Genomic DNA, 44,731 nt, shown 5'->3' with positions numbered 1-44,731 from the left:
GGGCAAACTCGCTCCGCTGCGCTCCACTCAGACATGCCCAGCCGACTGCCCCCCGCCTGACAAGGCAGGTTCGGCGGGCTCTACGGGCCAGCAGCGCCTATACGCGACGAACACCGGCGCCTAAAGAACTCAGTACGATGAATTGATCCGAACTCAGTGCGATGAGTCGATCCCATGGGCAACGGTAAAAATCTCAACTCACCCGCACTGACAACACCACCACCTATCAATCGTGCTTAATAGAAATCGTCTTCAGCACCGTAAACCCATACAGCGCCTCAAAGCCCTTCTCACGCCCATGCCCGCTGGCCTTGACACCACCGAACGGCAGTTCGATGCCGCCCCCCGCTCCGTAGTTGTTGATAAAGACCTGCCCACTGCGCACCTTGCGCGCGATCCGCAGTTGGCGCGCACCATCGCGAGTCCAGATGCTGGCGGCCAGGCCATATTCCGTGGCGTTGGCAATACGCACTGCATCGGCCTCGTCATCGAACGGCATGGCCGCCAACACCGGACCGAAGACTTCCTCTTGTGCCAGACGATGATCGACCGGCACATCGCGCAGCAGCGTCGGAGCCTGGTAGTAGCCTTCAGCGGGCGCACCATCGGCGACTTTGCCCTGTGCGGCGGTAGCGATGCCGTCTTGCGCGGCAGCTTTGAGAAAGCCCTGTACGCGTTCCTGCTGCGTTTTACGGATCAACGGACCGCAATCCAAGTCCATCGTGGCGGGACCCGTACGCAGCGCCGAAAACGCCTGAGACAAGCGTTCGAGCACACGGTCGTAGGCACTGCGTTCGATCAGCAGACGACTGCCTGCCGAACACGTTTGTCCCGAGTTCTGTACGATGGCATTCACAGCCACGGGAATCAATGCATCGATATCCGCATCGCCGAACACGATCTGCGGTGACTTGCCACCCAGCTCCAGCGTCACCGGAACGTGGCGTTCGGCAGCGACCTGGGTGACCAGCACGCCGATGCGAGGCGAGCCCGTGAACGAGATGTGGTCAATGCCGGGGTGACGCGTCAACGCATCGCCTGCCTCATGACCGTAGCCCGTGACGATATTGATTGCACCCGGCGGGAACCCCACGTCCGCTGCTAGCTCGGCCAAGCGCAGCAGCGACAGGCAAGCGTCTTCGGCGGGCTTGACGACGCAGGCATTGCCCGCTGCCAGCGCACCGCCTACACTGCGGCCGAAAATCTGCAGCGGGTAGTTCCACGGGACCACGTGGCCAGTCACGCCATGCGGCTCGCGCAGCGTCAGGACCGTGTAGCCGTTTTGATAGGGCAAGGTTTCACCGTGCAGCTTGTCCGCCGCGCCACCGTAGTATTCGAAATAGCGCGCCACGGCCGTGACGTCGGCGCGGGCTTGTTTGGTGGGCTTGCCGCAATCGCGCGATTCGATCTCGGTCAGTTCGTCGATGTGATCGAGGATTTTCAGCGACAGTTTCAACATCAGCCGGCCGCGTTCGGCCGCGGTGAGTTTGCCCCAGGCGCCTTCGTCGTAGGCCTTGCGCGCCGCGCGCACGGCGACGTCGATGTCGGCCGCATTACCGCGTGGGATGGCCTCGTATTCCTGCCCCGTAGAGGGATCGATGACGGGAATGGTTTCGCCCGAGAGACCGGGTACGGAACGGTTATCAATGAAATGCTGCTTCATGCCTGAGAACCTCTAGTGTGTCGTTGCAGAAAATGCCGGCGGGGTGGGCGCCGGGCAGCTAAAACAAGATGGAAAAACCCCCGTCCACCGCCAGCACCTGGCCGTTGATGTACGAGGCTGCAGGCGATGCCAGGAATACGGCAGCGCCGGCGATTTCTTCGGGTTGGCCCCAGCGTCCGGTCGGGTTGCGGGCACAGATGCGTTCGTTGATCGCAGGGTCCGCCACCATGGCGGCATTGGTTTCGGTGGCGAACGTTCCGGGCGCGATGGCGTTGCTGGTGATGCCCATCGGGCCGAACTCGACGGCCAGCGCGCGCATCATGCCGGTCAGGCCTTGCTTGGCCGCAGGGTAGACGGCGTCCCCGGGGCGTGCCAATTCGCCCACCACGGATGTGATGGTGATGAGACGGCCTGAACCTTGGCGCACCATGCGTTCGGCGGCGAGTTTGGCCAGCACCATGCCAGCGACCAGATCGGTGTCGATCAGGGTACGAATTTCCGCTGCGGTAATGGCTTGCAGTGTCTTGCGGTTACGGGCCCCGACGTTGTTGACCAGGATGTCCAGGCGGCCATGTTCACGGTCGATGCGGTCGAATGCGCGGGCGACGGCGTCGTCGTCAGATACATCAAATGGGAGAGCCGATGCGGCCAGGCCTTGTCCGCGCAGCGTATGCGCCGCGGCCTCGGTGGCGTCGGCGCTGCGGCCATTGATGAGGACATGCGCACCGCTACCGGCCATGGCGCGTGCCATGCACAGGCCCAGGCCACGCGCGGATCCCGTGATCAGGGCGACGTGGCCGGCCAGGGAAAAGCGCTGTAGATAAGCTTGCGAGGCAGTCGGGGTATTCATGGCTGGATATCAATCAATCGCGGAACTCGGGCGCCCAATGCAACAGTCTGCGCTCAATCCACGTTACAGCATAGACTAACGCAATACCGACGAGGGAAAGCAAGGTGACTGCGGCAAACATGTCGGTCGCGTTCAGCGTGGCCAAGGCGGTGACCATCAGATAGCCCATGCCGGTGGTGGATCCAACGAATTCGGCCAGTACGACGCCGATGAGTGCGAAGCTGATGGCGTTGGGCAGCGCGGCAAAGGTCCAGGCGGCGGCCGTGGGGACACGTACGCGCCACAGGATCTGGCGCGGCGAGCCGCCCAGCGTGCGGCAGAAATCGACGAGTTCGCGTTCGACGCTGCGTCCCCCTTTGTAGGTGTTGAAGAACACCAGAAAGAACACCACGAACCACGACGTCACGACTTTGGATGCCAGGCCCAATCCGAAAAACATGGTGATCAGGGGAACAAAGGCAATGCGCGGCATGGAATTGAATGCCACGATAAAGGGGTTGAAAACATCCGCCAGCATGCGGCTGCGGCTGAGCACCATGCCTACGAGGAATCCGCTGCCCACGCCGACGACTAGGCCTACCAGGGTGGCTTGCAGGGTCAGCCACAAGTGCGGCCAGACGGAACGAGGGCCGGGTTGCACCCATTCCCACAGCCGCACGGCGATGCGCGAGGGTTGGCTGATGAAAAATGGGTCAAAGATGGTGTTCTGCGCGAACCAGGGGATACGGGTCAGGATTTCCCAACCCCCGATGATGATGGCCAGGATCAGGATTTGCCACGCAGTGATGCGCAGCCGGCGTTGTACCTGAGCCCGCCGGTCTTCGCGCAGTTGGTCTTGCAGGGTGGAAACGTCGGAAGCAGTCATGGATATCAGAGCGGTCAGGCAGCCGTACGGAATTGCTCGCCCAGCACGCTCCAGAGGCTTTGCACGTGGGAGACGAACTGCGGGGTTTCACGCAGCACAAAAACATCGCGCGGATGCGGAATCTGAATGCGTTCATCGAGCAGGACACGGCTCGGCGGCCCCGACAGCACGATGACGCGATCCGAGAGCGTGATGGCTTCGTCGAGATCGTGGGTGACCATGACGACGGTTTGGCCGAGCTTGCGCCAGATCTCGATGAGCTCGCGATGCAAATGCGTTTTGGTGTGCGTATCCAAGGCGCCGAAGGGCTCGTCGAGCAACAGGATACGAGGCTCGACGGCCAGGCTCATCAAGAGCGCGACGCGACGGCGCATGCCGCCGGACAATTGATGAGGATAGGCTTGCGCGAAAGCACTGAGGTGGCCCAGTTCGAGCAGCTCGGCGACGCGGCGGTCGATTTGTGCGGCGGGCATGCCCAGGAATTTCAAGCCTAGCGCGACATTTTTACGCACGTTGTACCAGGGCAGCAGCGTGTCTTTTTGAAAGATATAGCCCAGGGCGGGCGGTACCTGCCCATTGACGGGTGCGCCCGCCACCCGGATGCTGCCGGTGGTGGGGGCGAGGAAGCCCGCCATCATGTTGAGCAAGGTGCTTTTGCCGCAACCAGACGGCCCGACGATAGAGACGAATTCGCCTTCGGCAATGGATAGCGATACGTTGCCCACCGCATGTACGGTGCCGCCGCGCGCCTGGTAGGCTTTACCGACCTCGTTGAGTTCGATCATCGGCGATTCAAGACGCCTTGCGGGCCTGTTGGACGAATGACATGTCGACGCAGGTCGCGTAGGGGACTTTTTTCATTTCCTCGTTCGAGAACTGGCGTCCGTCGCCCATGATGGCCGCCATCCGGTTGTAGGCGTCTTCGGTGATGAGGTTGTCTTTCAGAAAGACGGTTTCCTTGTAGATGCCCAGCGTTTTTTCGATGGCGGGACGGGGAAAGGCGGCCAGGTAGTCGTCATAGATCGCGTCTGTGACGGCCTGAGCGCTGTTGGCGGTGATGAAGTCCTGCGCCTTGACCAGCGCCGTCACAAAGGCTTGTACGACTTCGGGGCGCTTTTGAATGGTGTCCTGCAGGGTCAGGGCGGCGATGCCCGGGACATCGCCTCCCATGAAGGCATTCCATGAGGCTTCGGTGGTGGCGTCGAAAATCGGTACGCCCCACCCTTCGGCCTGCGCCTGTTCCATCATGGACATGGTCGCCATGCTGGCCGATATCGAGCCGGTTTTCAGGGCGCCCAGCATCGTGGCCAGGTCCCCCAGCGGACGGATGTCGACCTGGTCGGCGATGCCTGCCTGTTGCATCAGATAAACGGCCATGAGCCAGGTGCTGGATTGCGGCTGCGTCGCGCCCACGCGTTTGCCTGCCAGGTCTTTCAGGGTCTTGATTTTGCCGCTGTCGAAATCCTCGCGCCGTACGATGACATTGGCGTAGGTGAGTTTGCGGTCAAAGCCAAAGACCAGGCTGGCGGGCTTGCCGGCCAGCGTCAAGGCCGGGGCGGCGGTCGCAGCCGTGGCGCCAAAGAGGATCTGTCCTGCCGCCAGCATCTGCATGGTGCGGGGACCGCTTTGCGAGTTCAGGTATTCGACCTCCAGGCCGCCTTCGCCAAAATAGCCTTTCTTGAAGGCGACGTAAGCGGCGGCGAAGAAAGGATCAATGCTGCCCAGGCCAAACGCGGCCTCGCCGAGTGCGGTCCGGCCCAACGCCGGCGCGCCGAGCAGACTCGTTCCCGCAAGCGCGGCGGAGCAGGCAAGAAAATGGCGGCGGGTGTAAGAACCCGATTTCAAGGGAGAGCGCTGCATTGTCGTCCTGAAATGTTGTAGTGACACGGCTGTTTGAGGACAACGATACTGCAAATGCGCAAAGACCGTGGTGGACCACGGTCTTTGCGGGACGGGAAACGCGTTATCGGGTGTGGATAACTTGTTTCCCGCGGAATTGACCTGCGGAGAGTGCGCGAGCGCGCCCTTAGCCGGTCGTCTTGCTTGCGGCTTTTTTGGCTGCCGTTTTCTTGGCCGCGGCCTTTTTGGGGGCGGCTTTTTTCGCTGCGGTCTTCGTTGCGGTTTTGGTCGCCGTCTTGCCGGCAGTTTTACCCGCCGCCTTGGCCGGCGCGCGGCCGGGTTTGGCGGCGCGGGGCTCGAACTCAAAGCCGGTTTTGCCATCGGGTTGGCGCACCAGGAACGCCTTGAACTTGCGGTTCGTGCGGCTGGAGACAAATCCCTCGAGCAAATCAGTGCGGCCGTCGGTCAGCAGCTTGTGCATTTGATCCCGTGAGATCTCTTGCTGCAAGATGATTTTGCCCGAACGGAAATCGCAAGTCTTGTCGGGACCGACCGATTTCTCGCACACATAGCTCAGGCCATGTTCGAACACGCGCGAGTTGCATTTGGGGCAGTTGCCCACCGGCGTATGGCCCGAAAAGTCGACGGCCTCGTTGTCTTCTTCGTCCTTTTGGCCGAAGTCGAATTCGAGTTTGTATTCGTCGCTGATACGCAGGATGGCGGCAAAAGGCCGGCCCATTTTGCTGATGAAGCCTTGCAAGGGGCCGATCTCGCGTTTGGCGAGCAGCTCTTCGACTTCGGGCAGCTCAAAGGTGCGGCCGCCAGGATGCTTGCCGATAGAGAACTCACACTGGGTGCAAGCGTAACGGCGGTAGTTTTCCTTGACGACGCCGCCGCATTTCGGGCACGGGGTTTTCAGGGTGGCATAGTCGCCAGGCACCGTATCGCGCTCGTATTCTTTGGCACGCTTGACGATGACCTGGGTCATCTGCGCGATCTCGCGCATAAAGGCCTCGCGGCCCAATCCGCCCTGCTCGATCTGCTTGAGCTTGTGTTCCCATTCGCCGGTGAGTTCGGGCGAGGTCAATTCCGTGACGTCCAGTCCGGACAGCAGCGTCATCAATTGGCGGGCTTTGGCGGTGGGCACCAGGTCGCGGCCCTCGCGGCGCAGGTAACTCTCGCTCAACAGGCCTTCGATGATGCCTGCCCGGGTGGCCGGCGTGCCCAGGCCGCGCTCGGACATGGCCTCGCGCAGCTCTTCGTCGTCCACCAGTTTGCCGGCGCCTTCCATGGCGGACAGCAGTGTGGCTTCGTTGTAGCGGGCCGGCGGTTTGGTCGATAGACCGATTGCCTCGACGTCTTCGGTACGGACGGTTTCGTTGTCGGCAACGGGAACCAGGTTGGCGTCTTCGCCCTGGGCTTCTTTGCCATAAACGGCCAGCCAGCCCGGCGCGACCAGGACTTTGCCCTCGGTCTTGAAGCGATGGCCCTGGACTTCGGTGATACGGGTGGTGACGCGGTACTCGGCCGCGGGGAAAAACACGGCCAGGAAACGTTTGAGCACCAGGTCGTACAGCTTGCCTTCGGCCTCGCTGAGATCATGCGGGATCTGCAGCGTGGGGATGATGGCAAAGTGATCCGACACCTTTTTATTGTCGAAAATTCGGCGGTTGGGCTTGATCCAGTTTTGCGTGACCACGGTGCCGGCGTGGCGCGACAGCTGTCCCACCGCGTTGGAACCGCCCTTGGCCAGAGCTTGCATGGTGTCGCGTACGGTGCCTAGGTAGTCTTCGGGCAGATAGCGCGAATCGGTACGCGGGTAGGTCAAGGCTTTGTGGCGTTCGTACAGCGTCTGCGCCAGCGCCAGGGTGGTTTTGGCCGAGAAGCCGAAACGGCCGTTGGCCTCACGCTGCAACGACGTCAGGTCGTACAGGGCCGGCGACATCTGGGTCGAGGGTTTGGATTCCTCGGTGACGGTGCCTGGCTGCTCGCGGCAAGCCGCTACGACGCTCTGGGCGGCGGCCTGTGACCAGAGGCGCGATTCGCGTTTTTCGGGGTCGCGTTCGTCTTTCTTGAAGTCCGGATCGATCCAGCGGCCCTGATAGAGCCCCGCAGCGGCGACAAAGGTGGCGTGGACTTCCCAGTAGTCGCGCGGCACGAAGCTGCGGATGCGTTCCTCGCGCTCGGCGACGATGGCCAGCGTGGGGGTCTGCACACGGCCCACGGGGGTTTTGAAGAAGCCGCCGTCCTTGCTGTTGAAGGCCGTCATGGCGCGGGTGCCATTGATGCCCACCAGCCAGTCGGCCTCGGCGCGCGAGCGCGCGGCGGCCTCCAGCGGCTTGAGCTGGGTGTCGTCGCGCAGGTTCGAAAAGGCCTCGCGAATGGCGGCCTGGGTCATAGACTGCAGCCAGAGCCGTTTAATGGGCTTTTTGACCCCGGCGTACTGGATGATGTAGCGAAAGATCAGTTCGCCCTCACGCCCGGCGTCACAGGCGTTGATGAGGCTGTCCACGTCCTTTCGCTTGGCCAGCTTGACCAGTAGTTTGAGGCGTTCGGCCGATTTCTTGTCGGCAGGGCCGAGTTCGAATTCAGGCGGAATGACGGGCAGGTGCGTGAAGCTCCATTTTCCCTTGACGGGATCATTGGGCGCGACCAAGCCCAGCAAATGTCCGATACTGGAGGCCAGTACGTAACGTTCGCTTTCAAAATAATCACCCTCGCGCGCGAAGCCTCCGAGGGCGCGGGAAATATCAAGGGCGACCGAGGGTTTCTCGGCAATAATCAGCGTTTTGCTCATGGGTATCCATTGGCGGTAGACCCGCCGGTGTAGCGCGGATAATACGAGGGGAGATTCGCCGCATGCAAGTCAAGCCGGAAATTAAGGTGGGATCGGAATTGCACGCTTGGCGTCAATTTTTGTCTCGCGGCACCCTGTGGCTGGGCATTTGGCTGCTCGGGAGTGCGGTAATTTGCGGGGTGGCGGCCAATTGGGAGGCGCTCTCGAAAACCCAGCGTTTTGCGGGGGCGCAGGTCTTGTTGGCCGTCTGCGTGGTGGCGGCCGCCTGGCTGGGGTGGCGGCTGCGTGCGGCTGACGGCGCCCGCCGATATGGGCCCGATGCCCTGCTGGCGCTCGCGGGGTTGCTGCTGGGTGCGCTTTTGGCCTTGCTGGGGCAGACATATCAGACGGGGGCCGATACCTGGGAGCTTTTCGCCTGGTGGGGAGTATTGCTGCTGCCCTGGGCGCTGGTGGCCATGAGTCAGGCGGTTTGGCTGCTGTGGCTGGTGGTCGTCAATGTTGCCATGGTGCTCTACGTGCAAGAGGGCAGTATGTTTCTGTGGATCCTGGTGCCTGCCCAGCAGATGTTGGCCGTGGCGGTCGTGAATCTGCTGTTCCTGGCCGGCTGGGAGGCCGCCAGCTGGCGCTGGCGCGCCAGTACGGTACTGGGACCCAGGGTGCTCGTAGCATGGGCTGTCGGCCTGCTCGGGATCGCGATGTTTTTTGATTACGCTCCTCTGTACGGACTCGGGTCCAGTGCGGGGTTGCTCTGGATCCTGACAACGCTGGGACTCGGCTACTACTATCAACATGTGCGCCGCGACCTGGTTATTTTGGCTCTGCTGGCAGCGGGCGTTATCGGGATGTCGCTACGGGTCGTCGGCGAGTTGCTGGTGGAGATCGCCAATGACTCCTGGGCTGCATTGCCCCTGGCAGCCTTGCTGATAGGCGAGGCCGTGATTGCGGCCGGCTGGTTGCGCCGTCTGGCGGCACGGCCGGCACCAGTGTGGCCGCCGGCGAGAGCCGCGGTTAACGATGCTGCGTCACCGGGTCAGGCGGCGACAGCGGCAAGTCATCTGCAAAAAAGCGAATCGGCGGAGGACGCCGCGCAGAGGGCCGGGACACCAGGGGCTGACGACGCCGGTCATGATGCCGGTGCGGCAGCGAGTGATGCTCGCGCGGCAAGTATCAAGGTCGAGCGAGACGTCGGCATTCAGCATCAGGCGAATCCTCCCTGGTATGTGCAAGGGTTGTTGGCCTTGAGCGCATGGCTGGCGACGCTGTTGCTGCTCTTGTTTTTGCTGGCGTCTGAGCTGATTGTCTCGGGAACGGGGGCGAAGATTACCGGGGTGGTGTTGTGCGCGCTGGCTGTGGGCGGATTGCGTGTTCCGGCGGGACTGTTCTGGCGGCAGTGTCTGACGGCGTTGGGATTTGCGGGCCAGTTGTTGGTGCTGTTCGGCCTGCTCTATCCCGATTCGTCTTCCTATTTTGAGTCCGGCACGTGGTTCTATGTTCTTGTGCTGGGGGCCGTGGTGTATGCCTTGGGCGCCGAGACGCTGTTGCGTTTCTTGAGCGCGGGCATGATGGCCACCGCGCTGGCGGGATTGATCGTGCAGTATCTCGTGCCCGGGTTTTTGCAGTCTGACCGGATGTGGGATTGGCTGGACTACGAGGCCATCGGCGCGACGAGGGTGTGGCTGCCTGTGGCAGTGGCCGGTGCCTGGACGGCGGCGATTGCGTTTTACCTGAGTTACGCCCCCGCGTTGGGGCTGTTTCGCGTGCAGCCGGGCACGATGCCGGGATCGCTTGGTAGCACGGTCGAAGCTTCCGTTCATGACGCCGTGCCCGACAGGGATATCGTGTCTTTCGAGGCACCGGTGCACGCCAGGTTCGAGGCCTTGAAGCCGTTGGCTTGGGCTTTCGCATTGGCAGTGCAGACCATGGTGTGGCTGGCGGGCGGCGTGTCATTGATGCGATTGCCCGCCTTGTGGCGCGCAGACGCGTTTGTGGCGCTGATCATGGTTCTGGGCGTACTGCTGCCGGTGGCGTGCGCGTGGGCGGTGCTGTGGCCGCGCCGTCGTGCGTTGACCTCGGGTGTGGTGTGGGGTGTGCCGCTGGGGCTGTTGGCGTTGGCGTTATTTTGGCTGCCCAGCCCTGGTGTGGCGTTCGCATTGGCCTGGATGTTGCTGGGTTTCGGGTTGCGTGAACCGCGCTTGACGATGGTGGGCGGCCTCAGCTTGCTGGTGTATCTGTTGGTGTACTACTACCAATTGGAAATTCCGCTGCTGGATAAGGCATTCTGGCTGGGCGGCGCCGCATTACTGTTGTTTGTCCTGCGTGCGTTGGTGTATCTGGTGCCTCGCTGGATGAAGACGATTGAATTGCCTGCGGCGACGCGGCCTGCTCCTGTGACATCGGCGTTGCGCTGGCGTACGGCGGTGGTGTTGGGTGGGCTGATCCTGGTGCTGGCCGTGGTCAACCACACGATTTGGCAACGAGAGAACTTGCTCACTCAGGGGCGAGTGGTCGTTCTTCAGTTGGCGCCGGTCGATCCGCGTTCGTTGATGCAGGGCGACTACATGGCGTTGAATTTTGCGGTGGGTGATCAGCTGAGGCCCAGTTTCGATTCCGAGGAGGCCGCCCAGCAGCCCACCGATGGTTATGTGGTGTTAGTGCCGGATGGCGATGGCGTGGCGCGATGGGTACGGACGCAAGCCGATGCACAACCTGTGACGGGCGACGAAATTGCATTGCGCTATCGCATCCGCGATCGCGACGTGCGGATTGTCACGAACGCGTATTTCTTTCCGGAAGGCCAGGCCGATCGCTATGCGCGGGCGCGTTACGGCGAAATACGGGTGGGAGACGACGGGACAGGGTTGTTGGTGCGTATGCTGGGCGAAGATCGTCAGCCGTTGTAGGGAAAGCGCTGGGCCCATTGCGGGATCGCTTGGGCGAGGAGCATTTCCGGTGTGCTTGCGGCGATGGGGGCGAAGCCCAGCGCCTGCCAAGCCTGCGTCAGCATCGCCAAAGGCTGTGCCGTATCCAGCGGCGCGGCGCCATTCTGTTTGGACAATTTCAGGCCGCTGTCGGGATCGGTGATCAACGGCACATGCATGACGCGCGGGGGTTCGGCGCCCAACAGCCGAGCCAGGATGCGTTGGCGGGCGGTGGAACTGAGCAGGTCCGCGCCGCGCACGATATCGGTGACGCCTTGCTCTGCATCGTCCACCACGACGGCCAGTTGATACGCCCACAGGCCATCCGCACGGCGCAGGACGAAATCGCCCACTGCCTGTGCGACATTCTGCTGCTGAGGGCCCAGCCAGCGGTCGACAAAGGTCTCGATGCCTTCGGGGACACGTAACCGCCAGGCACGCGCCTGACGGCCTGGTGGCAGGCCATGACGGCAGGTTCCGGGATAGGGGCGTTCGCCGTCTAGTGCCGGCAAGGTTCCGCGCAATGCGGAGTCCGCAATTTCCCGGCGCGTGCAGCCGCAACCATAGACCAGTCCTCGCGCTGTCAGCGCGTCAAAGGCCTGTTGATAAGTGCTGTTGCGCTGAGATTGCCACAGGATATCCCCATCCCAATGCAGGCCCATGGCGCGCAGTTGGCTCATGATGGTCTGTGCGGCGCCGGGGACGGTGCGAGGCGTGTCGACGTCTTCGATACGCAGCAGCCAGCGCCCGGCCTGGGCGCGTGCGTCCAGCCAGCTGGCCAAGGCGGCGACTAGCGAGCCCAGGTGCAGGGGCCCGCTGGGGCTGGGGGCAAAGCGGCCGACGTAGTGCACGGCTCAGTGGAGCCGGCGTGCACCGTCGTCGTCGAGCAGCTCTTCCAGGACAAGGTTGTCGATGTCGGCTTCCTGGCTCCAGAGCACCATCAGGGCGATGATTTTGATCTTGGCCAGAGGTACCGGGGTTTCGGGGGCCGCCAATGCACGGTCGATGACGATTTCTCGCAAGGGGGCGGGCAGAACGCCGGCCGATTCGAGAAAGGCGATGAAGCCGATGGACTCGGACCCCAGTTGCCGGTATTCGGAATCAGCGTAGATGCGCGTGCCGGTGCTGGGCACCTGGGCCAGATCAACGCAGCGTTCGGTGGTTTCGGCCAGACCGTATAGCCAACCCAGGGCGTCGTCTATGTCGTCGTGCTCGAAGCCGGCCGCGGCAAGGCGTTTGGCCAGGATGTCAGCCGCGGGACAGGCTTGCGGCGTGTAGTAGTTTTCGAACAAATAAACGAGGATATCGAACATATGGCGCAAAGTAGTGCCTGTTTGCCCAGTCGGCCCGCATATCGGCAAACCAGCAAACGTGAATTTAAATGTACGCTGAATTGTCATTGGGGGCAACTTGGGGGGCTGCTGGCCATGGTGGGTGCGCGGAGGCGTTTCTTTATTGCCACGGTATGTCGCCAAGGCGGGGATTGGGTATTGCTCCCGGTGGAGTTCTTTAGGCGCCGGGGTCCGTTGTGTAAAGGCCGCACCGGCCCTATCACGCGGGCTCGGCCCCATGACCAGGGGGCCTCGGTCCCTGCGGGACTTCCCCGCGCTCAACGGGCCGGTGCGGCCTTTACACAACGGACCCCGGCTCGCAACGGTTGCTTGCCATGGTTGATTGGGCCAGGGGTGACTGTTCGTGCCGGGATCTTGCGTTGCGATTGATGAGAGTGGCGAGGGATGGTGGCCGAGGTTACGTGGCGGGGAGTGCCTTATCTGTTTTTTCGGCCTTCAACTGCGCCAGTTGGCGAATGAATACCGGGATGCAGACGGCCAAACCGACGAGGCCACTGGTGAAGCCCGGAATAATGGTCAGCAGTGCACCGATGGTGCATAGCCAACGTTCCCACGATTTCATGCTGACCAGCATGTAGCGCGAAAAGGCAGCGGACAGCAATACCAGGCCGATCATGCAGCCGATCAGCGTTTCCAGGAAGGCAAACCACGTGAAGCCTTGCACCGAGATCAGCAGCGACGGGGAAAAGACGAATACAAAGGGCACGATCAGTTTGGTAATGCCCAGCCTGAAGGCGGTGACGCTTGTTCGCAACGGATCACTGCCCGCCATGCCCGCCGCGGCATAGGCGGCGAGCGCGACGGGCGGAGTGATGTCTGCCAGGATGCCGAAATAGAACACGAAGAAGTGCGCGGCAATCGGTTGGACACCCAGTTGCACCAGGATGGGCGCGGCGATGGCAACCATGATGAGGTAGTTGGCGGTGGTGGGTACACCGCAGCCCATCAGCACGCACACAATGCCGGTCATGACGAGGGCGGCCATCAAGGTCAGGGTTTGTGCCGACGCCAGGAATTCCGGAATGACGGTATGCAGCCCGCCCGAGATGAACTGGGCTGCCGAGATCACGATGTACGACACCTTGAAGCCCACGCCCGTCAGGGTGACGACGCCGATGACCAGGCCTACTGTGCCGGCGGCCGCACCGACGGCCAACGCGTATTTGGCGCCGGTTTCGAAGGAGTCGTACAGGTCCCGCCATTTCAGGCGTTGGAGCGGGTTGAGCAGGCCTACCAGGATGCAGCCTGTGATGCCGGCGAACGCGGCCAGATAAGGGGTGCGGCCGCTGGCCAGTACCGAGATCAGGGCGATGAGTGGCAGCAGGGTTGGCCACCGGCGTTTGAACGAGTCGCGCAGATTGGGCATTTCGTCTTCGCGCAGGCCGCGCAGCCCCTCGCGCTTGGCCTCGAAGTGCACCTGCATGAACATGCCGAAGAAATACAAAAAGGCCGGGCAGATACCGGCCATGATGATCTGTTGATAAGGGATGTCCAGGAATTCGATCATCAGGAAAGCCGCGGCCCCCATGATGGGCGGCGTGATCTGGCCGCCGGTGCTGGATGCGGCTTCGACGCCTGCGGCGAAGTGGCGCGGGTAGCCGATACGGATCATGGCCGGGATGGTTAGCGATCCCACCGTGACGGCATTGGCGACAGACGAGCCCGACAGCATGCCGAACATGGCCGAGCCAAAGACGGAAACTTTGGCTGGGCCTCCGGCATAACGGCCGGCGATGGTCGAGGCGACATCCAGGAATAATTGTCCCAGGCCGATACGGCTGGCCAGCACACCGAACAGCACAAAGTGAAAAACGTAGGTGGCGACCACGCCTACGGCGACGCCATAAATGCCCTGGCTGGTCAGGTACATGTGGTTGACGATCTGCGGCCAGGTATTGCCGGCGTGCTTGAGCAGGCCGGGAAACCAGGGCCCGAATGCGGCGTAGGCGAGAAAGACCAGTGCAATGATGGGCAGGGGCCAACCCATGGCGCGGCGCGTGCCTTCCAGCAGGCCGATGATCAAGACCGAACCCATGAATACGTCCATGGGCAGTGGATTGCCGACGCGGAACGCCAGGTCCTCGAAGATGTACGGGATATACAGCACACTGAAGGCCAGCACGATGGCGATGATCCAGTCGTACAACGGCACGCCGCCCGGCGATAGCAGCGTCGAACGGGGCTCGCGCTGATAATGCGATTTGCTGAAACCGAACACCAGGAAAATCAGGCTCAGTACAAAGGCCAGGTGCACGCCTCGGTGCGTGGCCTCGCGCAGCAGGCCAAAGCCCGCCGTGTAATAGTGAAATATCGATAGCGATACGAGCAGGACCGACACGATCGCGGTGGCGGTTTTGGCCAGTGGCCGGAAGCGGATTTCGGAGTCGAATTTTTCCGCGAGTTGCTGGGTTTTATCGTGATCGATTTCCATCGCCAGGCCTATCAAAAGAAACGCAGCGCGCCGGGGTGCGTCCCGGCGCGCTGAGGGGGGTACTGCAAGCGATACGGCTTACTTCAGCAGGCCGGCTTCTTTGTAGAACTTCTCGGCGCCCGGATGGAACGGGATGCCGGCGCCTTTGACGGCGTTTTCCTTGGTGATCAGCTTGCCTTTGGCGTGACCGTTGTCGAGCACTTTACGGGTTTCCGCGCTGTAGAGAGCTTTGGTGATGTCGTAGATGGTCTCGTCGGACAGTTTGGCGGACGTCACCATTTGCGCATTGACGGAGATGGTCTTGATCTCGCCCACACCCTGGTACATGCCGGCGGCGATGGTGTCGGGCGTGAAGAACTCTTGTTCGCTGCGCAGTTTGTCGATCTCGGGGCCGACCAGAGGGACGAGTTCGATGCCTGCGCCGCTGGAAGCCAGTTCGGCAATCGCACCGGCGGGGGCGCCGCCCACAAAGAAGAACGCGTCCAGGCCGCCGTCGCGGATCTTGTCGCCGGCTTGGTTCGGTTTCAGGTACTCGGCTTTGATGTCCTTGTCGGTCATCCCGTAGGCGCCGAGAATCAGGCGAACGTCTACCAGGGTGCCGGAGCCGGGCTCGTCCATCGAGACACGCTTGCCGCGCAGATCGGCGACGGACTTGATGCCCGAACCCTTGTGTGCGACCAGGTGGATGCTTTCGGGATAGAGGGTAGCGATCAAGCGTAGATTTTCAGCCTTGGGTTTGCCGTCGAACGTGCCTGTGCCGGTGTAGGCCCAGTAGGCGACGTCAGATTGCGTGAAGCCGGCTTCGAGCGAGCCGCCCAGGATGCCGTTGATGTTGGCAACCGAACCGTTCGAGGCAACCGCCGTCGCGATGAGCTTGCCGGGTTGCGAAATCGCGTTGGCGATCATGCCGCCTACAGGATAGTAGGTTCCCGCGGTGCCGCCGGTACCGATGCGGAAAAATTGCTGTGCGTGCACAGTCCCGACACTGCCGGCGACGGCCAGCGCGAGGGTCAGGGTCTTGATCCAGTTTTTCAACGACATGAAGCTTCTCCAGGTGCGGGTGTTTTCGATCCCCACGCGATTTTGTCACGGGGGTGATTCCAGGAGGCATAGGGTTTGCCTGGGGGATACACTATGTGCTTCTCGAGTACGCCAGATTCGATGGCGTGCATGTTCGTTCGAAAAGGAAACGCGCATCCATGGCCGCCATCCCTGCCGCCCCGATTTTGACGTTGCCGCCTGCCGCAGTGCCAGGCGATTTGCTCGCGCATGTCGACACTCCCAGCCTGGTGCTGGATCTGGATGCGTTCGAATCGAATCTGCGTGCGATGCAGGCCTGGGCGGATCGTCATGGCGTGAACCTGCGGCCGCACGGCAAGGCCCACAAATGCCCGGAAGTCGCGCGGCGTCAGATCGCATTGGGTGCGCGCGGGATCTGCTGCCAAAAGGTCAGCGAAGCGCTGCCGTTTGTCGAGGCAGGGATTGACGACATCCACATCAGTAACGAGGTCGTGGGTCCGGCCAAGCTGGCCCTGTTGGCGCAATTGGCCCGCGTGGCGCGTGTCAGCGTATGCGTCGATGATGCAGGGAATCTGGCCGATATCTCGGCCGCCATGGTGCAGGCCCAGGTACAGGTCGAAGTGCTGGTCGAGGTCGATGTGGGCCAGGGGCGCTGCGGCGTGTCGGATGCCGCCTTGGTGCTGGCCCTGGCACAACAGGCTCAAACCCTGCCTGGCGTGAGTTTTGGCGGTCTGCAGGCCTATCACGGCTCGGTGCAGCACGTGCGCGGCCATGGCGAGCGCGCCGCCGTGGCGGCTCGGGCCGCACAGGCTGCCGCAGACTATGCCAAGCATCTGCGCGCAGCCGGCATCGCCTGTGATCGCATTACGGGTGCAGGGACCGGCAGCGCCGAGTTTGATGCCGCATCGGGCGTCTACACCGAGTTGCAAGCCGGTTCGTACGCGTTCATGGACGGCGACTATGGTGCGAACGATTGGTCCGATGCGTTGGCTTTTCGCAACAGTTTGTTTTTGCTGACCACGGTGATGAGTGCGCCCGCCGCCGACCGTGTGATCGTGGATGCGGGCCTGAAATCGACGACCGTGGAGTGTGGTTTGCCCCGGATCGCGGAATCGGTTGGGTTGCAATACACGGCCGCCAATGATGAGCACGGCGTGTTAAAGACGTCTCAGGCCGTCTCGACCCCGGAGCGTCCTGACGCCAAATCAGCCTCGGGTGAGGCGTATTCCCAGGGCGCAGACGTGCGTCTGGGCGATAAGCTGCGTTTGATCCCGTCTCATGTGGACCCGACATTCAATCTGCATGACCAGCTCGTGACCTACCGCAACGGCGTGGTCGAGGGCGTGTGGGAAATCGCTGCCCGAGGGTTGAGCCGATAACTTACAGGCGGGAGGCACCGGCCCGTCTGTGTCGATTGCCGGGCGCGTACTGCGCCAGCGGCAACAATACGGTGCTAAATTCTTTAGTTCTTCCTTTTTCTTTAGTTTTCCCATTCCGTAGGAACCGCCATGGAATTCAGCCAGTTCAACGTCAACGCCCTCATGGAGATCACCTCCCGCCCGGACCTCGTGTTCGTGCGCGGTCAGGGCTCGTGGCTGGAGGACCATACCGGGAAGCGATATCTGGACTTTATTCAGGGCTGGGCCGTCAATACGCTGGGCCACTGCGATCCGGCAATGAAAAAAGCGCTGCTGGAGCAATCCGACAAGCTGATGAACCCCTCGCCGGCGTTCTACAACCAGCCGTCCATTGATCTGGCGCTGCGCCTGACCGGCGCATCGTGTTTCGATCGCGTGTTCTTTGCCAACAGCGGCGCAGAGGCCAACGAAGGCGCCATCAAACTGGCGCGCAAGTGGGGCCGCGTGAATCGCAATGGCGCGTACAAGATCATTACGATGAACCATGGGTTCCATGGCCGTACGCTGGCGACGATGTCGGCTTCGGGCAAGCCCGGTTGGGACACGATGTTTGCGCCGCAGGTCGAGGGTTTCCCCAAGGCCGAACTCAACGATCTGGACTCAGTACGTGCGCTGATCGATGACAAGACCGTGGCCATCATGCTCGAGCCGGTACAAGGCGAGGCAGGTGTCAACCCGGCGACGCGCGAATTCATGCAAGGCCTGCGCAAGCTGGCCGACGAGCACAAGCTGCTGTTGATCGTCGACGAAGTCCAAACCGGCATGGGCCGTACGGGCTCGATGTTTGCGTATCAGCAATTCGACGTGGTGCCGGACATCATGACGCTGGCCAAAGGCATTGGCGGCGGCGTGCCGTTGGCCGCATTGCTGGCGCGCCAAGACGTTTGCGTGTTCTCGCACGGCGACCAAGGCGGTACTTACAACGGCAATCCTCTGATGGCTGCCGTGGGTGTCGCGGTGTTCGATACCTTGGTATCGCCGGGCTTCATGGAGTCGGTACAGGCGCGTGCCAAGCAGTTGTCCGAAGGCCTGTTGGCGTTGTCGGCCAAATGGGGCATGGGCGGCGAGCGTGGCATGGGTCTGCTGCGCGCCTTGGTGCTGGATCGCGATGATGGGCCTGCGATTGTCGAAGCCGCTCGCGTCCTGGAGCCGCAAGGCATGTTGTTGAACGCACCGCGCGCTAATTTGCTGCGCTTCATGCCGGCGTTGAACGTCAGCGAGCAGGACGTCGCGCAAATGCTGACTCTGCTGGATCAGGTGATTGCGTCCGTACGCAAGAACTGATCAGAGCTATCGCTATGATGCAAAAGGGGCGCGGTTGCGCCCCTTTTGCATTGATGCTCATGAATCGGTAGGTATTCAGCACGGCATTGGTTTTATAGCACCGCATCGGACGGGTCCAATTAGCCGCTTTCACCGTTCGTCGACTTCAACGCAGCGGCTTGATCACGTAAAACGAATTTCTGGACTTTACCGGTCGCGGTTTTGGGCAGCTCGCAAAAGACCACCGTGCGTGGCACTTTGAATCGTGCGAGATGTTCGCGGCAATAACGCAGTACATCGTCTTCCGTGCACGTTGCCCCCGCTTTTAGCGTGACAAAGGCGCATGGCGTTTCTCCCCATGTCGCATCCGGCTTTGCTACTACCGCCGCTTCCAATATGTCGGGATGCCGGTACAGCACGCTTTCGACTTCTACGGTGGAAATGTTTTCTCCGCCCGAGATGATGATGTCTTTGGCGCGATCCTTGATCTCGATATAACCGTCGGGGTGCATGACACCCAGGTCGCCGGAGTGAAACCATCCGCCCGCAAAGGCCTGTGCGGTGGCATCGGGATTGCGTAGGTAGCCTTTCATGAGCGTATTGCCACGCAGCACGATTTCCCCCATGGTCTTGCCGTCGGCCGGTACGGGGCGTAGTTCGTCGTCGACGACTTGTACGTGCTCGACGTTGAGTTTGCGCACGCCGATGCGTGCCTTGAGCGCGGCGCGTTCGGCCAGGGGCAGTTCATCCCATTCATCATGCCAGGCACAACTGATGGACGGCCCGTAGGTTTCCGTCAGTCCATACAAATGCGTGACCCCGATACCGAGTTGTTCCATCGATTCGATCACGGCGGCCGGCGGTGCGGCGCCGCCGGTCAAGACTTGTACAGGATGCGTGGCGCGATACTGGACTTGCTTGGGCGCATTGATCAGCATGCTGAGTACCACGGGAGCCGCGCAAAAGAAGCCGACATGATGACGCCGGATGGCCTCGAAAATCGCAGCAGGTTCGACGCGGCGCAAGCAGACGCTGGTACCCGCCAGCGCCGCGAGCGTCCACGGAAAGCACCATCCATTGCAGTGGAACATGGGCAATGTCCACAGGTAGACGGCATGAGGCGGCATGCCGCAGGCCAGTACGTTGCCCGTGGCATTGAGATAGGCGCCGCGATGGTGATAGACCACGCCTTTGGGGTTGCCGGTGGTGCCGGACGTATAGTTCAGGCAGATGCTTTGCCATTCGTCGGCAGGCCATTCCCAAGCATGATCCGAGGGCTGCGCCGACAGCCAGGATTCGTACTCCGCGTCGCCCAATGTGCCGTGATCACCGTGGTATTCGCGGTCTTCGATGCGGACGGTGCGCGGTGGGGTGGAGAGCCTGGAGAGCACATCGCTCACGAGTTCTGCATATTCACTGTCGTACAGGAACACGGTGGCGCGGCCGTGTTCCAGGATGAACGCCAAGGTGGCGGCATCCAGCCGGGTATTCAAGGCGTTGAGCACCGCACCGGCCATCGGCACGCCAAAATGAGCCTCGTACAGCGCGGGCGTGTTCGGCGCCAGAATGGCAACCACGTCACCGCGGCGAACGTCCCAGGCCTGCAATGCTGCCGCCATCTGCTGGCAACGTTCGCGTGTGGTTTGCCAGTCCTGGCGGTAGTCGCCATGCAGCAGCGCTGGTCTCTGTGGATAAACGTCCGCAGCCCATTGCAGAAAACCTAGCGGTGTCAGCGCAACATGATTGGCGGCATTGGGTGGCAAAGCATCATTCGGATCAGTCATCGTGGTCTCTTTTGATGCAGCGCCGACATTCAATGGTGTGTCTCCTGCCATGTCAGCGCAACTCGGGTTTCTAGGACGAAAAACCTGCACGCCCTATTTATACCTCGTGAGGCCCACGTAGTAACGGTAACCATGCATCGGGAACCTCCAATTCGAAACGTAATACCGCGCTGGCGAGCGCTTTACCGTAGTTGTCGATCGCGAGGCTGCGCGACACGCCGCCGCCCAATGCGCCCTCCAGTACAAAGTTCAATACGCCCAAGCCATCGACGTCATAGCGGGTGATGGCGCCGCGCACCGCTGTGTCGTTATAGATCGTGCGCATTGCGTCGACCGTCAGGGTTTGTTTTATCAGTGGATAAAACACAGGCTCATAGGCGATGACGGCGATGTTCGAGGTGTTGCCCTTGTCGCCCGAACGGGTGTGGGCGATACGTCGCAAGTTGACTTTCATGTTGTCTCCTTAGACGAATTCAATCGTGCAATGAACCGAGTCGCGTGGCACCAGTGTGGACCACAGGCCGATGACCTCGCGTACACGGTCTTGATGCGGCACGCGCTTGCCTGTCGATGCCAGACCGCACACCGCCATGCCGTCGACCTCGCGGCCGATTTTTTCTGCTTGCGCGCGAGACGCGCAACGCGCGGCGATACGCACGGCGATTTCCGCCGGAACATGATCTTGAGAGGGCGGCGCGGAGGCCGTGCCATGCACTGCGTTCAAGCCGATGAAATCAATGCGCAGATCATCGGCTTGCAGATTGGCCATACGCAACCGCTCGCGCAAGATCGTATCGGCCAACCGGGCTTTCTCCAGGCATCCGGGGCCCGCAAAAAAGAACATGTCCTCGCCGATATAACCCTCGGTGCATCCCACCGAAACCTTGAGGGTCGGGGTGCGGGGGCGTCCCGAAATTCCGCTGAGCGTGACGCGGTTTTCACCCGTTTGCTCCAGTCGTGCGGTCGTGAAGTCCACCACCACATCAGGGGTGATATAGCGCGCAGGGTCGTGGACCTCGTAGAACATTTGCTCTTTCACGGTACGCAGATCGATGCAGCCGCCCGTGCCGCTGACCTTGCCGATCTCGGCAGTGCCGTCCGCGTCGACATCTGCATAAGGAAACGCGAGATTCCAGGGCTCGGGCACATCTTTGTAGCCGGGGTCGCCAAAATAGCCACCGGTGACTTGGGCGCCGCATTCGAGCAAATGGCCGATGCCGCTGCCCTGCCCCAGTTTGTCCCAGTCATCATGACGCCAACCGTAGTGATGCATCATGGGTGCGAGAAATAGCGAAGGATCGGCAACACGGCCGGTGATGACGATATCGGCGCCCTGGTCCAACGCTTGCACGATGGCCTCGGCCCCCGCATAGGGTTCGGCCGAGATCAAGGTATCGCGCAGCGATGCGATCGGCGCGCCGCTTTCCATGATGGACAGGCCGCTGGCGGCGATGGTGCTGCTGAGGTCCGTGGCCGTGATGGCGGCAACCTTGGCGTTTTTCCAGCCGGCTTCCGCACACAACTCTGCGACGCGCCGGGCCGCGGCTTGGGGATGAATCCAGCCCTGGTTGGAGATGATGCGTGTACCGTTGGCCATGCAATGCGGCAGTACCGCACGCATGCGATCGTCCAGCCAGGTGTCGTAGCCGGGAAAGCCCGGATCGCGGCGTTTGCGGACCTGCGCGGCGGAGACCGTGGCTTCGGCCATGGTTTCAAAGCACAGAAAATCCAACTCGCCGCGTTCGGCATTCCAGCGCGCGGGATCGATGCGATCGCCCCACCAGCCAGCGCCGGAGCCGATACGCAATTTGTTCGAGTTGCGGGACATTGATCTCTCCTGATGAGTATGGCTATATGAGCGTTGTGGTGCGTGCCGCCATCATTGCGGTTTGATTCCCGCGTTGCGGATGACTTGCTGCCACTTGTCGGTATCGGCGCGGATGATGTCGCCGAACACCTGTGGCGTGCTGGCAACCGGGATGGCGCCCAGGGCCTCGATCTGGCGGCGTACGGCGGGCTCGGCCACCGCGTTGGCGACGGCCGAATAGATACGGCTCACGATGGCGTCGGGTGTCCCGGCAGGGGCGAGTAAGCCAAACCATGCGTTGACCTCATAGCCCGGGAGCCCGGCTTCGGCAACCGTGGGCACATTGGGCAATAGCGGCACGCGTTCGGGAGTCGTCACTGCCAAGGCCCTTACCGTACCGGCCTGGATCTGCCCCATGGCCGACGGTAAGTTGTCTATCATCATCTGCACTTGGCCGCCGAGCAGGTCAGTCATCGCCGGGGCGGATCCCTTGTACGGCACATGACGAATATCGACCTTGGCCATGCTGTTGAACAGCTCCCCGGATAGATGAGGCGAGCCTCCCAGGCTTGTGGACGCAAAGTTCAATGCGCCTGGCGTACGTCGTGCGCGCTCGAGCAATTCCGCGACGGTGGAGATGCCCAGCTTGGGACTGACCAACAAGACGTTCGGAGAGTTGGCAACCAATGTGACCGGCGCAAAGTCCCGCGCCGAGTCGTAAGGCATCTGCGCATAAATGAATTGATTGGTGACCTGCGTGCCTAGCGTGCCCATCACCAACGTGTAGCCATCGGGCTGTGCACGTGCGACGGCCGCAGCACCAATGCCGCCGCCAGCGCCGGGGCGGTTTTCGACGACCATGTTTTGGCCCAGACGATTGCCGGCTTCGCGGGCGACGAGGCGCGCCAGAAGATCGGTCGTGCCGCCGGGAGGAAACGGCACGATCAAGGTGATGGGGCGTGTCGGCCAATCCGATGTTGCCTGGGCATGAACTGCCGGTGCAAAAGGTGTTGCCAGTATCAACACCATGGATAAGAGCAAACCGCGCATGGGTGTCTCCTGATAGTTGTGGTGCTTCAGGTTTCAGAGGAGTTTGACAGCTCGACTAATGCATCCAGTGCGATCGCGCCTTGACCTTGCGCACGCACCAGGACAGGGTTGATGTCGATCGAGGCAATTTTTCCGTTGGCAGCCAACGCACACTGACCGAGCCGCACGGCCTGTTCGGCGAGCGCCTCCATATCGGCGGGCGGATCGCCGCGCACACCTGTCAGCAGCGTGCCGATGCGCAGGCCCTGCAGTTTGCGGATGACGTCTTCGGTGTTGAACGGCGGCAGCAGCAGTGCGACGTCCTGCATGGCTTCGACATATTTGCCGCCACTGCCGATCATGATCACGGGGCCAAAGACCGGATCATGCCGCATGCCCAGCGCGCATTCGTGCAGGCCGCCCTGCATGCGCGCAACGATCCATGTGGCGTCGTGGACGTTCAAGTCTTTTAGCGTTTGCGCTTGCCGATGCAGTGCCTCGCGCAGATCGTGTTCGCTGTTCAGGCGCAGCGCGACGAGGCCGTGTTCGGATTTATGGGGCAACTGCGCCGAGCAGGCTTTCAATGCGACTGGCGCATTGATCGTGCGCCAGGCCGCCACGGCGGTGTCTGCATCGGTGCAACAACGGTAGTCGGCCACGGTCAAGCCGTAGTCCGACAACAGTGCGAGGCTTTGCGATTCGGAAAGAAAGCGTGATGGCGATGACAATTCGTCGAACGAACTCGGTGTGCCCTGTTCGGCGTCATGGCGTGGCGCAGTGTCGCGCGCCTGCCATTGATGCAGGCGATACAAGCTCGCCATCGCATTGGCCGCCTGTTGTTCATCGGCGTAGACCGCGACACCGCGCGCACGAAACGTGGCGGCTACGTTCTCTTGCCAGGCGACAACGGCGACGGGTTTGCCAGAGGCTGCGGCAAACTCGGCCGTGTCTGCCGCAAACGTCTCGACGTCATAGCCACGCCCCGCGACCGGAATATCGATCAGGAACATATCGGCGGCCGGGTCGTCAGCGATAACGGGCAGGACTTGGCCGAACAGACCATTGTTCGATAGCAGCGCCGCCGTGATGTCGATCGGGTTGGTCGTGGTTGCATAACCCGGCAGGCGATCGGTCAATGCCTGCTGAGTACGATCGGCCAGCGGCGTAATCTGCAGGCCATGCTCAACAGCGGCATCCGATGCCAGCACGCAGCTCGCACCGGAATTGCTGACGACGACGACTCGCGGGCCCCGAGGTAATGGGCCGCGCAATGACAGCTCTGCCCAGCGCACCAGTTCATGTGGATCGCGCGCACGCAAGATCCCGTGATGTTCGAAGTACGCATCCACCACGCGGTCCTCACTCGCCATGGCGCCCGTGTGCGACGCTGCCGCGCGTGCTCCGGCCTCGGAACGGCCGGATTTGACGGCAATCAATGGGACGCCACGTTCACGTGCGAGTGCGGCTGCCCGCGCCAGAACGTCTGCGTCCTGCAGGGACTCGAGATACAGCAACACCATGCGTACCTGCGGGTCGCGCAACACGGCGCAGGCCAGTTCCGATACGGTGACATCGGCCTCATTGCCGGTGGCATGCATGTGGCGTACACCAATACCGCGTTGTCGCAACAACCCATATATCATCGCGCTCATGCCGCCGCTTTGACTGATGACGGCGACGGGCCCATCGGCCGGTTCGACCTCCAGGAACATGGTCGAAAAGCAAGCGATTGCGCCATTGCCAAAATTCGCGAGACCTTGCGAGTTAGGACCCACGATGCGCATGCCCGCCGCGCGTGCGCGCGCAGTCATGGCATCCTGCAAGGCTTTTCCTGCGCTGCCCGTTTCAGAAAATCCCGCCGAGATCACGATGGCTGTGGATACACCAAGCTCTGCGCATTTATCCACAGCTTGCACGGCTTGTTCACCGGCGACTGCCACGATGGCCAGATCGGGCGTCGCGGGCAGTGCATCCAGACTGGGCCAGGCGCGTTCGCCTTGCACCTCGGCGCGTTGCGGATTGATGGGATATATCGTGCCCGCATAGCCGTGCCGGCGCATATAAAAAATGGGCCGTCCGCCGATTTTGTCGGGATTATCCGAGGCGCCCACGATGGCAACGGATGCCGGCTCGAGCAAGGTGTTCAGGTCGTCATGGCGAGAATTAAAGCCCATGGAGGTTCCTATGCTGTGATGGTATTCAGTTGACAGTGGCGCCCGACGTCTTGACGACGTCCGCCCATTTCTTGATTTCGTTGTCGACGAACCGTTGATAATCCGCGGGGCTCATCCACTGCGCGTCGAACCCTTGCTGGGAAAATTGCTGCTGTAGCGCCTTGTCTGCCAGGACCTTTTGCAACGTGGCGCTGAGCTTTTGTACGACCGCATCGGGAGTTCCTGCGGGAGCCATGAGGCCGTTCCACGCGGTCGCCTCATAACCGGGCAAACCGGATTCCGCGACGGTAGGGATTTCTGGTGCTGCAGGCGACCGCGCCGCGCTGGTCACTGCGAATGCTTGCAGCTTGCCGTCCCGCACATAGGGCATCGATGACAGCATGGTGTTGAACATGACATCGGTTTGACCACCCATCACATCCGTCATGGCGGGCGCGCTGCCCCGGTACGGGACATGCACCATGCGCGTTCCCGCCATGGCGTTGAACAGCTCCGCTGCCAGGTGCGTCGATTGCCCGTTTCCAGACGAGGCAAAGGTCAGCTTGCCCGGCGTGGATTTCGCCAGCGCGATCAGTTCACGCACGTTGTGCGCGGGCAGATCGGGGCGCGCCACGATGACCAGCGGACCTTGTGTCAGCAGTGACAGGGGAACGAAGCTCTTGCTGGTGTCATAGCTCAGGGTTTTGAACAGCGACATGTTGATGGCATGAGCCGTCGTGGCCAACAGCAGCGTATAGCCATCGGGAGCGCTCCTGGCGACGAGCTCCGCACCGATGTTGCCGCCCGCGCCTGAGCGGTTGTCGATGATGACGGTTTGCTTGAGTTCGTCGCCCAGGCCTTTCGCCACGGACCGCGCCACGATATCGGTGGGCCCTCCTGGTGGATAGGGCACCACCAAGGTAATCGGTTTAGCTGGCCAGTCGGTCGAGGCAGCATGGACAGAGATCGTCGCGGTGAATAGCGTCAACGCGGCGAATGCGCCACGCCATAGCGTTTTGATAGGCATGAGTGTCTCCTCCGTCCTCTGGGGACGTGTTGTGGATGCGGTTCGTTTGGATGTGATGCCGTGAATACGGCTAGCATCACGGCGGGGAGCGGGCTTCGAACTTCAGTAGCAGGCGGCTGTTGATTTCTACGGCGCGGCCGTGCACGTGCTGGCCGACGGTGATGGTGGCGTCTGCATGCCCCATCAGCGTGACGTGTTCATGCAATTTAACGAGCACCAGCGTATAGGGTGTCAGTGCTTTCCATTGCGCATCCGGGGCACGATGCACCTCGCTGCGCGCGATGACGACCCCCTCGCCTGTCGCGCGTTGCCATGACAATGCGGTGCCGCCACAGGCGGCGCAGGCGTAGGGTCGCAGCGCCCACCATGTGCCACAGTGTTCGCAACGTTGGATATCCAGGGGATGCTGTGTAGTCACCTTGTGCTCTCCGCTTGCAGTACCAGGCTGACATGGGCAGAGAGCACGCCGCCGTCGGCATGCACCAGAGCTCGCCGCCGTGGGGTGATCTGCCGTTCGCCAGCGCGGCCTGCCAGTTGAGTCCAAGCCTCGACGAGGTGTGCCAAGCCACCCGCCACGCCTGAATGGCCGAATGACAGCAATCCACCGTGCGTATTGAGCGGCAACTCACCAGACGCTGCAAAATCTCCGTGACGCAGCCGGGCGCCCGCGCTGCCACGCGGCGCGTATCCCAGCTCCTCAAGCAACATGACCAGCGTAATCGTGAAAGAGTCGTAGATCGCCAGATAATCGATGTGCTGCGATTCCAGCTTTGCCTCGGCCAAGGCTCTGGCACAAGCGCGCGCGGCGCCCGTGTCCAGCACGTCGCGCATCGCTGACAAATGCTGGTGGCGATGCGCCTGGCCATCGCCAATGACCTGGACAGGTCCTTCGTCGGCGCTGAGCACGAGCGCTGCTGCTCCATCCGATATCGGGCAGCAATCCAACAGATTCAATGGTGTTGCGATCGGCTTGGACGCCAGCACTTGATCGACCGCAATAGGGTCGCGCAGATGTGCATGAGGGTGGCTTGCAGCATGCTCGCGCATCAGCACGGCAAATTCGGCCAAGGTCTCGCGATCGAGTCCGGTCTGATGCATATAGGCCGAGGCCAGCAATGCATAGTAGGCCGGCACGGATGCGCCATTGGGAACTTCGGTATCGGGCTCGCCGACTTGGGCCAGGGTCTGGATGGACGTATCCACGGCTTGGCCGGTCAATCGATTTTCCCCTGCGACCACCAGAATGCGCCGGCAGGTGCCTGCTCGCAGGAGCGTACGAGCCAGCATGACCATGGCGGCCCCGGTGGCCCCGCCCATTTGCATGCCGTGCGCATAGTGGGGCTGCAAGCCCAGCTTTTCGCTCAGCAGATCGGCCAGCATCAAATGCGGAAAGGTCGTCGCGTAGCCGCACAATACGCCGTCGATATCGTCGCGTTGCAGGCCGGATTGCGCCAAGGCCTGATTCGCAGCTTGCGCCATGAGGTCCAGCGCGCTGCTGCCCTCGTGGCGGCCATAGCGGGTCGTGGCGGCGGCGTGGATATAGGCGCGGGGATAGCGGATATCAGGCATGAGGCCACCACGAGCGTTCGATGTCGCGAGCCTCTTGCGAGAGGGCTTGTGCGAGTTCCGCTTCGCGAGACTCTATGCGTTCGTTCAACGCCGCGATGCTGAGCGCGGCGATCGCGCGCCCGCTGGGGCCCCGCACGGCGACACCCAGGCCGCCCATTTTTTCGACCACTACGTCCAGCAGCATGGCGTGCCCCAGGCCTCGTGCACGTTGTGCCGCCGTGATCAAATCCGATTCAGGAAAGCGGGGATACTTGGCGGTCAGGCGTTGCCGCACCATGGGCATGACCGCCTGCGTTTCAACCTCGCCCAGTGTTGACAGCAGCGCCAGGCTGCCTGCTCCCACGCCCAGCGGGCGACGGCTGCCTACCTGCAGATAGTTGGCGCGAATGGGGTAGTCGCCAAAGCACAGATCCAGGCAGACCGACTCCCAGCCCATCGGTAACGACAGAATGACGGTGTCGCCAAAACGGCGTGCCAATCGGATCAGGGCCGGCCGTGCGAGCCCGCGCAGATCCAGCCCGTCCACCATTGCATGATGCATGGCATAGACCTGGGGCCCCAGCATGTAGTGCTTGTTGACCGGGTCCCGTTCGACGAAGCCTTCTGCCTCCAGGTCCTTCAGGATACGCCGCGCGGTAGAGATATCCAGCGCGGCGCGTTGCGCGATATCGGTCAGCCGCTGGACGCAAGGGTCAGACAGGCTGGCCAGTACTCGGCAAGTTTTCTGGGTGGCTGATAAGGCGTTGGCGTCTGGCGTTGGCATGAATGTGGGGCAGCCCGATGGGGGAACACCGCCACAAGATAAGAACGCGTGCCACGCCGGTAAAGTTGCATCGCAACAAATTTTCGTCCAGCGACAATCGAACGAATCCGCGTAAGCCCGTCCGGGCCCCTCTCATAGAGGCAGGACCCGGGCCGTCAGAGGCGCTACGCGACGATCGCGACCAGCTCGGCTCCCTCGCCGACCTGGTCTCCGATGGCGTAAAACACCTCTTGCACTTCGCCATCGCCCGGTGCCGAGATCGTGTGCTCCATCTTCATGGCCTCCATGACCAGCAGGGCTTGTCCCTTTTTCACTTTGTCGCCCGCCTGGACGGCAATCGAAATGATCTTGCCGGGCATGGGGGCTGTCAATCCGCCTGCATGTTCACCCTCGCCATCCTGGGCGTGGGCCAATGCATCATGCAGGCCCAGCATCTGGGTGCGGCCCTCACGAAACACATAAGCTTTATCACCGTGCAATACCACCGTGCCCGTGCTTTCGCGTCCGTCCAAGGTCACGCGCAGCCCATAGGCCAGGTTCGGGTTCGCCCCCGTATGGGCGCGCCAGGAAAAAGCCCACGATGTTTGATCGCTGCGTAATGTCCAGGCCTGTCCATCACGCGCGATCGTGACATCACGCAGGGTTTCATGATCGAGCCATTGCAGCGTTTGCTGATACTGTCCACCCAAACGCCATCCATCGCGCACGTCCCACGGGTCGGTGACTGATACGCGCGTTGAGGCTGTCGCGGCTACCGAGCTTGGCAACGATGTATCGCCTGCGGGCGCCAAGCCCTGGCGTACCAGCACTGCAGCGGTGGCCAGCGCCACATCGGTGGCATCTGCTGCCGCCGGCGGCGGCAGCAACGTGTCGCGCTGACGCTCGATCAAGCCCGTATCCAGATCCGCCGCGGCAAAGGCCGCATCCTGCATCAGCCGCGTCAGAAACGCCACGTTGGTCTGAACGCCGACAGCGTGCGTATGCGCCAAAGCCTGAATCATGCGTGCGCGGGCCTGATCGCGATCCGCACCGTGCACAATCAGTTTGGCGATCATCGGGTCGTAATAAGGCGTGATGGTATCGCCCATCCGCACCCCGCCATCCACCCGCACATCGCCGTTGGTAAATGCGACATGAGGCGGCAACTCCAGATAGGCCAGCGTGCCGATCGAAGGCAAAAAGCCTTTATCGGGGTTCTCTGCATAAATGCGCGCTTCGATGGCATGGCCATGAATGTGCAGGTCTTCTTGTTTGGCAGGCAGAGGCTGGCCAGCGGCGACACGCAACTGCCACTCGACGAGATCGTGGCCGGTGATCATTTCCGTGACCGGGTGCTCCACTTGCAGACGCGTATTCATTTCCATGAAATAAAAACGTCCGTCTGGCTCGGCGATGAATTCCACCGTCCCCGCACCAACATAACCTACTGCGCGCGCGGCCGCGACGGCGGCGTCGCCCATCGCTTGCCGGCGCTCTGCGGTCATGCCGGGGGCGGGGGCTTCTTCGATGACTTTTTGATGGCGGCGTTGCACCGAACAATCGCGTTCGAACAAGTATACGCAGTTGCCATGCGTATCGGCAAAGACCTGGATTTCGATGTGCCGCGGCTTTTGCAGATAGCGTTCAATCAGCACGCGGTCATCGCCAAAACTCGATGCCGCCTCGCGTTGGCAGGACGCCAGCGCCTCGATAAAGGCACCAGAGGACTCGACTACACGCATCCCTTTACCGCCACCGCCCGCACTGGCTTTGATCAACACGGGATAGCCGATGCCATCGGCTTGCGATTTCAGAAACGCGGGGTCCTGGTTGTCGCCGTGATAGCCGGGCACCAGCGGCACCCCGGCTTTTTCCATCAAGGCCTTGGCAGCCGACTTACTGCCCATGGCGGCGATAGCCGATGCAGGCGGCCCGACAAAAGCAATCCCCGCATCTGTGGCAGCCTGAGCGAACGCCTCGTTCTCCGACAGGAACCCATAGCCCGGGTGAATAGCCTGTGCACCCGTATCGCGCGCCGCTTGCAAAATAGCCTCTGCCCGCAAATAACTCGCACGCGGCTCAGGCCCCCCTATATGCACCGCGACATCGCAAGCCGCCACATGCCGCGCACCTGCGTCGGCATCGGAATACACCGCCACCGTCCGTATGCCCAGACGGCGCGCCGTCGCCGCGACACGGCAAGCAATCTCACCACGGTTAGCTATCAGCAGAGTATCGAACATGTTGTCTTCCACACAAAATTTGTTGTCACCGCGACTAATTCAAATCCAGTTGGCGATGCATCATCACCGAAATGTTCCCCCTCGACCCACAGTGCCCCTCCAGCGGGAAAGTCACAGATCCGGCTCCGCCGGTCTGTAGACTTTGCCCCCTTGAGGGGGCGCGCGCAGCGCGTAGGGGGTGGGGTTTTTTCCTACATCCGGAATACGCCAAAGCGCGTGTCTTCGATAGGCGCATTCAATGCCGCCGACAGCGCCAAACCCAGCACACGGCGGGTATCGGCCGGTGCGATGATGCCGTCGTCCCACAAACGCGCGGTAGCGTAATACGGATGCCCTTCGCGCTCGTACTGATCGCGAATCGGCGCCTTGAAGGCTTCCTCGTCTTCTGCCGGCCACTGCCCGCCTTTGGCTTGAATCCCATCGCGGCGTATCGTGGCCAGCACACTCGCGGCCTGTTCGCCACCCATGACGGAAATGCGCGCGTTGGGCCACATGAACAACATGCGTGGCGAATACGCGCGTCCGCACATGCCGTAGTTGCCCGCGCCAAACGAACCGCCGATCAAGACCGTGAATTTAGGCACATTGGCCGTCGCAACGGCGGTGACCATCTTGGCGCCATGCCGCGCAATCCCTTCATTCTCGTATTTACGGCCCACCATGAATCCGGTGATGTTCTGCAAAAACACCAGCGGGATTTTGCGTTGCGCGCAGAGTTCGATAAAGTGCGCGCCCTTTTGCGCCGACTCTGAAAACAGGATGCCATTGTTGGCCACGATGCCTACCGGCATGCCATGAATATGCGCAAAGCCCGTCACCAGGGTCGTGCCGAAACGCGCCTTGAACTCGTCAAAATCCGAGCCGTCGACGATGCGCGCGATGATTTCCCGTACGTCATAGGGTTTGCGCGTATCGGAGGGGATGATGCCGTTGAGCTCCGCTGGGTCATATCGCGGCTCGCGGATGGGGGCCAGCGCCAGCGGCGTGGGCTTTTGACGATTGAGCCGTGACACGGCGTTGCGCGCGAGTTGCAAGGCATGCAGGTCGTTGACGGCCAAGTGATCGACGACGCCGGATAGCCGTGTATGCACGTCGCCGCCGCCGAGATCTTCGGCGCTGACTTCTTCGCCTGTCGCTGCCTTGACCAGCGGCGGGCCTCCCAGAAAAATCGTGCCTTGGTTGCGCACGATGATGGATTCATCGCTCATCGCCGGCACGTACGCGCCGCCCGCTGTGCACGAGCCCATCACGACAGCAATCTGCGCAATGCCTTGCGATGACATCACCGCCTGGTTGTAGAAAATACGGCCGAAGTGATCGCGATCGGGAAACACCTCGTCTTGACGCGGCAAATTCGCCCCGCCCGAGTCCACCAGATACACACACGGCAGACGATTCTGCGCGGCGATTTCTTGTGCACGCAGATGTTTTTTGACGGTCATGGGATAGTACGTCCCACCCTTCACCGTCGCGTCATTGCAGACGATGATGCACTCCGTGCCGGCGATGCGGCCGATGCCGGTGATGACTCCCGCGCCAGGCGCCTCGCCCTCGTACATGCCATGCGCCGCCAGCGGCGACAGTTCTAAAAAGGCGCTGCCCGGGTCGATCAAGCGTTCGACGCGCTCACGCGGCAGGAGCTTGCCGCGCGCAACATGTTTGGCGCGCGCGGCGTCGTTGCCGCCCAATGCGGTCTGGGCCAAGTGCCGAGCCAGATCGTCCAGCAGTGCCTGCATGGCGCGTGCGTTGTCGGTGTAGTCTTGTGAACGCGGGTTGATGCGAGATTCGATAGTGGGCATAGCGGGCCGTTGTCGTGCAAAGTGATCGACAGGCACTGCGGATGCAGGCCGTTGTGTTTATCAGAGGCTCTGGAACGTTCGACGTCTAGTACATGGAGCCGTCAACTTGCGTAAAGGCTGATGCCTCAACGCTCGGATACCTGATCGAAATGCAATGGTCTTGCTCAGGATGCGTCAGTCGCGGTGTGTCGGATCACATGGGCGATCCGACACACGCACAGACTCGTTAAATCATTTCGATGGCCATGGCTACGGCTTCGCCGCCGCCAATGCACAGCGTGGCCACGCCGCGCTTGCCGCCGGTCTTGCGCAGCGCGCCAATCAGCGTGGTGACCAGACGGGCACCCGATGCGCCGATAGGATGGCCCAGCGCAGTTGCGCCACCATGCACGTTGACTTTGTCGTGAGGCAGTTTGAAGTCATTCATGGCGGCCATGGTGACGACGGCAAAGGCCTCATTGATTTCATACAGATCGACATCCTCGGCTTTCCAACCCGTTTTGGTGAACAGGTTTTTCAGCGCACCGACGGGCGCGGTCGTGAACCAGTTGGGTTCTTGCGAATGCTGGCTGTGGGCCACGATGCGCGCCAGCGGCTTGAGGCCGAGCTCTTCGGCGGTCGAGGCGCGCATGAGCACCATGGCGGCCGCGCCATCGGAAATCGACGACGAGTTGGCAGCGGTGACGGTGCCGTCTTTTTTGAACGCAGGTTTCAGCGTCGGGATTTTCTCCGGCATGGCTTTGGTCGGCGCCTCGTCGGTGTCGATCACGGTATCGCCTTTACGGCCAGCGACAGTGACGGGGGCGATTTCCCATTTAAAGCTGCCGTCTTCGCTGGCGGCACGTGCGCGGCGCAGCGACTCCAGCGAAAACGCATCTTGCTGTTCGCGCGTGAAGCTGTATTTGGCGGCGCAGTCTTCGGCAAAGACACCCATGGCCTTGCCGCGATCGTAGGCGTCTTCCAGGCCGTCCAAGGCCATGTGGTCATACACCGTGTTGTGGCCGTAGCGATAGCCTTGGCGGCCCTTGAGCAGCAGATAGGGGGCGTTGCTCATGCTTTCCTGACCGCCCGCGACCACAATGCGCGCCGAGCCGGCGCTCAGCAAGTCATGGCCGAACATAGCGGCCTTCAGGCCCGAGCCGCAGACTTTGTGGACGGTCGTGCATGCGACACCCAATGGCAGGCCGGCACCCAGTGCGGCTTGACGCGCGGGGGCTTGGCCTTGGCCCGCCTGCAATACATTACCCATGATGACTTCGTCGACCTGGTCCGGTTTGATACCGGCGCGTTCGACGGCGGCTTTGATGGCGACGGAGCCGAGCTCGTGGGCGGCCAGGCCTGACAGGCTGCCCAGCATGCCGCCCATGGGGGTGCGAGCAACAGAAACGATAACGACGGGATCAGACATGATGGGCGCTCCTGAAAATCAGAGATAAATTGGATTGTTACGACGCGAAAACAGGCGGCGTTGCGCCAATGCGCAGCCGTCTGTCCTTATCGTAAGGGAAAAATTCTTCAATTTGACCTTGTGCAACATGGTTACGGCAGGCCTGCCACCACTCGGCTTGTAACAGCTCGGCGTGGTGCCGTAGAAAGGCTTTGCGTATGCGGGTATCCCCCAGCAAAAAGCGGTCGAATTCCTCGGGGAAAACATCATTGGGACCGACGGCGTACCACGGTTCGCTGGCCATCTCGGCCTCTTCATTCGGCGCGGGCGGAATCCGGCGAAACTGCATCTCGGTCATGCGCTGGATTTCGTCGTAGTCGTAAAACACCACACGGCCCAGACGAGTGACGCCGAAATTCTTGTACAGCATGTCGCCAGGGAAAATGTTCGCACTGGCCAACTGACGGATCGCGTCCCCATATTCGCGTATCGCATGATCCACCATCGGCTCGCTGGCGTGTTGCAAATACAGATTCAACGGTGTCATACGGCGTTCGATGTACACATGCCGGATGACGATCGAGTCGTGGTTTTCCTCGAGCAGACTAGGGACGCGTTGCCGCAGTTCGTCCAGCAAGGCCGATGAAAAACGCGCGCGCGGCAACGCGACTTGCGAGTATTCCCAGGTGTCGGCCATGCGGCCCACACGGTCATGCAGTTTGACCATCTGGTATTTGCGCCGCACGGTAGCGTGATCGATGCCGTCCTTGTCGATGTGGTCCTTGATCAATTTGAACACGTACGGATAGGACGGCAACGTGAACACGCACATCACCATGCCTTTGATGCCCGGTGCAATGTCAAAGGCATCGCGCGAATGCGCCAGATGATGCAGGAAATCCCGATAGAACAGCGTCTTGCCCTGTTTCTGCAGGCCGATCATGGTGTAGAGCTCGGCCTTGGGTTTGCGTGGCAACAAGGTCGACAGAAAACTCACCACGGCGGCCGGCGTTTCCATGTCCACCAGAAAATAGGCGCGGGTAAAACTGAACAGCGTGCTCAGATCGTCCGCACCCAGCAATAACGCATCCAGCTCAATCTGGCCCGCGGCGTTGCGCGTCAGCGCAATGGCAAAAGGCAGCAGGCTGCTCTGATTGATCAGGCGGCCGACGATGTAGGCGCCCTTGTTGCGAAAGAACAGCGTACCCAGTACCTGGATCTGGCAGTCTGGCGCGAGCCGCCGGCCCTGATGCCGAGGCCATTGTGCGCGCAACTGCCGCACAGCAGCACGTGCCAGCAAACGTGTATCGCGCGGCAGGTCTGCATACGGCGCGGCCAGTCCGAAATCGGCCGCCATGCGAATCAGGCCGTTGCGCAATCCCTCGGACAAGGGGTAATAAACGCGGTACGACGGAATGCGGCTATCGAGATAATCCGTCGCAACGGCCGGCCGGACAAACAAGAAATCGTTATGAAAATAGTCGCGATGCAGAATGCGGCACGACACCGAATTAAAAAACGTTTCCGCACATTCGGGTTGACGATGTTCTGACAACAATCCGACGAATTGCTGTTTGACGTCTTGCCAGAACGTCGTTTGCTTGGGCGTCAGACTGGTTTCGCTATCTGCTGCGGCCAAACCGTGCAAAGTCCGTTGCAGCTGATTGGCGCACTCGCGCACGCGCATGTCGTAGTACTCGATGCGTTCGCGCGAGAGCTGCTGGATACCATGCCAATCGCCCGATTCAAACAAGGCCTTTGCACGTTGTGCGCTGTAGCGAAATAGCGCGTAATGCCGATCAAAACCCGCCAGGATCTGCCGGGCGACATCCAGCGGCAGTGGCGCGGTAGCTGCCACTGGCTCGATATGCTGGACGTCGCCGGTGTAGATCATGATGGCAACAGATCAGGCGGTTTCCGCAAACAATTCGCGGCCGATCAACATGCGGCGGATTTCGCTGGTGCCAGCGCCGATTTCGTACAGCTTGGCATCGCGCCACAGGCGGCCCGTGGGGTAGTCGTTGATGTAGCCGTTGCCGCCCAGGATCTGTACCCCCTCGCCGGCCATCCAGGTGGCTTTTTCGGCGGTGTACAGGATGAGTGCTGCGCAGTCTTTACGGACTTGCCGCACGTGCTCCGCGCCGAGTTGATCCAGGTTCTTGCCGACGGCATAGCAAAACGCCCGGCTGGCCTGCAGTGTGGTGTACAGGTCTGCGACCTTGCCCTGGATCAATTGAAACTCGCCAATGGCCTGGCCGAATTGCTTGCGGTCGTGGATGTACGGTACGACGACGTCCATCACCGCCTGCATGATGCCCAACGGCCCGCCCGAGAGTACGGCACGTTCGTAGTCCAGGCCGCTCATCAGGACTCTCACGCCGCCGTTGACCTGACCCAGGACGTTTTCCTCGGGGACCTCGCAATCCTGGAACACCAGTTCGCCCGTGTGGCTGCCGCGCATGCCCAGTTTGTCCAGCTTTTGCGCGATCGAGAATCCCTTGAAGTTCTTTTCCACCAGAAAGGCGGTAATCCCGCGCTGGTGGGCCTCCGGGTCGGTCTTGGCATAGACCACCAGGGTATCGGCGTCCGGACCGTTCGTGATCCACATTTTGGTGCCGTTCAGCACATAGCGGTCGCCCTTTTTCTCGGCGCGCAGCTTCATGCTGACGACGTCCGAGCCTGCGCCCGGCTCGCTCATCGCCAGTGCGCCCACATGTTCGCCGGAAATCAGCTTGGGCAGATAGCGGGCTTTCTGGTCTGCCGTGCCATTGCGGTGGATCTGGTTGACGCACAGATTGGAATGCGCCCCATACGACAGGCCGATGGAAGCACTGGCGCGCGAGATTTCCTCCATCGCGACCATGTGCGCCAGGTACCCCAGGTTGGCGCCGCCGTATTCCTCGCTGGCAGTCATGCCCAGCACTCCGAGCTCGCCGAACTTGCGCCACAAATCCATCGGGAATTGATCGCTGCGATCGACTTCGGCGGCGCGCGGCGCAATTTCGGCCTGTGCAAAAGTACGCACCGCGTCGCGCAGCATGTCCAGGTCTTCGCCTAGATTGAAGTTCAAGCCGGGAAGGTTCATCGCGATCTCCGTGAGAGTATGTACTTACATTTGGTGGTGCTGCATGCATGAATCCGCTTGCCGGATCCATCATGCTCCACCGTCGATGGCTAAGCAATGTAGAAGGTTGATATTACGTTTACGTAAACGTAAAGTAAAACACGGGTTTACCCCTAAGAAAAACGTGACGACGGCTTGTCAGACCATGCCAGAATTTGCCTGGAACTTGTCTGACCAATCCATTGCTGGCCCGAGCGGGCCTCTGGAGGGACTGTCGTGATAGAACTCGCCGATCTGGACGAGATGATTGCTTTGCGGCGCGATATCCATGCGCATCCTGAGCTGGCGTATGACGAGCATCGGACTGCCGCCCTCGTGGCCGAGCGCCTGCGGTCCTGGGGGATCGAAACCCATACCGGCATCGGTCGCACCGGGGTGGTGGGCGTGCTCAAGGCAGGGAGCGCATCGCGAGCCATTTTGTTGCGGGCAGACATGGACGCCTTGCCCATCCAGGAAGCCAACACCTTTGACCATCGCTCGCGCCATGACGGCAAAATGCACGGCTGTGGCCACGATGGCCATACGGCGATGCTGCTGGCCGCGGCCCGCCATTTAAAGCAGGCGGGCGGCTTTGACGGTACCGTCTATGTCTGCTTTCAACCGGCCGAGGAAAACGGCGGTGCGGGTGCCCGGGCCATGATCGAGGACGGCTTGTTCGAGCGTTTTCCATGTGAAGCCGTATTCGGCATGCATAACTGGCCCGGGATGCCAGCGGGTAGTTTCGGCGTGTGTAGCGGACCGATGATGGCGGCCGCGAATGCCTTCAAGATTACGGTGACCGGACGTGGCGGGCATGCCGCGGCCCCGCAGGATTGCGACGACCCTGTACCGGCGCTGTTTGCGATCGGCCAGGCGCTGCAAACCATACTGACACGTAGCAAACGCCCGCTGGACGCTGCGGTCGTGTCCATCACTCAAGTGCAGGCGGGTGGCGAGGTGACCAACATCATTCCCGGCAGTGCGTGGTTGGGCGGTTCTGTGCGAGCTTACAGCACGGGTGTCGTGGACTTGATCGAGCGGCGCATGAACGAGTTGGCCGAGCCGATTGCTGCGGCGCATGGCTGTCAGGCAGAGGTCTATTTCGAGCGCCGCTATCCCGCTCTGGTGAATACGCCTGATGAAACGGCCTTTTGCCTGGACGTCATGCGCGACGTCGTCGGATCCGATCAATCGCGAGTGATCGAGCCCGTGATGGCATCCGAGGATTTTGCCTTCATGCTGCAGGCCAAACCCGGCTGCTACGTGTTTCTGGGTAACGGAGATGGCGAGCATCGCCTGGCAGGTCACGGGCTGGGGCCGTGCATGCTGCACAACACCAGCTACGACTTTAACGACAGTTTGATCCCTGTCGGCGCGTCCTATTGGATTCGTCTGGCTCAGCGTTACCTGGCTTGAGTGTTTTGCCTCGCGGTGTCGCGAGGCACCTTCTTTTTCATTGGTGTTCATCGACAGCCATCGTGATGGCTTTTCCCCGGCATGAGCGGCGGGGATTTTCGGAGCGTTGATATGATCAGAATGGCAGCACTTTCGAAGTTCACCCGTAGCGTGGCGATGATGGCCGTAGCGGCAATGGCCATGGCCGCTCATGCTCAGCCTGCGTGGCCAGGCAAAACACTGACGCTCGTCGTTCCCTACACTGCCGGCGGTACGAATGACACCTTGGGTCGCACGCTGGGCGACATTTTCCGTCAGGCTTATGGCACGGCGACCATCATCGAAAACAAACCTGGCGCGGGCGGCAGCGTGGGGACCGAGGCCGTTGCGCGAGCCAAGCCTGACGGGACGACATTGCTCCTGGCATCGACCAGCCCGCTGACGATTTTTCCGAATCTGGTGAAGACCTCGTATGACCCGATGAAAGACCTCGTTCCGGTTGCCAGTGTGGCAGTCGGGCCGGTCGGCATCTTGGCCACCAAAGCGCTGCCTGTGAGCACGTTTGCCGAGTTGGTGGACTATGCCAAGCAGCACCCCGGCAAAGTCACGTTCGGCATCCCTGGGTTGGGTTCCGTCGCGCATATAGGCATGGCAGCGCTGAATAAGCAGGTGGGCATCGAGATGCTGCAGGTGCCGTATCGCGGCGGCAGCCAGGCCGTGTCGGATGGTCTGGGTGGCCAAGTCGATCTGCTGGTCGTCAACACCGATATCGTGCTGCCTCACGTCGCCGCTGGCACGCTCAAGCCCCTCGCGGTGATGGCGCCGCAACGGCTGGCCCCGTGGCCCGATGTGCCGACCATGGCAGAGCTGAAGTTGCCGAACATCCGCTATTTCTCGAACTTTTCGCTGTTCGCGCCGGCCGGCGTGCCACCCGAAGTGTTGAAAACCATGCGTGATGAAATAGCAAAAGCGCTCGCGAATCCGCAGTATCAACAGATGCTGGAGAAAAACTCCATGCAACCTGGAACCGGCATCGGCGAGGATTTCGCAAAACAAGTTCGCACGGACTACGAAAACAATCAGCGCATCATTCGCGAAAGCAAGATTCAAGTGCAGTAGTTCATACGTGACGAAAACGGGGGATTTCCTTTGGAGCATCTGATGACGCGTACGCTGGTCTTTTTGTTTGTATTGTTGACGACGGCCCTGAGTCCCGGACTATCCCGTGCGGAATCCAACCCCGCCCTGGCGGGCCAGAGCGTGACCAAGGACATTGACGGCGGCCGGCACACCAAGGAATACGCGCGCAATGGGACATTGATCTATGAGGTCATCGAGCGCGAGGTTGCGCAGGGAGGTACCAAGACGATTCAAGCCACTGAACGCGAGTGGCTGGACAACGCAACGCCGGTACGTGAACAGGAATTTCTGGGTGGTAGAGAAATGAAGGCCACGTTCTGGTACATGAATGGCAAGGTCAAGGAAACCCGGGCGGATCAATCGATTCATGATCCCAAAGGCGCGCCGGGCGTTTATGTAGAGCGGTTTTCCGATCTTGGAGTCTTGCAATCGGCTGGCGTGTTTCAGGGGCAATACCGTCACGTTGGTGTGCATCGCTACTATGACGAGGCTGGTAAATTAACCAGCGAAATCACCTACGGACCTGATGGCACGAAGCTTTCCAGCAAGACATTCGATGCGAGCGGCGCAGCCAAAGACACAGCGCAGTATTACCCCGATGGATCGCGCAAGACACCATAGCGGTACAGGATCGCTGTCGCGGTACGGGATGTCGCTGTGCTGCGCGAATTTTCTGCAGCAACAAAGAACAGCGGTTGAGACACCACGCCAACGCGTCGAACAGGATACGTCGTGACGCCCGCTATTCCGAGCGGGGGCCGAGCACGATGAGGGCCATACCAGCCAGGCAGAGTCCGACACCGGCCCAGTCAGTCAGCGCAGGACGCACGCCGTCGACGGCCCATAGCCATATCAGCGCCATGGTGACGTATACCCCGCCATAGGCCGCATAGACCCGCCCCGACGCCGCGGGGTGCAACGTCAATAGCCAGACAAATAGCGCGAGGCTCAAGGCCGCCGGCAACAATAGCCACGCGGAATGGCCCTGCTTTAACCAGAGGTACGGCAAATAGCAGCCGAGGATTTCGGCGAGCGCCGTCAACACGTACAGGCCTAATGTGGGCAGCAATGTCATCGTCTGTTCCGAGAAGTCTCGGTATTGATGCGCGAGGACAGCGGCACGGTCAAGGCTTTTGTGCCATCAACATCTGACACTGCTGTTCCTGTTCCGCGATTTCCGACAGCGTGTCTTCGATATCGCGGCGTTGTTGTTCCAGGGCCGCGCGATGCTTGGCCAGGACATCCAGATACTGCCGTAATTGCATCGCGTTGTCGCTTGGGCTGTCGTACATGTCGATCAACGCGCGGATTTCCGACAATTGCAATCCGAGCCGTTTGCCGCGCAAGGCGAGCTTCAGGCGAGTGCGATCGCGTGGGCTATACACACGGTTGCGGCCATCACGCGCAGGGCTGACGATGCCCTGATCCTCGTAGAACCGGATGGTGCGCGGCGTGATGTCGAACTCACGAGAGAGTTCGGAAATCGTCCAGGTGGGCGGCATGCGATATTTGGCAGTTTACGTAAACGTAAATTATGATGGTCTGGAACAATCGTCAAGCTTATTTCTAAACGCCGGCGCGGTTCGGCGGTTTAACCGAGAACAAGAGATGAATCCTAACGAGCATCAACTGCAGTATCCCTGGGGCGATACACAGCCCGAGCCAGGTGTTGCACTAGAGGTCGCACCAGGCGTGAAATGGATCCGCATGCCGCTGCCTTTTGCGCTGGATCATATCAATCTATGGTTGCTGCGCGACGAGATCGACGGACGCCAGGGTTGGACCATCGTCGACTGTGGCATCAGCCGTGACGAGGTGCGCACGCTGTGGGAACAGGTCTTTGCCCAGGAGCTGGACGGACTGCCGGTGTTGCGCGTGCTCGTCACCCATATGCATCCTGATCACGTCGGGCTGGCCAATTGGTTGTGCGAGCGTTGGGATGTGCCGTTGTGGATGAGCATGACCGACTACATGGTGGCTGTGCTGTGGTCATCGCGTTCGACGGGCTCGGGCCCCAATGGCGAGGCGGCCGTGGCGCATTTTGCGCGCCATGGAATGACGGACCCCGATGCCCAAGAGCAGATTCGCGAGCGTGCGGGCTATTACCCGAATCTGGTGCCGGCCATGCCGACACGTTACACCCGCATGCTGCATGGCGATCAAGTCGCCATCGGCGGCCACGATTGGCGTGTCATCGTGGGTTATGGGCACGCGCCTGAGCATGTCTCGCTTTATAGCCCTGACTTGAACGTCGTGATCTCAGGCGATATGGTGCTGCCGCGCATTTCCACGAACGTCAGCGTGTTCGCGTTCGAGCCGGACTCGGATCCTCTGCGCTTGTATCTGAGTTCGCTGGATGGTTATGGCGATCTGCCGGCTGATGCCCTGGTATTGCCGTCGCATGGACGCCCTTTCAAAGGCCTGCACGAGCGGATTGCCCAGCAGCATCAGCACCACGCGGATCGGTTGGCAGAGGTGCTGCAGGCTTGCGTCACGCCGCAATCCACGATGGATATCGTGCCCGTGCTGTTCAAGCGCAAGCTCGATCTGCACCAGATGACTTTTGCCATGGGCGAGGCGCTCGCGCATCTGCATACGCTGTATTTCGAGGGCAAGCTGACTCGCAAGACCGATGAAGACGGGATCGTGAGATTTACCGTGCGCTGAGCGTTAACGGCTGGCTGTTGCCAGCCGGATGGCCAGGCCCAGAAAAACAATACCCGTCACGCGATTCAACCAGCGTGACGCGGTGGGCGAGCGTTGCAGCAGTTGCCCGAACGCGCCCGAGAAAAATGCGATGGCGCTAAATACCAATAACGCGGCCAGCATGAACAGCACGCCCAGCACGGCCGTTTGCAGGCCTACGGGGCCGTACTCGGGCTTGGGCGAGGTGAATTGCGGCAAGAACGCAAAAAAGAACAGCAGCACCTTGGGATTGGTCAGGCTCATGATGACGCCGCGCCGATAGAGTGCGCCCGGTGTCATCGCAGGCGGACGCTCGGCATTGGCCGGACCGCCACGTGAGCGCAGCGCCTGCCACGCCAAATAGGCCAGATAGGCGGCCCCCGCGAGCTTGAGGACGGTAAACGCATGCGATGACGCCGCAAAAACCGCCGCCAACCCGGCGGCGACGGCGGCCGTATGACCGAGTACGCCGGTGCATAATCCCAACACCACGCACATCCCTGCAGAACGGCCCCACAGGGCCGACTGCATCAAGACGAACAGATTGTCGGGACCGGGCGTGAGAGCCAGCACAATCGCGATACCGAAAAAAGCAAGCAATGTGTCAAAGGGCAGCATGGCGCGGCGGCCGCAGATACGGCCAGAGAGACGTGACGTCGACGGGTTCCAAGGGTACAGCGCGCAGCCTTGGCGAGCAATGCGTCGGCGCCGGATGGCACGTGCCCATCTCGGCACGAATGCGGCGAATCTCCTAATATCGAGGTTCTGACCGTTTTCTGTCCATCCTCACTGCATTCCTATGGCCAAAGATCCCGTCTCGCATATCGACACGCTGTTGCAGCATACCGGCACGGCGCCATTCAACCCGCAAACGGGTTCGGCCCCCGTCAACCTGCCGTCGATGCGGGCCAGCACAGTGCGTTTTCAGAATCTGGACGCGCTCGAGGCCACCCAGCGTCGCAAGGCTTCCGGCCAGCGTGCCGCAACCTATGGCCGCATGGGCATGGATACGCATGCGGCGTTGGAGCAGGTGTTCTGCGAGCTCGAAGGCGGCACGCATGCCTATCTGGCGTCCTCGGGGATGTCGGGCATTACCTTGGTGATGCTGTCGCTGCTTTCCGCCGGCGACCACGCGCTGGTAGCCGACTGCGTCTATGGCCCGGTATATGAACTCGATGCGGCGTTACTCAAGCGTTTGAATATCGAGATCACTTATTTCTCGGCGGATGACGATCTGGAATCCTTGGTACGCCCGAACACCCGGCTGCTGTACGTCGAATCCCCCGGTTCGTTGCTGTTCCAGATGCTGGATATTCCCGCATTGGCGGCGTTTGCGCGTAGCCATGATCTGGTGCTGGCTTGCGATAACACGTGGGGATCGGGGTACATCTATCAGCCGCTGAAATTGGGCGCACACGTCTCGGTCGTGGCCGGCACGAAATACGTGGGTGGACACTCTGACCTGATGCTGGGGGCGGTCGTCACGAATGATGCCGAGGTTGCGCAGCGTTTGAATCGCACGCAGTACGCCATGGGATATTCGATCAGTGCGGACGATGCCTGGCTGGCACTGCGAGGGGTACGGACCTTGCCCATTCGCATGGCGCAACACGCCAATCATGCGCTGCAGGTGTGCGAGTTTCTTGCGGGACGCCCTGAGGTCGCGCGCATATATCACCCTGCCTGGCGGGACGACACGGGCCACGCGTTGTGGCAGCGCGATTGCACCGGTTCAAACGGCATGTTGGCTGTCGAGCTGCGTCTTTCCCCCGAGGCCTCGCGCCGCTTTGTGGACGCGTTGCAGCTATTTGGTATCGGCTTTTCCTGGGGGGGCTTTGAAAGTCTGGTGCAGTGGGTGACGCGCGGCGAGCTTGCGCGGCATCGCTATTGGACAGGCGGCGATCATGCATTGGTGCGGCTGCATATCGGGTTGGAAAACCCGGCGGATGTGATCGCTGATCTGGCGCAGGCGTTGGATCAAGCGAGCGTGTGACAACAACAGCAAAACGGTTGCGTTTCTAGGCAACAGAAAAGCCCTCCACGGTTGTTGTCTATGGCACGCGTAGTGCGGAGTTCTTTTGGCGCAGGAGGTCGGCGTGTAAAAGCCCNGCCGGGCCTATCGCCGCGACTCGGCCCATGAGCAGGGGCCTCGGCCCGCTTCGCGGGCTAAATCGCGGCTCAACGGCCCGGCGGGGCTTTTACACGCCGACCTCCTGCTCGCAATGTCTTCCGGTGACGGATGTCATGCGCTTTGCTGCATCAACTCTGTTGAGTTGCGTTCACGACAGCCGGATGGCGCGAGCTCAACCCATCGCATTGCCAAAGTCGGCTTCAAAAAACAGCTGATGGCCATCAGCCTCGTTGCATTCCCTCATCATGAGTCCCTGTCGCGTGCCTGGGCGTGGTGCCGGGCCNNTNGCACGGACTCGGCCCATGACCAGGGGCCTCGGTC

At 61.3% G+C, this 44,731-nt stretch carries 35 protein-coding genes; 8 read left to right on the top strand and 27 right to left on the bottom strand.

What is annotated here, in order from left to right; translation table 11 throughout:
• Positions 1-226: 226 nt before the first annotated feature.
• The 6 genes from ACNA0J_RS26265 to ACNA0J_RS26240 form a co-directional block, all read right to left on the bottom strand.
• Positions 227-1,663 (bottom strand): aldehyde dehydrogenase family protein, encoded by a 1,437-nt coding sequence (locus tag ACNA0J_RS26265; protein WP_415821840.1) that lies wholly within the window; start codon positions 1,661-1,663, stop codon positions 227-229.
• 58 nt (positions 1,664-1,721) lie between these two features.
• On the bottom strand, positions 1,722-2,513 hold the full coding sequence (locus ACNA0J_RS26260) for an SDR family oxidoreductase (protein ID WP_415821839.1): 792 nt from the start codon (positions 2,511-2,513) through the stop codon (positions 1,722-1,724).
• A 13-nt stretch (positions 2,514-2,526) separates the two neighbouring features.
• Positions 2,527-3,378 carry an ABC transporter permease gene (locus ACNA0J_RS26255; protein WP_415821838.1) on the bottom strand — a complete coding sequence of 284 codons (852 nt, stop codon included), beginning with the start codon at positions 3,376-3,378 and terminating at the stop codon, positions 2,527-2,529.
• Positions 3,379-3,392: 14 nt separating this feature from the next.
• Positions 3,393-4,163: an ABC transporter ATP-binding protein gene (locus ACNA0J_RS26250; RefSeq protein ID WP_415821837.1), complete on the bottom strand. Its 771-nt coding sequence runs from the start codon at positions 4,161-4,163 to the stop codon at positions 3,393-3,395.
• Between the two features lie 7 nt (positions 4,164-4,170).
• On the bottom strand, positions 4,171-5,238 hold the full coding sequence (locus ACNA0J_RS26245; RefSeq protein WP_415821836.1) for an ABC transporter substrate-binding protein: 1,068 nt from the start codon (positions 5,236-5,238) through the stop codon (positions 4,171-4,173).
• Positions 5,239-5,404: 166 nt separating this feature from the next.
• Positions 5,405-8,014, bottom strand: a complete 2,610-nt coding sequence (locus ACNA0J_RS26240) for a DNA topoisomerase III (RefSeq protein ID WP_415821835.1) — start codon at positions 8,012-8,014, stop codon at positions 5,405-5,407.
• 62 nt (positions 8,015-8,076) lie between these two features.
• Here ACNA0J_RS26240 and ACNA0J_RS26235 point away from each other — a divergent pair, with 62 nt between their 5' ends.
• Positions 8,077-10,914 (top strand): GDYXXLXY domain-containing protein, encoded by a 2,838-nt coding sequence (locus ACNA0J_RS26235; protein WP_415821834.1) that lies wholly within the window; start codon positions 8,077-8,079, stop codon positions 10,912-10,914.
• Here ACNA0J_RS26235 and gluQRS read toward each other — a convergent pair.
• The 4 genes from gluQRS to ACNA0J_RS26215 all read right to left on the bottom strand — a co-directional run bounded on the left by gluQRS (position 10,902) and on the right by ACNA0J_RS26215 (position 15,756).
• A complete protein-coding gene (gene gluQRS / locus ACNA0J_RS26230) occupies positions 10,902-11,783 on the bottom strand; it encodes a tRNA glutamyl-Q(34) synthetase GluQRS (RefSeq protein WP_415821833.1) in 882 nt (293 codons plus the stop codon). The two genes, ACNA0J_RS26235 and gluQRS, sit on opposite strands and share 13 nt — an antisense overlap.
• 3 nt (positions 11,784-11,786) lie before the next feature.
• Positions 11,787-12,245: a Smg family protein gene (locus ACNA0J_RS26225; RefSeq protein WP_094824010.1), complete on the bottom strand. Its 459-nt coding sequence runs from the start codon at positions 12,243-12,245 to the stop codon at positions 11,787-11,789.
• A gap of 436 nt (positions 12,246-12,681) precedes the next feature.
• Positions 12,682-14,715, bottom strand: coding sequence for a TRAP transporter permease (locus tag ACNA0J_RS26220; protein ID WP_415821832.1), 2,034 nt, complete (start codon positions 14,713-14,715; stop codon positions 12,682-12,684).
• Between the two features lie 78 nt (positions 14,716-14,793).
• Positions 14,794-15,756 carry a TAXI family TRAP transporter solute-binding subunit gene (locus ACNA0J_RS26215; protein WP_415821831.1) on the bottom strand — a complete coding sequence of 321 codons (963 nt, stop codon included), beginning with the start codon at positions 15,754-15,756 and terminating at the stop codon, positions 14,794-14,796.
• 158 nt (positions 15,757-15,914) lie between these two features.
• Here ACNA0J_RS26215 and ACNA0J_RS26210 point away from each other — a divergent pair, with 158 nt between their 5' ends.
• Complete coding sequence (locus ACNA0J_RS26210) at positions 15,915-17,114, top strand: DSD1 family PLP-dependent enzyme (RefSeq protein WP_415821830.1); 1,200 nt, start codon at positions 15,915-15,917, stop codon at positions 17,112-17,114.
• 129 nt (positions 17,115-17,243) lie between these two features.
• The gene (locus tag ACNA0J_RS26205; RefSeq protein WP_415821829.1) at positions 17,244-18,437 is read left to right on the top strand and encodes an acetylornithine transaminase; all 1,194 of its coding nucleotides are present in this window, start codon (positions 17,244-17,246) and stop codon (positions 18,435-18,437) included.
• A gap of 119 nt (positions 18,438-18,556) precedes the next feature.
• Here the strand turns inward: ACNA0J_RS26205 and ACNA0J_RS26200 are convergent, their stop codons facing one another.
• From ACNA0J_RS26200 to ACNA0J_RS26135, 14 genes are all read right to left on the bottom strand, one after another.
• Positions 18,557-20,200 carry an acyl-CoA synthetase gene (locus ACNA0J_RS26200; RefSeq protein WP_415821828.1) on the bottom strand — a complete coding sequence of 548 codons (1,644 nt, stop codon included), beginning with the start codon at positions 20,198-20,200 and terminating at the stop codon, positions 18,557-18,559.
• 97 nt (positions 20,201-20,297) lie between these two features.
• The gene (locus tag ACNA0J_RS26195) at positions 20,298-20,654 is read right to left on the bottom strand and encodes an AtuA-related protein (protein WP_415821827.1); all 357 of its coding nucleotides are present in this window, start codon (positions 20,652-20,654) and stop codon (positions 20,298-20,300) included.
• A gap of 9 nt (positions 20,655-20,663) precedes the next feature.
• A complete protein-coding gene (locus ACNA0J_RS26190; protein ID WP_415821826.1) occupies positions 20,664-22,028 on the bottom strand; it encodes an acyclic terpene utilization AtuA family protein in 1,365 nt (454 codons plus the stop codon).
• A gap of 51 nt (positions 22,029-22,079) precedes the next feature.
• The gene (locus ACNA0J_RS26185) at positions 22,080-23,057 is read right to left on the bottom strand and encodes a Bug family tripartite tricarboxylate transporter substrate binding protein (RefSeq protein ID WP_415821825.1); all 978 of its coding nucleotides are present in this window, start codon (positions 23,055-23,057) and stop codon (positions 22,080-22,082) included.
• Between the two features lie 26 nt (positions 23,058-23,083).
• The gene (locus ACNA0J_RS26180) at positions 23,084-25,210 is read right to left on the bottom strand and encodes an acetate--CoA ligase family protein (RefSeq protein WP_415821824.1); all 2,127 of its coding nucleotides are present in this window, start codon (positions 25,208-25,210) and stop codon (positions 23,084-23,086) included.
• A 25-nt stretch (positions 25,211-25,235) separates the two neighbouring features.
• Positions 25,236-26,216 (bottom strand): tripartite tricarboxylate transporter substrate binding protein, encoded by a 981-nt coding sequence (locus ACNA0J_RS26175; protein ID WP_415821823.1) that lies wholly within the window; start codon positions 26,214-26,216, stop codon positions 25,236-25,238.
• Positions 26,217-26,292: 76 nt separating this feature from the next.
• Complete coding sequence (locus tag ACNA0J_RS26170; protein WP_415821822.1) at positions 26,293-26,634, bottom strand: Zn-ribbon domain-containing OB-fold protein; 342 nt, start codon at positions 26,632-26,634, stop codon at positions 26,293-26,295.
• On the bottom strand, positions 26,631-27,785 hold the full coding sequence (locus tag ACNA0J_RS26165; protein ID WP_415821821.1) for a thiolase family protein: 1,155 nt from the start codon (positions 27,783-27,785) through the stop codon (positions 26,631-26,633). Before ACNA0J_RS26165 ends, ACNA0J_RS26170 begins: the two co-directional genes overlap by 4 nt.
• Positions 27,778-28,548, bottom strand: coding sequence for an IclR family transcriptional regulator (locus tag ACNA0J_RS26160; RefSeq protein ID WP_415821820.1), 771 nt, complete (start codon positions 28,546-28,548; stop codon positions 27,778-27,780). The genes ACNA0J_RS26165 and ACNA0J_RS26160 overlap by 8 nt, the downstream gene beginning before the upstream one ends.
• Positions 28,549-28,712: 164 nt before the next feature.
• A complete protein-coding gene (locus tag ACNA0J_RS26155; protein WP_415821819.1) occupies positions 28,713-30,770 on the bottom strand; it encodes an acetyl/propionyl/methylcrotonyl-CoA carboxylase subunit alpha in 2,058 nt (685 codons plus the stop codon).
• Positions 30,771-30,961: 191 nt separating this feature from the next.
• The gene (locus ACNA0J_RS26150) at positions 30,962-32,569 is read right to left on the bottom strand and encodes a carboxyl transferase domain-containing protein (RefSeq protein ID WP_415821818.1); all 1,608 of its coding nucleotides are present in this window, start codon (positions 32,567-32,569) and stop codon (positions 30,962-30,964) included.
• Between the two features lie 226 nt (positions 32,570-32,795).
• A complete protein-coding gene (locus ACNA0J_RS26145; RefSeq protein ID WP_415821817.1) occupies positions 32,796-33,977 on the bottom strand; it encodes an acetyl-CoA C-acetyltransferase in 1,182 nt (393 codons plus the stop codon).
• Between the two features lie 37 nt (positions 33,978-34,014).
• On the bottom strand, positions 34,015-35,850 hold the full coding sequence (gene aceK / locus ACNA0J_RS26140) for a bifunctional isocitrate dehydrogenase kinase/phosphatase (RefSeq protein ID WP_415821816.1): 1,836 nt from the start codon (positions 35,848-35,850) through the stop codon (positions 34,015-34,017).
• 12 nt (positions 35,851-35,862) lie between these two features.
• On the bottom strand, positions 35,863-37,041 hold the full coding sequence (locus ACNA0J_RS26135) for an isovaleryl-CoA dehydrogenase (protein WP_415821815.1): 1,179 nt from the start codon (positions 37,039-37,041) through the stop codon (positions 35,863-35,865).
• Positions 37,042-37,296: 255 nt separating this feature from the next.
• Between ACNA0J_RS26135 and ACNA0J_RS26130 the strand changes: the two genes are divergently transcribed.
• The 3 genes from ACNA0J_RS26130 (at position 37,297) to ACNA0J_RS26120 (ending at position 40,215) form a co-directional block, all read left to right on the top strand.
• A complete protein-coding gene (locus ACNA0J_RS26130; RefSeq protein ID WP_415821814.1) occupies positions 37,297-38,475 on the top strand; it encodes a M20 aminoacylase family protein in 1,179 nt (392 codons plus the stop codon).
• A gap of 120 nt (positions 38,476-38,595) precedes the next feature.
• A complete protein-coding gene (locus tag ACNA0J_RS26125) occupies positions 38,596-39,573 on the top strand; it encodes a Bug family tripartite tricarboxylate transporter substrate binding protein (RefSeq protein ID WP_415821813.1) in 978 nt (325 codons plus the stop codon).
• A 42-nt stretch (positions 39,574-39,615) separates the two neighbouring features.
• Entirely contained in the window at positions 39,616-40,215 is a 600-nt protein-coding gene (locus ACNA0J_RS26120; RefSeq protein WP_415821812.1) for a toxin-antitoxin system YwqK family antitoxin, read from the top strand.
• A gap of 121 nt (positions 40,216-40,336) precedes the next feature.
• Here the strand turns inward: ACNA0J_RS26120 and ACNA0J_RS26115 are convergent, their stop codons facing one another.
• Positions 40,337-40,669, bottom strand: a complete 333-nt coding sequence (locus tag ACNA0J_RS26115) for a YnfA family protein (protein ID WP_415821811.1) — start codon at positions 40,667-40,669, stop codon at positions 40,337-40,339.
• Positions 40,670-40,718: 49 nt separating this feature from the next.
• A complete protein-coding gene (locus ACNA0J_RS26110) occupies positions 40,719-41,096 on the bottom strand; it encodes a MerR family transcriptional regulator (protein ID WP_415821810.1) in 378 nt (125 codons plus the stop codon).
• Positions 41,097-41,202: 106 nt separating this feature from the next.
• On the opposite strand from ACNA0J_RS26110, the gene ACNA0J_RS26105 reads away from it, so the two are divergent.
• Positions 41,203-42,261, top strand: coding sequence for an MBL fold metallo-hydrolase (locus ACNA0J_RS26105; RefSeq protein ID WP_415821809.1), 1,059 nt, complete (start codon positions 41,203-41,205; stop codon positions 42,259-42,261).
• A gap of 3 nt (positions 42,262-42,264) precedes the next feature.
• On the opposite strand, the gene ACNA0J_RS26100 is transcribed toward ACNA0J_RS26105, so the two are convergent.
• Positions 42,265-42,897, bottom strand: a complete 633-nt coding sequence (locus ACNA0J_RS26100) for a LysE family translocator (RefSeq protein WP_415821841.1) — start codon at positions 42,895-42,897, stop codon at positions 42,265-42,267.
• Positions 42,898-43,078: 181 nt separating this feature from the next.
• Here ACNA0J_RS26100 and metC point away from each other — a divergent pair, with 181 nt between their 5' ends.
• Complete coding sequence (metC, locus tag ACNA0J_RS26095) at positions 43,079-44,272, top strand: cystathionine beta-lyase (protein WP_415821808.1); 1,194 nt, start codon at positions 43,079-43,081, stop codon at positions 44,270-44,272.
• The last annotated feature ends 459 nt before the right edge of the window (positions 44,273-44,731 follow it).

This window comes from Bordetella tumbae, assembly GCF_965139195.1.
GTDB classification, from domain to species: domain Bacteria; phylum Pseudomonadota; class Gammaproteobacteria; order Burkholderiales; family Burkholderiaceae_B; genus Bordetella_A; species Bordetella_A tumbae.
Note: the sequence above shows the minus strand (reverse complement) of the source record. Positions and strands in the feature narration are given on the sequence as shown.

What these genes read in the sequence shown, in the direction of transcription:
- ACNA0J_RS26235 (WP_415821834.1), top strand. Translation starts at nt 8,077, where the DNA reads ATGCAAGTCAAGCCGGAAATTAAGGTGGGATCGGAATTGCACGCTTGG.
- ACNA0J_RS26185 (WP_415821825.1), bottom strand. Translation starts at nt 23,057, where the DNA reads ATGCGCGGTTTGCTCTTATCCATGGTGTTGATACTGGCAACACCTTTT.
- ACNA0J_RS26195 (WP_415821827.1), bottom strand. Translation starts at nt 20,654, where the DNA reads ATGAAAGTCAACTTGCGACGTATCGCCCACACCCGTTCGGGCGACAAG.
- ACNA0J_RS26145 (WP_415821817.1), bottom strand. Translation starts at nt 33,977, where the DNA reads ATGTCTGATCCCGTCGTTATCGTTTCTGTTGCTCGCACCCCCATGGGC.
- ACNA0J_RS26100 (WP_415821841.1), bottom strand. Translation starts at nt 42,897, where the DNA reads ATGCTGCCCTTTGACACATTGCTTGCTTTTTTCGGTATCGCGATTGTG.
- ACNA0J_RS26160 (WP_415821820.1), bottom strand. Translation starts at nt 28,548, where the DNA reads ATGCCAACGCCAGACGCCAACGCCTTATCAGCCACCCAGAAAACTTGC.
- metC (WP_415821808.1), top strand. Translation starts at nt 43,079, where the DNA reads ATGGCCAAAGATCCCGTCTCGCATATCGACACGCTGTTGCAGCATACC.
- ACNA0J_RS26135 (WP_415821815.1), bottom strand. Translation starts at nt 37,041, where the DNA reads ATGAACCTTCCCGGCTTGAACTTCAATCTAGGCGAAGACCTGGACATG.
- ACNA0J_RS26215 (WP_415821831.1), bottom strand. Translation starts at nt 15,756, where the DNA reads ATGTCGTTGAAAAACTGGATCAAGACCCTGACCCTCGCGCTGGCCGTC.
- ACNA0J_RS26265 (WP_415821840.1), bottom strand. Translation starts at nt 1,663, where the DNA reads ATGAAGCAGCATTTCATTGATAACCGTTCCGTACCCGGTCTCTCGGGC.
- ACNA0J_RS26255 (WP_415821838.1), bottom strand. Translation starts at nt 3,378, where the DNA reads ATGACTGCTTCCGACGTTTCCACCCTGCAAGACCAACTGCGCGAAGAC.
- ACNA0J_RS26175 (WP_415821823.1), bottom strand. Translation starts at nt 26,216, where the DNA reads ATGCCTATCAAAACGCTATGGCGTGGCGCATTCGCCGCGTTGACGCTA.
- ACNA0J_RS26190 (WP_415821826.1), bottom strand. Translation starts at nt 22,028, where the DNA reads ATGTCCCGCAACTCGAACAAATTGCGTATCGGCTCCGGCGCTGGCTGG.
- ACNA0J_RS26220 (WP_415821832.1), bottom strand. Translation starts at nt 14,715, where the DNA reads ATGGAAATCGATCACGATAAAACCCAGCAACTCGCGGAAAAATTCGAC.
- ACNA0J_RS26105 (WP_415821809.1), top strand. Translation starts at nt 41,203, where the DNA reads ATGAATCCTAACGAGCATCAACTGCAGTATCCCTGGGGCGATACACAG.
- ACNA0J_RS26250 (WP_415821837.1), bottom strand. Translation starts at nt 4,163, where the DNA reads ATGATCGAACTCAACGAGGTCGGTAAAGCCTACCAGGCGCGCGGCGGC.
- ACNA0J_RS26200 (WP_415821828.1), bottom strand. Translation starts at nt 20,200, where the DNA reads ATGACTGATCCGAATGATGCTTTGCCACCCAATGCCGCCAATCATGTT.
- ACNA0J_RS26240 (WP_415821835.1), bottom strand. Translation starts at nt 8,014, where the DNA reads ATGAGCAAAACGCTGATTATTGCCGAGAAACCCTCGGTCGCCCTTGAT.
- ACNA0J_RS26225 (WP_094824010.1), bottom strand. Translation starts at nt 12,245, where the DNA reads ATGTTCGATATCCTCGTTTATTTGTTCGAAAACTACTACACGCCGCAA.
- aceK (WP_415821816.1), bottom strand. Translation starts at nt 35,850, where the DNA reads ATGATCTACACCGGCGACGTCCAGCATATCGAGCCAGTGGCAGCTACC.
- ACNA0J_RS26150 (WP_415821818.1), bottom strand. Translation starts at nt 32,569, where the DNA reads ATGCCCACTATCGAATCTCGCATCAACCCGCGTTCACAAGACTACACC.
- ACNA0J_RS26180 (WP_415821824.1), bottom strand. Translation starts at nt 25,210, where the DNA reads ATGGGCTTTAATTCTCGCCATGACGACCTGAACACCTTGCTCGAGCCG.
- ACNA0J_RS26120 (WP_415821812.1), top strand. Translation starts at nt 39,616, where the DNA reads ATGACGCGTACGCTGGTCTTTTTGTTTGTATTGTTGACGACGGCCCTG.
- ACNA0J_RS26205 (WP_415821829.1), top strand. Translation starts at nt 17,244, where the DNA reads ATGGAATTCAGCCAGTTCAACGTCAACGCCCTCATGGAGATCACCTCC.
- ACNA0J_RS26115 (WP_415821811.1), bottom strand. Translation starts at nt 40,669, where the DNA reads ATGACATTGCTGCCCACATTAGGCCTGTACGTGTTGACGGCGCTCGCC.
- ACNA0J_RS26210 (WP_415821830.1), top strand. Translation starts at nt 15,915, where the DNA reads ATGGCCGCCATCCCTGCCGCCCCGATTTTGACGTTGCCGCCTGCCGCA.
- ACNA0J_RS26125 (WP_415821813.1), top strand. Translation starts at nt 38,596, where the DNA reads ATGGCAGCACTTTCGAAGTTCACCCGTAGCGTGGCGATGATGGCCGTA.
- ACNA0J_RS26155 (WP_415821819.1), bottom strand. Translation starts at nt 30,770, where the DNA reads ATGTTCGATACTCTGCTGATAGCTAACCGTGGTGAGATTGCTTGCCGT.
- ACNA0J_RS26245 (WP_415821836.1), bottom strand. Translation starts at nt 5,238, where the DNA reads ATGCAGCGCTCTCCCTTGAAATCGGGTTCTTACACCCGCCGCCATTTT.
- ACNA0J_RS26165 (WP_415821821.1), bottom strand. Translation starts at nt 27,785, where the DNA reads ATGCCTGATATCCGCTATCCCCGCGCCTATATCCACGCCGCCGCCACG.
- ACNA0J_RS26110 (WP_415821810.1), bottom strand. Translation starts at nt 41,096, where the DNA reads ATGCCGCCCACCTGGACGATTTCCGAACTCTCTCGTGAGTTCGACATC.
- ACNA0J_RS26260 (WP_415821839.1), bottom strand. Translation starts at nt 2,513, where the DNA reads ATGAATACCCCGACTGCCTCGCAAGCTTATCTACAGCGCTTTTCCCTG.